Origin of the sequence: Paenibacillus sp. ACRRX (assembly GCF_022346885.1) — a bacterium.
Taxonomy (GTDB): Bacteria; Bacillota; Bacilli; order Paenibacillales; family Paenibacillaceae; genus Paenibacillus_B.
Genome location: NZ_JAKRNK010000007.1, coordinates 1 through 57,671, shown reverse-complemented (window position 1 = coordinate 57,671; position 57,671 = coordinate 1). Strand labels below are relative to the sequence as shown.

Annotated in this window: 56 protein-coding genes, 1 rRNA gene, 3 pseudogenes and 2 riboswitches (1 of these 62 running past the window's edge); of the genes and pseudogenes, 11 read left to right on the top strand and 49 right to left on the bottom strand. The window is 44.1% G+C overall.

Annotated features, from left to right (window positions below):
• The 3 genes from MH117_RS19375 to MH117_RS19365 form a co-directional block, all read right to left on the bottom strand.
• Positions 1-463, bottom strand: the 5' portion of a protein-coding gene (locus MH117_RS19375; protein WP_239331468.1) for a DUF4256 domain-containing protein. 119 nt of this gene lie to the left of the window's left edge; the window shows 463 of its 582 coding nt (coding positions 1-463); it begins with the start codon at positions 461-463; its stop codon lies off the left edge, out of view.
• 423 nt (positions 464-886) lie between these two features.
• The gene (locus MH117_RS19370; RefSeq protein ID WP_239331466.1) at positions 887-1,099 is read right to left on the bottom strand and encodes a hypothetical protein; all 213 of its coding nucleotides are present in this window, start codon (positions 1,097-1,099) and stop codon (positions 887-889) included.
• 196 nt (positions 1,100-1,295) lie between these two features.
• Positions 1,296-1,745: a VOC family protein gene (locus MH117_RS19365; RefSeq protein ID WP_239331464.1), complete on the bottom strand. Its 450-nt coding sequence runs from the start codon at positions 1,743-1,745 to the stop codon at positions 1,296-1,298.
• 88 nt (positions 1,746-1,833) lie between these two features.
• On the opposite strand from MH117_RS19365, the gene MH117_RS19360 reads away from it, so the two are divergent.
• Entirely contained in the window at positions 1,834-2,772 is a 939-nt protein-coding gene (locus MH117_RS19360) for a helix-turn-helix transcriptional regulator (protein ID WP_239331462.1), read from the top strand.
• 201 nt (positions 2,773-2,973) lie between these two features.
• Here the strand turns inward: MH117_RS19360 and MH117_RS19355 are convergent, their stop codons facing one another.
• From MH117_RS19355 to MH117_RS19335, 4 genes and pseudogenes are all read right to left on the bottom strand, one after another.
• Positions 2,974-4,302 (bottom strand): DUF4261 domain-containing protein, encoded by a 1,329-nt coding sequence (locus MH117_RS19355; RefSeq protein ID WP_343224474.1) that lies wholly within the window; start codon positions 4,300-4,302, stop codon positions 2,974-2,976.
• A gap of 124 nt (positions 4,303-4,426) precedes the next feature.
• A pseudogene (locus MH117_RS19345) lies at positions 4,427-4,949 on the bottom strand (SF0329 family protein); the annotation flags it as partial.
• A 101-nt stretch (positions 4,950-5,050) separates the two neighbouring features.
• On the bottom strand, positions 5,051-5,635 hold the full coding sequence (locus MH117_RS19340) for a hypothetical protein (RefSeq protein ID WP_239331460.1): 585 nt from the start codon (positions 5,633-5,635) through the stop codon (positions 5,051-5,053).
• Between the two features lie 91 nt (positions 5,636-5,726).
• On the bottom strand, positions 5,727-6,134 hold the full coding sequence (locus MH117_RS19335; RefSeq protein ID WP_239331458.1) for a hypothetical protein: 408 nt from the start codon (positions 6,132-6,134) through the stop codon (positions 5,727-5,729).
• Between the two features lie 287 nt (positions 6,135-6,421).
• On the opposite strand from MH117_RS19335, the gene MH117_RS19330 reads away from it, so the two are divergent.
• The 3 genes from MH117_RS19330 to MH117_RS19320 all read left to right on the top strand — a co-directional run bounded on the left by MH117_RS19330 (position 6,422) and on the right by MH117_RS19320 (position 8,367).
• Entirely contained in the window at positions 6,422-6,607 is a 186-nt protein-coding gene (locus tag MH117_RS19330) for a hypothetical protein (RefSeq protein ID WP_239331456.1), read from the top strand.
• Between the two features lie 9 nt (positions 6,608-6,616).
• Positions 6,617-6,904 (top strand): NTF2 fold immunity protein, encoded by a 288-nt coding sequence (locus tag MH117_RS19325; protein WP_275444749.1) that lies wholly within the window; start codon positions 6,617-6,619, stop codon positions 6,902-6,904.
• Between the two features lie 272 nt (positions 6,905-7,176).
• On the top strand, positions 7,177-8,367 hold the full coding sequence (locus tag MH117_RS19320) for an ankyrin repeat domain-containing protein (RefSeq protein WP_239331454.1): 1,191 nt from the start codon (positions 7,177-7,179) through the stop codon (positions 8,365-8,367).
• Here MH117_RS19320 and MH117_RS19315 read toward each other — a convergent pair.
• On the bottom strand, positions 8,322-8,648 hold the full coding sequence (locus tag MH117_RS19315; protein WP_239331452.1) for a stalk domain-containing protein: 327 nt from the start codon (positions 8,646-8,648) through the stop codon (positions 8,322-8,324). The two genes, MH117_RS19320 and MH117_RS19315, sit on opposite strands and share 46 nt — an antisense overlap.
• A gap of 794 nt (positions 8,649-9,442) precedes the next feature.
• Between MH117_RS19315 and MH117_RS19310 the strand changes: the two are divergent.
• Positions 9,443-10,562 (top strand): annotated as a pseudogene (locus tag MH117_RS19310) (IS3 family transposase).
• Between the two features lie 64 nt (positions 10,563-10,626).
• Here the strand turns inward: MH117_RS19310 and MH117_RS19305 are convergent.
• The 8 genes and pseudogenes from MH117_RS19305 to MH117_RS19270 form a co-directional block, all read right to left on the bottom strand.
• The gene (locus MH117_RS19305; protein WP_239331450.1) at positions 10,627-11,655 is read right to left on the bottom strand and encodes a leucine-rich repeat domain-containing protein; all 1,029 of its coding nucleotides are present in this window, start codon (positions 11,653-11,655) and stop codon (positions 10,627-10,629) included.
• Between the two features lie 538 nt (positions 11,656-12,193).
• The gene (locus tag MH117_RS19300) at positions 12,194-12,895 is read right to left on the bottom strand and encodes a CPCC family cysteine-rich protein (protein ID WP_239331448.1); all 702 of its coding nucleotides are present in this window, start codon (positions 12,893-12,895) and stop codon (positions 12,194-12,196) included.
• A 105-nt stretch (positions 12,896-13,000) separates the two neighbouring features.
• Positions 13,001-13,462, bottom strand: a pseudogene (locus MH117_RS19295) (SF0329 family protein); the annotation flags it as partial.
• 295 nt (positions 13,463-13,757) lie between these two features.
• Positions 13,758-14,432 carry a hypothetical protein gene (locus tag MH117_RS19290; protein ID WP_239331446.1) on the bottom strand — a complete coding sequence of 225 codons (675 nt, stop codon included), beginning with the start codon at positions 14,430-14,432 and terminating at the stop codon, positions 13,758-13,760.
• A 313-nt stretch (positions 14,433-14,745) separates the two neighbouring features.
• Entirely contained in the window at positions 14,746-15,534 is a 789-nt protein-coding gene (locus tag MH117_RS19285) for a sensor domain-containing protein (protein ID WP_239331444.1), read from the bottom strand.
• Between the two features lie 443 nt (positions 15,535-15,977).
• The gene (locus MH117_RS19280; RefSeq protein ID WP_239331442.1) at positions 15,978-16,664 is read right to left on the bottom strand and encodes a hypothetical protein; all 687 of its coding nucleotides are present in this window, start codon (positions 16,662-16,664) and stop codon (positions 15,978-15,980) included.
• Between the two features lie 242 nt (positions 16,665-16,906).
• A complete protein-coding gene (locus MH117_RS19275) occupies positions 16,907-18,907 on the bottom strand; it encodes a CAP domain-containing protein (protein WP_239331440.1) in 2,001 nt (666 codons plus the stop codon).
• Between the two features lie 436 nt (positions 18,908-19,343).
• Positions 19,344-19,913: an SF0329 family protein gene (locus MH117_RS19270; RefSeq protein ID WP_239331438.1), complete on the bottom strand. Its 570-nt coding sequence runs from the start codon at positions 19,911-19,913 to the stop codon at positions 19,344-19,346.
• 688 nt (positions 19,914-20,601) lie between these two features.
• On the opposite strand from MH117_RS19270, the gene MH117_RS19265 reads away from it, so the two are divergent.
• Positions 20,602-21,075: an NTF2 fold immunity protein gene (locus MH117_RS19265; RefSeq protein WP_239331436.1), complete on the top strand. Its 474-nt coding sequence runs from the start codon at positions 20,602-20,604 to the stop codon at positions 21,073-21,075.
• Between the two features lie 497 nt (positions 21,076-21,572).
• Here the strand turns inward: MH117_RS19265 and MH117_RS19260 are convergent, their stop codons facing one another.
• Both MH117_RS19260 and MH117_RS19255 read right to left on the bottom strand, forming a co-directional pair.
• Positions 21,573-21,719, bottom strand: a complete 147-nt coding sequence (locus MH117_RS19260; RefSeq protein ID WP_239331434.1) for a hypothetical protein — start codon at positions 21,717-21,719, stop codon at positions 21,573-21,575.
• Between the two features lie 513 nt (positions 21,720-22,232).
• Positions 22,233-22,937 (bottom strand): CPBP family intramembrane glutamic endopeptidase, encoded by a 705-nt coding sequence (locus tag MH117_RS19255; RefSeq protein ID WP_239331432.1) that lies wholly within the window; start codon positions 22,935-22,937, stop codon positions 22,233-22,235.
• 86 nt (positions 22,938-23,023) lie between these two features.
• On the opposite strand from MH117_RS19255, the gene MH117_RS19250 reads away from it, so the two are divergent.
• The gene (locus MH117_RS19250; protein ID WP_239331430.1) at positions 23,024-23,770 is read left to right on the top strand and encodes a MerR family transcriptional regulator; all 747 of its coding nucleotides are present in this window, start codon (positions 23,024-23,026) and stop codon (positions 23,768-23,770) included.
• Positions 23,771-24,009: 239 nt separating this feature from the next.
• Here the strand turns inward: MH117_RS19250 and rlmD are convergent, their stop codons facing one another.
• The 4 genes from rlmD to MH117_RS19230 all read right to left on the bottom strand — a co-directional run bounded on the left by rlmD (position 24,010) and on the right by MH117_RS19230 (position 28,572).
• Positions 24,010-25,518: a 23S rRNA (uracil(1939)-C(5))-methyltransferase RlmD gene (rlmD, locus tag MH117_RS19245; protein WP_239331428.1), complete on the bottom strand. Its 1,509-nt coding sequence runs from the start codon at positions 25,516-25,518 to the stop codon at positions 24,010-24,012.
• Positions 25,519-26,205: 687 nt separating this feature from the next.
• Positions 26,206-27,117: a diacylglycerol kinase gene (locus MH117_RS19240; protein WP_239331900.1), complete on the bottom strand. Its 912-nt coding sequence runs from the start codon at positions 27,115-27,117 to the stop codon at positions 26,206-26,208.
• A gap of 281 nt (positions 27,118-27,398) precedes the next feature.
• Positions 27,399-28,280: a sirohydrochlorin chelatase gene (locus MH117_RS19235; protein WP_239331426.1), complete on the bottom strand. Its 882-nt coding sequence runs from the start codon at positions 28,278-28,280 to the stop codon at positions 27,399-27,401.
• 1 nt (position 28,281) lies between these two features.
• Positions 28,282-28,572, bottom strand: coding sequence for a YerC/YecD family TrpR-related protein (locus MH117_RS19230; protein ID WP_028544376.1), 291 nt, complete (start codon positions 28,570-28,572; stop codon positions 28,282-28,284).
• Between the two features lie 259 nt (positions 28,573-28,831).
• Here MH117_RS19230 and MH117_RS19225 point away from each other — a divergent pair, with 259 nt between their 5' ends.
• Complete coding sequence (locus MH117_RS19225) at positions 28,832-29,446, top strand: hypothetical protein (RefSeq protein ID WP_239331424.1); 615 nt, start codon at positions 28,832-28,834, stop codon at positions 29,444-29,446.
• A gap of 108 nt (positions 29,447-29,554) precedes the next feature.
• Here the strand turns inward: MH117_RS19225 and MH117_RS19220 are convergent, their stop codons facing one another.
• The 16 genes from MH117_RS19220 to MH117_RS19145 all read right to left on the bottom strand — a co-directional run bounded on the left by MH117_RS19220 (position 29,555) and on the right by MH117_RS19145 (position 46,768).
• The gene (locus MH117_RS19220) at positions 29,555-30,556 is read right to left on the bottom strand and encodes an inorganic phosphate transporter (RefSeq protein ID WP_239331898.1); all 1,002 of its coding nucleotides are present in this window, start codon (positions 30,554-30,556) and stop codon (positions 29,555-29,557) included.
• A gap of 91 nt (positions 30,557-30,647) precedes the next feature.
• Positions 30,648-31,259, bottom strand: coding sequence for a DUF47 domain-containing protein (locus MH117_RS19215; RefSeq protein WP_239331422.1), 612 nt, complete (start codon positions 31,257-31,259; stop codon positions 30,648-30,650).
• A gap of 192 nt (positions 31,260-31,451) precedes the next feature.
• Entirely contained in the window at positions 31,452-32,549 is a 1,098-nt protein-coding gene (locus MH117_RS19210; RefSeq protein ID WP_239331420.1) for a DUF3048 domain-containing protein, read from the bottom strand.
• 254 nt (positions 32,550-32,803) lie between these two features.
• Complete coding sequence (locus MH117_RS19205) at positions 32,804-33,646, bottom strand: alpha/beta hydrolase family protein (protein ID WP_239331418.1); 843 nt, start codon at positions 33,644-33,646, stop codon at positions 32,804-32,806.
• A 456-nt stretch (positions 33,647-34,102) separates the two neighbouring features.
• Positions 34,103-34,498, bottom strand: coding sequence for a hypothetical protein (locus MH117_RS19200; protein ID WP_239331416.1), 396 nt, complete (start codon positions 34,496-34,498; stop codon positions 34,103-34,105).
• Positions 34,499-34,657: 159 nt separating this feature from the next.
• Positions 34,658-35,938, bottom strand: coding sequence for a phosphoribosylamine--glycine ligase (gene purD, locus MH117_RS19195; protein WP_239331414.1), 1,281 nt, complete (start codon positions 35,936-35,938; stop codon positions 34,658-34,660).
• A 72-nt stretch (positions 35,939-36,010) separates the two neighbouring features.
• Complete coding sequence (gene purH, locus MH117_RS19190) at positions 36,011-37,558, bottom strand: bifunctional phosphoribosylaminoimidazolecarboxamide formyltransferase/IMP cyclohydrolase (RefSeq protein WP_239331412.1); 1,548 nt, start codon at positions 37,556-37,558, stop codon at positions 36,011-36,013.
• Positions 37,559-37,684: 126 nt separating this feature from the next.
• Positions 37,685-38,362, bottom strand: a complete 678-nt coding sequence (gene purN / locus MH117_RS19185; RefSeq protein ID WP_239331410.1) for a phosphoribosylglycinamide formyltransferase — start codon at positions 38,360-38,362, stop codon at positions 37,685-37,687.
• Positions 38,359-39,405 carry a phosphoribosylformylglycinamidine cyclo-ligase gene (purM, locus tag MH117_RS19180; RefSeq protein ID WP_239331408.1) on the bottom strand — a complete coding sequence of 349 codons (1,047 nt, stop codon included), beginning with the start codon at positions 39,403-39,405 and terminating at the stop codon, positions 38,359-38,361. Before purM ends, purN begins: the two co-directional genes overlap by 4 nt.
• 91 nt (positions 39,406-39,496) lie before the next feature.
• Positions 39,497-40,993, bottom strand: coding sequence for an amidophosphoribosyltransferase (purF, locus tag MH117_RS19175; RefSeq protein WP_481857288.1), 1,497 nt, complete (start codon positions 40,991-40,993; stop codon positions 39,497-39,499).
• Positions 40,994-41,007: 14 nt separating this feature from the next.
• Positions 41,008-43,239, bottom strand: coding sequence for a phosphoribosylformylglycinamidine synthase subunit PurL (gene purL, locus MH117_RS19170; protein WP_239331894.1), 2,232 nt, complete (start codon positions 43,237-43,239; stop codon positions 41,008-41,010).
• 40 nt (positions 43,240-43,279) lie between these two features.
• A complete protein-coding gene (purQ, locus tag MH117_RS19165) occupies positions 43,280-43,969 on the bottom strand; it encodes a phosphoribosylformylglycinamidine synthase subunit PurQ (RefSeq protein WP_239331406.1) in 690 nt (229 codons plus the stop codon).
• Positions 43,970-43,973: 4 nt separating this feature from the next.
• The gene (gene purS, locus MH117_RS19160) at positions 43,974-44,219 is read right to left on the bottom strand and encodes a phosphoribosylformylglycinamidine synthase subunit PurS (RefSeq protein WP_028544362.1); all 246 of its coding nucleotides are present in this window, start codon (positions 44,217-44,219) and stop codon (positions 43,974-43,976) included.
• A 242-nt stretch (positions 44,220-44,461) separates the two neighbouring features.
• Positions 44,462-44,562: riboswitch (purine riboswitch) on the bottom strand.
• 259 nt (positions 44,563-44,821) lie between these two features.
• Positions 44,822-45,508 (bottom strand): hypothetical protein, encoded by a 687-nt coding sequence (locus MH117_RS19155; protein ID WP_239331404.1) that lies wholly within the window; start codon positions 45,506-45,508, stop codon positions 44,822-44,824.
• Complete coding sequence (locus MH117_RS19150) at positions 45,508-46,401, bottom strand: ABC transporter ATP-binding protein (protein ID WP_239331892.1); 894 nt, start codon at positions 46,399-46,401, stop codon at positions 45,508-45,510. The genes MH117_RS19155 and MH117_RS19150 overlap by 1 nt, the downstream gene beginning before the upstream one ends.
• Positions 46,394-46,768, bottom strand: a complete 375-nt coding sequence (locus tag MH117_RS19145; RefSeq protein WP_239331402.1) for a GntR family transcriptional regulator — start codon at positions 46,766-46,768, stop codon at positions 46,394-46,396. The genes MH117_RS19150 and MH117_RS19145 overlap by 8 nt, the downstream gene beginning before the upstream one ends.
• A gap of 313 nt (positions 46,769-47,081) precedes the next feature.
• Here MH117_RS19145 and MH117_RS19140 point away from each other — a divergent pair, with 313 nt between their 5' ends.
• The 3 genes from MH117_RS19140 (at position 47,082) to MH117_RS19130 (ending at position 48,560) form a co-directional block, all read left to right on the top strand.
• Complete coding sequence (locus MH117_RS19140; RefSeq protein WP_239331400.1) at positions 47,082-48,065, top strand: hypothetical protein; 984 nt, start codon at positions 47,082-47,084, stop codon at positions 48,063-48,065.
• A 26-nt stretch (positions 48,066-48,091) separates the two neighbouring features.
• Positions 48,092-48,262 (top strand): hypothetical protein, encoded by a 171-nt coding sequence (locus MH117_RS19135; protein ID WP_239331398.1) that lies wholly within the window; start codon positions 48,092-48,094, stop codon positions 48,260-48,262.
• A 142-nt stretch (positions 48,263-48,404) separates the two neighbouring features.
• Positions 48,405-48,560, top strand: a complete 156-nt coding sequence (locus MH117_RS19130) for a hypothetical protein (RefSeq protein WP_239331396.1) — start codon at positions 48,405-48,407, stop codon at positions 48,558-48,560.
• A gap of 100 nt (positions 48,561-48,660) precedes the next feature.
• Here the strand turns inward: MH117_RS19130 and MH117_RS19125 are convergent, their stop codons facing one another.
• The 11 genes from MH117_RS19125 to rrf all read right to left on the bottom strand — a co-directional run bounded on the left by MH117_RS19125 (position 48,661) and on the right by rrf (position 57,522).
• Complete coding sequence (locus MH117_RS19125; protein ID WP_481857286.1) at positions 48,661-49,578, bottom strand: phosphoribosylaminoimidazolesuccinocarboxamide synthase; 918 nt, start codon at positions 49,576-49,578, stop codon at positions 48,661-48,663.
• A 168-nt stretch (positions 49,579-49,746) separates the two neighbouring features.
• Positions 49,747-51,042, bottom strand: a complete 1,296-nt coding sequence (gene purB / locus MH117_RS19120) for an adenylosuccinate lyase (RefSeq protein WP_239331394.1) — start codon at positions 51,040-51,042, stop codon at positions 49,747-49,749.
• A gap of 2 nt (positions 51,043-51,044) precedes the next feature.
• Positions 51,045-52,268, bottom strand: a complete 1,224-nt coding sequence (gene purK / locus MH117_RS19115) for a 5-(carboxyamino)imidazole ribonucleotide synthase (protein ID WP_239331392.1) — start codon at positions 52,266-52,268, stop codon at positions 51,045-51,047.
• Positions 52,268-52,777: a 5-(carboxyamino)imidazole ribonucleotide mutase gene (gene purE / locus MH117_RS19110; RefSeq protein WP_239331390.1), complete on the bottom strand. Its 510-nt coding sequence runs from the start codon at positions 52,775-52,777 to the stop codon at positions 52,268-52,270. The genes purK and purE overlap by 1 nt, the downstream gene beginning before the upstream one ends.
• Positions 52,744-53,004 (bottom strand): hypothetical protein, encoded by a 261-nt coding sequence (locus MH117_RS19105; RefSeq protein WP_239331388.1) that lies wholly within the window; start codon positions 53,002-53,004, stop codon positions 52,744-52,746. Before MH117_RS19105 ends, purE begins: the two co-directional genes overlap by 34 nt.
• 73 nt (positions 53,005-53,077) lie before the next feature.
• Positions 53,078-53,178: riboswitch (purine riboswitch) on the bottom strand.
• Positions 53,179-53,413: 235 nt separating this feature from the next.
• Positions 53,414-53,851, bottom strand: a complete 438-nt coding sequence (locus MH117_RS19100) for a universal stress protein (protein WP_239331386.1) — start codon at positions 53,849-53,851, stop codon at positions 53,414-53,416.
• 72 nt (positions 53,852-53,923) lie between these two features.
• The gene (locus MH117_RS19095) at positions 53,924-54,199 is read right to left on the bottom strand and encodes a DUF1294 domain-containing protein (protein WP_481857285.1); all 276 of its coding nucleotides are present in this window, start codon (positions 54,197-54,199) and stop codon (positions 53,924-53,926) included.
• Between the two features lie 496 nt (positions 54,200-54,695).
• Positions 54,696-55,046 (bottom strand): hypothetical protein, encoded by a 351-nt coding sequence (locus MH117_RS19090; RefSeq protein ID WP_239331384.1) that lies wholly within the window; start codon positions 55,044-55,046, stop codon positions 54,696-54,698.
• Positions 55,047-55,360: 314 nt separating this feature from the next.
• Complete coding sequence (locus tag MH117_RS19085; protein WP_239331382.1) at positions 55,361-55,990, bottom strand: hypothetical protein; 630 nt, start codon at positions 55,988-55,990, stop codon at positions 55,361-55,363.
• A 277-nt stretch (positions 55,991-56,267) separates the two neighbouring features.
• Positions 56,268-57,140, bottom strand: a complete 873-nt coding sequence (locus MH117_RS19080; protein ID WP_239331380.1) for a transglycosylase domain-containing protein — start codon at positions 57,138-57,140, stop codon at positions 56,268-56,270.
• Between the two features lie 265 nt (positions 57,141-57,405).
• Positions 57,406-57,522, bottom strand: a 5S ribosomal RNA gene (gene rrf, locus MH117_RS19075).
• Positions 57,523-57,671 lie beyond the last annotated feature (149 nt).

The window sequence follows — 57,671 nt, the reverse complement described above, 5'->3', positions numbered from 1 at the left end:
TATTTGCAGGCGTTACCACCCAGCTTGATGTTTTCAGATCGAATTTCCCAAGCTGCTGCAGTTCCCGGTATTGTTCCTCCGTTAAAAGCTCAATGCCCATGTCGGCTGCCATGTCAACCGCGTTGTTTTGCGGTTTATGCTCCTTCCTTGACTCCAGCGCTGCACGGTCGTAGCACACGCTTCTGCGGCCTTTAGGACTTTCCGCCACACAATCATAAAATATGTATTCGCCCGTCTTATGGTCATACCCAACAACATCGGGCTCGCCGCCGGTTTTTTCCATTTCATGAAGCGACCACAGTTTTTCCGTATTGGCTTCGAGCCTTGCTTGCACGTTAGCCCATTCCTGCCCTTCATGGCGGTTCATGTTTTTCTCGAAACGGGCTTTCAAAGCTTTGAGCAGTCCCTCGTGTTGTTCTGGTGACAATTCCGTCTTATTGCTAATGTCGTTTCCCTTTGTCATGTTTGTTTCTCCCTTCAAATAGGTTCGTTCTAATACCTTCATTTTCATCTTTTCCCTCTAGTTCCCTTTAATACCGAAAAAACCTTTTTCAGAATCCATGATGCCAACTAATCCATTCTCATAGGGGAACCGATCAAACATGCAGTTGGGTTGGTCCCCGATTCGAGTGCCATCTCAGCGTTTTTTTAGCATTTTATCAATGCTTTTTTGTTCCTTATTTTAAAAACCCAAGACAAATATCAACCAGGATTCACTCATGGATCTGCCTAATCCTGTGTATTGCCAACTATCAAATTGCGTAAGAAATAGCCCCATCATATTTCTTTAATTCTTTTGCTCTATAATATAATATCTGTGGATCAGTTTCAGCTTGATTTTCAAGGATATCAAAAAGCTTCTCCGCCTCTTCGAGGTCGTCCAAATCTATAGCCCTTCATAAATCCTACTCTCAACCTCATTCTCCATTAGAAACTTTATGAGATCGAAGTCCTCAGGCTTCCAATCATATTGAAGAGCAACTGCGGCTGCATATCGTTTGGAATAGTTGATGTCTGGGTCTTGATATGCAAACTCTTTCCATAAGTCTCTAGAGTTTCTGATCTGTTCGATATTTGGTCTGACATCTTTAGCATTCATAACTCAATCTCCTATGCATAAATGTGAATGTTGCATTTCAATTAAGCGTGTATGCCAATGACCTGTTGGTACTGTGCGAATGGATAGCTTTTGTAATCACTATAGCACCTAGATTAAGAAGTCGCTTATATAAAAGCAAAAAAGAGGAGGCTACTATTAGCCCCCCTGTCTTATTCCTATTAGCAGTGTTTGTCCATCATTGTAATCTATGATCAAACATTAATTGTATTTGAATACCGAATGGGTCTTCAATAATACCGTATGCTTTACTAAACACATTATTGGATAAAGGAACAATGATTTTTACTCTATCATCTGTAATTAAGCTATTATAAAAATGTTGAATTTCTGCTAAGTCAGCACTTTGAATACATAATGAAGTGTTATTACCAACTGCATATTGTTCACTGGTATCCATTGTATCTTCCGCTATCATTACTTTTGTTCTTCCGATGGATAAGACGGAGTGAGAAATATAATTTTTATTTTCATCTGTAAGCTGTATGGAACTGTCACGACTTGCCATGTCTTGATAGGTAACAACCAACAATTCCTCTGCTTTAAAATGGTTTTTGTAAAAATGTATGGCTTCTTGTGCTTTTCCGTTCATGGATAAGAAAATGGCAGCTTCTAGTGTTGTACTCATGGTATCAATCTCCTTTGATGTATGACCTTGAACTCATCATAATATATAAAGGTATCAAATCATGACACCTTTATAAGGAGGTTTTCAGATGAAGAAATCAGAAAGATTAAATGACATGATAAGATACTTAAACAGTCGAGAGTTCTTTAATTTACATGACCTAATGGTTAAATACAATATTTCTAAAAGTACCGCTCTACGTGATATTAGTTCATTAGAACAGTTAGGTATGCCTATTTTTTCGGAACATGGCAGACATGGGCGATATGGCATCTTAAAAAATAGGTTGTTATCCCCCATTAATTTTACGATTGATGAAGTGTATGCGCTGTACTTTGCCATGTTGACGTTAGAATCTTATCAATCAACACCATTTCATTTAAGTGTTACGAAGCTAAATGAAAAGTTTGAACACTGTCTTTCAAAAGAACAAATAGAGCAGATTCACAAAATGAAAAAAGTCCTACAGTTTGAAGTATATCAGCATCAATATGTTAGTCGTTTTTTAGATAACATTCTAAAAAGTATTCTTAATGAGAGCCATTGTAAGATTCAATATGTAAAAAATAATCAGACAAAAAGTTACCCTGTTCAATTTTTCAAAATTTCTGCTAAGTTTGGTCAATGGTATGCCACAGGAATAGAGTTAACAACAAATAAATATAGAGTTTTCAGATGCGATAGAATAACTTTTATAGAAGAAGAGGAAAACAAATCTCATTTTTCTATTGACGAACTCGTTAGTCGCTCATTAGAAATGTATCAATCTGAGAAGGGGATTAACTTTGAAGTAGAGATTGCAGAACAAGCAAAGGATCTTTATTATAAAGAACATTATCCTTCTATGAAAATAGAAAATGGCAATAGAACCGTTATTAAAGGGTTCTATAATCAAGGAGAAGAAGAGTTTATAGCTAATTATTTTATGAGATATGGTAATTATGTTGTATCCATAAAGCCTGAATCATTAAAACAGCTTATCCAAGATAAAGTAGAGAATCTCTTACATCACTATCAAAAAATATAAATCAGCAAAAAAGAGGGGGCTACTCCCCTCTTTGCTATTTCCACCAATGAATTGCAAGTATCACCTAACGTTGTTGATGACCGTAGCAATCGAATATCCCCCACCTACAGCTTCTAATCTTAGCGGGTCGATAATGGCTGCACAGACTGAAAATACGAACTTTATGCAACATAGGCACCATCGCGGATAGGTAACTACTGGTTACGACTGCTCTGCGCCTTGACTGCCGGCATAATAAGGTTCTCCCGGATCTATATCGATAACAACCCGATGCGGTGCAGCCAGCCCGTATTGGTGCTCGCAGCGCCAGCGCATCTCTTCAGTGAAGCCAATTGTTTCCCCGTCGACAATAACGTCCCCGCGGTCGAATAAATAATAGGCGATATTAAGCAAATTTCCGGCTACTTCATCAGGCTCCAGATCGTAATAATGACACTGAACATCCGGAATGCCAAGCGCGGCGAGTCCCAATGAATCCATCAGACCTTCAGGGCGGCCGCTGCCTGTGCCTTCAACATTATAAAAACGAAGGTTCAGAGCACCATATAACAGTTCGCCTCCTTCAATCGCCGCCAGGTAAGCGTTAGGTTCGACGAGCTTATCGCTTTCCCGGAAATAGATGGCGTCGCAAGGCACCGTTTCCAGCACCGCCCGCAGCGAGCCGGTGAACAGCTGCAGCCGCGATTTGGGATCGAGTCCCGATGCCATCATGTCGATCAACAGCAGCGAGTGCTCGCAATCACTCACGACTTGAGCGGCTTCCCGCCAATGCCAGGACTGCTGAATGGCCGACTCGTAGTCCGTAACCGGGCGGCTTTCTGTATCCATCAGGCTGGTTTGCGCCGGCATTTCGCCTTGAGTATATTCAACCATATAATTCAAATGGAAAAAATGCAGCAAATTCTGATCTTCCTGACTGTTCGCTTCCCACACAGCAAGTCCCGCGGCATCCGGATGATGTTCTCCGCGATCAACCTTACCCGTGTAAAGTTCCATCTTCTCGTAAAGCATGTTTCGGTCCAGCTTCGGCGGCTGCTTGTATTTTAACTCCACAGCGTACACCTGGGCAAAACCAAAGTCCTTTTCCTGTTCAAGCATCTCATTCGCCTCAATATCATTCTTCACCGAAGCAATTGCGTTTGGCTGCACTGTCCCTGATTTCTCTTGATGGTCTGTTAGTCCAACCTCGTGACGACTCCATTTCAATAACAACGAAGTATCTTCATCATCGGGATCAAGTTTATTCGCCATTTCGAATGCAGTTACTGCATCCTCATATTGCGATAGGTAGTAGTAGGCATAACCCACACGAAAATGCCAAAGTGAGTCATGCTCACCTTGCGTTTTGATCGTCGAAAGTTGCTGTAATGCTTCATCGTAACGTTCCAGATTGTTTAATACTCTCGCCAAATGGCTAACTATATCATAGTCTCTGTCCTGTTCGGGAATTTCCGCAATCCTGCCTACTATTTTTTCAAATTCATCCTCTTCATGCCAGAGGTTTAGCTGTTCCAACAGGTCTCTTTCCATAACACTACCTCCTATGCTTCCAAAAGCATCTTAGATACTTTTCTAGTTTTATATCGGAAAACCTCCTTACTTCGCTAATAGGAAACCAACAATTGATAAAACTCTCCTTTATCACAAGGGGCATCGGTGTCAGTACCTTCATCATACTCATATTTAAAATTCGCTTTTTTCCAACTCGTCTGTCCACCAATGCCAGAATATTTAATAAGATATCATCGCTCTCTATGCTTTCCTCTATAGAAATGGATAAGAACTTATTTGCTGTCACAATAAAATTTGATTTACTTAATGATGATTGTGCCGACAGTAGCTCTTTTCCTATTCTGTTATTTTTCTATTTCTTGCAATTACGATTAGTCGATCCTCTGGAACTGTTCCTTGGTATCTTTTCTGACCTCTTCAATTTCTTCATTGCTGATAGGAATTTGGATATTTGAATCATTCTTAATTCCCTGCTCCGTCTGATACCATCTGATTAAGCTAGTTTTATCACTCATATTAAATAAATTCTTTTTATCTACTGCCATAAAACAAAACCCTGACTTCTCGGATAAATAGCGATAGCTCGATGCACGGTATTCGCCCCTTCCATGTAGCGTAGGACATAGATAACTCTCCAGATTTTGTTTCAATTTGCTCCAGGACATGTACTACTCCTTGTTCTATATAAATTACTACCTATTGAGGTGTCACGCTTCAATTTATAATTCATCAAAAAGAGATGACCTTAATGCCATATCTTCAGTAATTACATAGTGTCAATCCATTCAACAAACTCATCAATACAAATCTTAGGGTTAATTTCTTTGTTCATCTCCGCAATTGCATCATCATATTCTAGCTCATGAATGATTAAAGGTATGTCTTTGTCAAACACGCTCTTAATCATGCCCTCATTATGCAATCTTTTCACCGTTTCCTTGACGATTTGATAAAAATCAGCAACGATCTGCTTCCCTAAATCCATAGCTTTGTCGAAATTGTCTTCTTCCAACTCGTCACCATAGTACCATTTGGAATCCTTCACCCATTGATCTCTTAGAATAAGCGCTTCAAAGTTCTCATCCTCGTAATTATCACCAATTATTATTTCCTCATTCTGCAACCAGAAAGCATAGTTCCACCTTGCCTCGTCACGATTCGATGCATTCGTAAGGTTCTCTTTGTAATTCGTTTCCGTGTTATAACCAAAAACTAGCCTTGGTTTTCTTAAATCATCATCCTCGGTTTCAACATAAAAAGATAAAACATAAATGTCACTCAGAAGATCGCCATCCCAAGATAAAATGCTTTCCCTCACACTCGTGAAAACATATTCTTTTAAACTACACATACTAATTCCTCCTATTGTTCTAAAATATAGGTATATTAAGATCCTCTTTGACCACTGTGTATGTACATTGTTAGACGATACCTATGCCAGTCTATAGTCTTTCCTCTTCATCACTGTACTCATATAATTTAACATAGTTAAAATGGGATGCGCTTAGCAAATCAGCAAGGTACTTTTCTTGTTCCTCGATAGGTACATGATAGGGTGGTGTAACATCTTTTAGATTCGCGAACAATACCCATCCAACGTTTTCATCTGCAAACTTATATTGCCCTTCTACATCTTTATTTGGATAAACCTCCACATAAACTTGCTTCTCTTTGTTCAAATTCCAATAAAAATGCTTATAAACATATGGAAGTCTCGCTTCTAACATCCCTTTATTTCTAGTTTTCGAGAATATCCTACGAAGTGGATCTAAAAAACTGTACAGAGCATTCATCAGCTCCTTTTCATCCTTATTTGTGCACAAAAAACCAAACTCATACATTTTATTCATTATATATCCTCCGTAAATTAGTTTCCCATAGTAAAGCCAATCTGCTTTACGCCTTAATTATTGTTATCCTCAATCATATTATAATATTTCGTTTCGCCTTTTCGCTATAAAAAGCCCTTCCTCCTATTCAGGAGCTCGAATCAAAGAAGGATTGTATAAGTTATCACTTGGGGTTAGTATTTAGTGTATGAGAAACTATGGAAAAGGCCATAAATCTTGTTATGGCTGATCCGAAAGGTACTAAATAACTTGTCGGACAAGTATTAATTAAATTTATATGTGGAGAGGTGTTATCCCGTGGTCAACAAGAGTTACACAAGCATTTAATTCATATCGTCCAACAATACGGATCAAAATGGAACGGCATAGAAGACCACATCTATAAACAACATGAACAAGAAGAAGCTGAATTAAAAGAAAAATATACAGGTGATGAATATCATTATGTTCAACGAACAGATTGGCACGAATAATTCTCGGGGCTGATCGGTTCTATTTTTGTTGAATACTGTACCGATAAAAAGAGGGTATATGGAGGAAAAAGCAGACAGAGCATTGGTTTTCCCGTGAAGTTCAATGGGATAGAGCACTCTATTGAAACCAATGTTGAACTTAAAAATAAAAATCGTGCAGAAGTTTATATCAAAACAGAAACTAACTTTAATGATGAATACCTGTTTGTGTTATTAAGAAAAGCCGACACGTGGAAAATTGATAATTATAAAAATAGGCGTTATGTCAATGAAAAGTGGAATAGTTGCATCCTCTAACTCACCTGATAGATAGGAGTTGCAGGGTTCAAGAATTTTTTACAATCTCTCGAACTCTTCTGCTCTTTGTTAGCTGATTAATCTCTAAAAAAATAGCCGTTTGAAGTCAAAGCAAAACCCTTTGACTTCAAACGGCATAATAGCGCAACGATATTTAAAGATCTCTATCGTCCCATTCTGGGGTCCATCTAAAACTATAAGGCAAACCGAATTCCGAACCAGTTCCATTTGCACCCCATGTCATATGATCAGATGTAATGAGATCAACTTGTATGTTAGGATATTTAACAATAGCGCCAGAAGTAATCAATTCAAATACATATATTCCACTTCGCTTCGTTGGTGAAACAACAGGAGCAACAGTTAGTTGGAATGCCTCACAAAACAAAGTTGTGATTAATGAAATTCCAGAAATATTATTGGAACGTCTATGTTCACAAGGGAATGCTGAAGGTGTGAAGAAGGTAATCGAAGATCATCCATACATTGATTTAGATTATAGACAGGGAAGATATTTATTAAACGCGATTTTGGATGCTGATAGCTTTGAGACCGTAAAAGTGCTTGTCAATGCTGGTGCAAATGTAAATCTTATAAATTCTATTGATTCTACCCCATTATATTTGGCCTCCAGTCACAGCTCAGAAATGACTCGATGGTTACTAGATAATGGTGCTGATCCAAACTTAAAAAATAGTAAAGGCGAAACTGCTTTTGATCGGGTATTTATCAATAGTGAAGATAGAAGAAAAACGGCAGAGATTCTAAAGGAGGCGATGCAACAGGCTGGTTTTGAATCAGGGGAAGCGATCAAGTTTCCATATGAAGTCGAATTATTGAATAAAGGCTTTACCCTGACATTTAACGAATTAGGTGAGAACGATTTAGGACTGATTCTGAAGGTGAATTCCATTAATAATTCGGATAAAAAAGGGTATGGAGCATATCCGAAAATTAGTATCCGTACAGAAACTGAAGATTTGACCAATATAAAATACTCAAGGGTGTCAGGTGATGATTCTTTTGGCAAGGGTAAAGCTGCATATGAATATGTGTTTAGCAAACCTACTCAACAATCATCAAAATATCGAATAACCGTAGAAGACGGAAAAGATGTAAAAGTGTTTTACGTTGAAGCTAAACAGATTATATCTTCAGCAATTACATTACAACAGCTCTCGCCATATCTTCAGAAAAAATACTCTTCTGTTGTGACAGATAGTGGAATTACAGAATTTAAAATTTCGGTTGAACCGTGGATTCTGGGAACATATCGAATTGAATTAGATTATGATAGTAACTTCTTCTGGAATAAGGACTTGATGACACCTACCGTCAAAGAGCAATTGAGAAATCATATGAAGCAAGTTGCTGCGGATGCTATCAATCTTCTTCCAAACATTCGTTTTCAAGGTGGTTACACACAAAGGTGGTATAAATCTACGGGCTTATCATTCACATAGGCCATTTTCTCCCCAACATATAGCGAGATTATGGTAATCGAGCCCTCATTTTGTCTTCCTCGAATGTTCTTTGTCTTTGCATCATAGTTGATAATTAACCCCATAGAATCGAATAACTCTCTAAATGGAACCATGACCGTTCCATTCCTCATGATCGGTGAGTTTTTAAACTCTACTGTAGTATCATTCAGGCTTACTTTGATCGCTCCTTGAGCTTGAACTACCGCTGCCATCAACAATCCGACCAAGAAGATACAAGCTGAATACATTATCTTTTTCATGTTACATCCCCTAACTGCAAGTATCTATTCATAGTTACCTCTTCATTCTCTTTTTTCAAACAGAAGTTGTCAATGCTCAACTTTACAGACTATTCCAGGTTGGTCATTTGATGCTGATTCATAGAACAATCACAATTATGGGGGTATTGCTTCAATAATACAATTTACGCACCTTTAAATTAAGCATAGGTCCCCTCCATTGACTGCCATTATCGCATGATATATTTTCGGATTTAAACAACCTCCGCTAGTTGTCAGCCACAGTATAGCTCCAGCTACTCTGTTTCAAAATGTCCTTCTCCCAGTTATGATGTATCAAATGTGATTTTAGACATTTTGAGAGACTACCTCAGCCTAAAACGAGCGCTTCAAAAAATGTACTTTTTGAAAGATTTCAAAGGCCGGGTAAAGGTCGATTTATTTTTCACATTTTCATATACTTGCCCCAAGATCAGTACTAAATGGGGTAGTCTCCGATCAAAAGATGACAAAGTGCATGGTAAGCCTTCGGATTCTATAACATCAGTAATTACTTCTCATTTTTGGGAAATAGTAATGCTACTCCTTGATCGGAATAATCTTTGAACACCCAAGATTAAAGCCTGGCAACACCTAGATCAAACTTCAAGGAGGGTGGGCAATGGACTCAGGTTCTTTTAAGGCATCCCCGATATCGAACCCGTTTTGTGTAAGTATATCTAGTGGATTGTCAACTGGATCGGCTACATTTAGTTGGCCAATAAAAATAAGGGTTTGTAGAATAGATCTATCATATGAAGGAGCGGATCTCTACCATGTCCAAACAACAACGAAGAACGTTTACAACCGAGTTTAAAAAACAGATGGTGCAACTCTATGAAAATGGGAAATCCAGAGCAGCGATTGTGAAGGAATACGACCTCACGGCTTCGGCTTTGGACCGATGGATTAAGCAATCGAATGCAACTGGTTCCTTCAAAGAGAAGGACAATCGTTCATCTGAAGAAAATGAATTAATCGCTTTGCGTAAAGAACTTCAACGTCTCCTGATGGAGAACGACATTTTAAAGCAAGCCGCGCTGATCATGGGACGAAAGTAGCTATCATCCAAAATAACCGTGATAAATACTCGGTATCAGCAATGTGTGACATCCTCGAAATTGCCAAAAGCACGTTCTACTATGAAGCAAAGGAACAGCCCAAAGAAGAGGCATGTACGAAAGCCATTGTGGAGATCTTCCATAAGAATCGAAAGGCCTACGGTACGCGAAAGTTGAAAGCAACGCTTATGGAACGGGGGCTCATCGTCTCCAGACGACGGATAGGCCGAATCATGCGAGAACAAGTCGTGTCTCTACGTATACCATTGCCCAATTTAAGCCCCAGAAATCGGCTTGTAATGAGGCAAAGTCGGCGAATGTATTGGATCGTGAGTTTGAATAAATGGAAAGAAAACGCTTTGTCGTCAGCGATCTGACATTTGTGAAAGTAGGGCATCGGTGGCATTATGTTTGTGTCCTCATTGACCTGTTTAATCGAGAAATTATCGGCCATAGTGCAGGTCGAGCAAAGGATGCTGCGCTGATTTCCCGTGCCTTTGCAACGGTTGAGGGTGATCTCAGCCAGATTCAGTGGTTTCATACGGATCGCGGTAGCGAGTTTAACAACCACACGATGGACCAACTTCTTAAAACCTTTGGTATTGGCCGGTCACTCATCAAGAAAGGATGTCCTTACGATAATGCCGTGGCTGAAGCCACTTACAAGGTCATTAAAACGGAATTTATCTACCAGATGGAATTTCGAAGCTTTCATCATCTGGAATTGGAATTATACGACTACGTGAACTGGTTTAACAAGCATCGTATTCACGGATCATTGGGGTACATGACACCTGTTCAGTATCGTCAAACAACCCTTAAAAAAGTTGTCTGATTAACTTTTGACAATCCATTCCAGCCTTTTTGAACAGAAGAGCCGCCGATCGGACAAACGGCTCCTACGTTAAAATTGGGGCCAGATGCTCCAGCGCCAGTGAGCGTATGCGTTGATCTTCCGAAATATTCTCATACAAAAGCTGCCCTTTTCCTGCCCTCTCCATTTGTTCGCTCATGGCCGCGATGCGTCCCTTGTTGAAATCGATAAAACGAAAATCAACCTGTTGCAGGCTCTCCATGTCCCCCAAGGGAGCAAAGGCTTCTGCCTTTATGGCTGTATTTATCTCCTGAAGCTCTAGAACCTCAAGCCTCCTAGCACTCCACAGATTTTCGATGTCCTGCAGTGATTTCATGCAGTTCAACTCCAACTGACGGAGCTTGTCCATCTTCGAGAAATCACACAAACGTTCTACCTTGGACAGCGATAAGCGCAGAAAGTTCAAGTTGTGCATTTGACCTACGGCTTGAATATCGGTTAAGTTGCGTACAGAGGACAAGATCAGCATACTTACGTTCGAATCGGCTATTATATCGAGCGAACCTTTCAATTCGCAGCTATCGATAGACAAGTACTTGAGCAACGGCAGGTCTGCTACGACATCCAACTGATCAATCGTGCAGTTCAACAGAAGCGTATCCAGGCAAATGCATTCCGCTACAGGGGCCAGATTATTGAATTTGCCATGCAGTTCAAGATAGGTTAATTCGCTATAATTGCAGATAAAATCCAGATTTTGTGCTTTTTTTGGCGAATTCACAATTAAAAATTGTAATTGCTTCATCGTACCAAGCTTAGTCAAGTCTTGCTGTTGCCGGAGATCCAGCTTCAGAGCGGCTGCATGCTTCATAGCAGCAAGTGTCTCAAGGAATTCCTCCTTATAGCGGGCCTTCTCGTCCCTGTTCCATATGTGCAGAATCAGATCCGGACGTTTGGCGAACACCCGTGCATCCAGTTCAAGCAGATCCTCCGTCAGATCCGCGCCAACAACGAAACTGACGGTTGCCCGGTTTCGCAACTGTTTAACGGCAGCACTCATCTTCTCTGCATTCCAGGGAGTCCCATGCATAGAGGCATGCCAAGGTTTATTCATGATCTGTTACCTCCTGACTACGATTTTTTTGCGATAGGATCAAGCCGCCTTGAAACACCAGCTTGATGTCATTTTCGCGAGAGTATACCGATCTTGTAAATCCCTTCTGATTGAGAATTTACTTCATTAATATCCGTATAACTCCCCATTTCCTCAATAAAATTAATGAATAATTGATTATCTAGTATTTTTTGTTATCCTTCTTTATCTATAGAAACAGGAATATATGCTGCACTTCTCACGATAAAATCTCTTCAGTATCATAAGAGACATCGGTGTCAGTACCTTCATTATAGTTATTCTTGTTAAGTTTCTCCAACAACGTTCAATTGCAGAATAAAGCAGCAGCAGAAACTTATGTAAGAAGGACTGAGCAACTAGTGTTTCAAGTACAATAGTCTCTTCCACGACGTTTTCCGCTTTCAATCAAACTGTATCAAACGCAGCACATCTCGCCCTGTAAAATCAAAATTTTTCGTGCATTCCCCACACCCACTCCACCATAAAAAACGCCTCAGAGATAATCTCTGAAGCGTGATTACTTGCAAAACATATTTATATCATCTAAGGCTGAATGAGCATGCCCTCTAACAAACGAACTCTCATCTTTCAATGCATGATGGATAAGAGGAATAATCAGTTCCTTATTAACGGATCTGTGTATTCTTGCAATATGCCCAAAACATAGAATGGCTATTCCTCTTATATTTTCGTTTCTGTGCTGACTATATCGAACCATCAGTTCTTGTAAAAACTCTCCATCGTCCGCATGTAACGCTAGGGAAATTAAGCCTTTTACTTTTGTAGCAGGGTCATCCGAATTGATTAGGTTTATGATCTCTTGATTTTTCTCTATGTTGTTGCTGTATCGCTCCACTCGCTCGTGAACCATGTTATCTAGTGTCTTTTTGAAGGAGTCGATTTCCTGCCATATTTGTGGAGTAGATTCATTATTTGCTGTTCTAAGTTTTTCACATGCATGTATTAAGCTTTTCTTTGTTTGAATTTCTTTATCCGTTTGTTTTAGAACCCTTTGTCTATCTCTATACATGATGTAGTGCTTTTTAAAGTTCTCCCGAGCCTCTGTAAGTGAATAGTCTTGATTTGGACCGCCCCTAACTTTATCTGCGTGGGGGTCATCTTGTCCATCATCTTCCCAATTACATAAACAACAAATCTCCCAACCTCGTCTTTCTTCTAGTGTGGGATAACCGCAACAGGGACAATGATGCCGATTCATTTGACACTTACCTTTCTTTTTCAGTCATCAATGATTACTTGTCTCTCATCATCAGTAACTCTTTTCAAAAAGCTGCCCTGATAAAGGTGAATGAGCAATTGTTTATTATAACGTACTACGTCGTAGTTCATAAAAATACTGCACAATGGGATGCTTTAACTTTATCTTCTCAGTCATATTTAAAATTCTCTTTTTTCCAACTCGTCTGTCCACCAAAGCCAGAATATTTAATAAGATATCAACGCTCTCTATGCTTTCCTCTATAGAAGTAGTTAAAAAATGATTAGCCACAACGTTAAAATTTGATTTACTTAATAAAGCCTGTGCTGATAAAAGCTCCTTTGCATATTCTGTTATTTTTCTATTTCTTGCAATTACGATTAGTCGATCCTCCGGAACTGTTCCTTTGGTATCTTTTCTGACTGCTTCAATTTCTTCATAGCTAATCGGAATTTGGATATCTGAATCATTCTTAATTTCCAGTTCCGTCTGATACCATTTGATCAAGCTAGTTTTATCACTCATATTAAATACATTCTTTTTATCTACTGCCATATTACAAAGCCCTTCTACTATCCATCATGCAATAACTAACACCAATCCTCTATGTCCGAATGAAAATGCCTCCACCGCTGAGGGGAAAGCTCAACATAATGCTTGCTATCAACATGATTACCATTCAACACTTTGCCTTATACTGGTGTCGTATATAAATTCAGCTTTTATTTTATCAAAAGCCTGATACATTGGTATTATCCCCTTTAAGTAGGCGCTCACGTGTGACATAAAGCGGCTTTCAAATGCTGGAATAGAAACAAAGGGTATTTCCTTCGTGAAGGAGATACCCTTTGTTAGATAAGACCTATTTATAATACGAAGTAGTCAATGGTACAAAGACAGCAGTATCACCTTTTACATTGCCGTGAATATACAATGATTTAACGCCAGCGATATCCACTTGGACAGTGACCAAACCTTCCTCAGCTTTGATCACATCTATCTTTTTCAAAGTAGTACTAGTATCGCCATCTTGTATAGTAAGGTCCGTTATATCACCGTTAACAGCTGCTATCTGAAGGTATAGTGTTTGATGCTTTTTATTTGGATAGAGCATAAAGTTGCTGCTGCGGTCGCCAGATCCATCGTTGAAATATGCTTCTTTATAATCCTTGCCTTTATAGGTTGTTTTAGCCGCGTCTTTCGTATAATACATATCTTTGAAGCCATCTACAATAGAAACGCCGTCGACTTTCTCGCCTAAAATAATAGTATTGGTAGTCTCATCATAACCGACTGCTATATCAAGTGCGTCGGAGATGGAGCGAATAGGAAAATAATTTGCTCCTTGATAGGTGATTGGTGCAATTGCATTGCCTTTAACATCACGCAAATCAACATAAGTTCCATCGACCTTTACTCTTACCTCCGGGTTAAGGTAAGCTTTAATTTCCTGCAGCTTAGTTGCTGCTAAAGCGCCAGTTCCCATGCAGGCCAGCATTGATGCGCTAATAATAGCTACAAATGCTTTTTTCTTCATTTTCTCACGCTCCTCGTGGTAAGTTATTACAGGCATTACTAGATATTGTAGATAAATTATTTACTGAGATCAATAGTTTTCTTGGAATATTTTATATAAAAAAATGAAACAAAATACTATTTATATTCATTTGAACAGACTCTGACCTTAAGTCAGATGGAAATGGACTTTAGTCTAAAATAACGATATTGTTTGAACAGGATTATCGAGTGTATCGCATAATCAAAAACCATCCCTATCATAAAAAAGGCTCAAGCGTTATGTCCGCTTGGATACGAATAGATATCACACTACTAACAAAAAAAGAGAGCTTCTAAAGCTCTCTAAAGGCTGGATGTATTAGCCCTTGGGTGGGCTGATCCACCGGGCGCTCATAATATTGCGACTGAACCGGATCTTGCATTGGTACTGGCGGCTGCATTTTTTGATAAGGCTCATCCACATACATGATTCTGCGCTGAACTTGCATAAGCCCATTCACGACGCGAAGTGCGGTCCAAAATAGTACAATGCCAACGCCTACGTACAGCATATATTGCTGATTATAGGTCCAATCGATATGAAAATAACTGAACAAGCTATTCTCCAAAATATCAATCTGGATTTCATTCATCAAAATGATATGCACGACTGGAAGAGCAATAAGTCCAAGTCCTACTGACAACACTGTTACCATTATAACAAAGAAGATAATTCCTGTTACAAATCTCAGTATTACGAGCAGCAGATTTCGAATGAACAGCCCACTGTCAAAACCTCTCACCATTCGCATAAACCAGTTTTGCCCAGCTACAGACTGTTGGTGATTGTAGGGATATGAAATAGGGGCAGTCGGTAAACCTAGAATTTGTCGAATCATGCCTTGTTCAAAATTTACAATCCCATTCAAAATTTTAGCTACTCCAAAAAACAGCGGTATTCCGATAAATAGTGGAGTTAAAGCGATCGATAGAGCAAGACCCGTCACCGCTATTGTAAAATAGATTATCCCTAACGGGAGAGATAGCAAAAAATAGAGGATCGTTGCATAGGTTTTTGGATTAAAAAGCACCCAATTCACTTTGCCTGTCGGCGTTGCGGCAGCCGCTTCAGTTGCCTTCATATTCACACACTTCCTTTGGATTTATAAGTTCACGCTCTACATTATAAATCCAGTATAACGGCCTTATTCGCCAGCCATAACCGTCTTAGGAAGTGTCTGAGCCTAGCCTTTAGACTAGGATCTATCTAGCTCAAGATAAAGCTAGAGAGACATCCCTTTCAGTATCACTATATAAGTTTAGGCTCAAACTAATTAAGAAGTTTGTTTTCCTGGACGCTATGTTGGCTACATCCATGCTTACCATACCTGTAGTAATTTCCACAAACATAACCTTTATGGTAGTGAACGTAACATAAGCTTTTTGAGCAATCCGCAAAGTAAAGGCGCTGCATCAATGCAGCGCCTCCGTACCATTGCCAAATTTGATCACAGCATCCAGCCAACCGCCCTATAATTAGGCGGTCCATTCTGAACACACTATTGCTGAAACTATAGTAATGCTATCAAATCACGCTTTGCAGTATACTTTTCATACTAGGAAATAGACGGGCAAAGACATTAAAATATATCATGATGAAAGATAAAATAATAGATATCGGTAGAATAACCAAAACTCTCTTTTTGTGTTTCGGGATTGTAAGTAACAAAACAACTATCATTATTAGGTATATTCCCATGAGCCATGGTATTAAATAGTAATGAGTGTGAACGGGTAAGTAAGCATTGCGTAATTCAAATCCTTCTAACAGCAATGCTGTGATTGGGAGAGCCGAAACAATAATAGAAAACAATCCGTTTCCACGCGCATACCACATAATATAAGCACAAACAGGTGATACAGCCGCGCATATGCTCCAAAAAATAATTTCTTTTTCCGGGAAAAAATGCAGCACAAACGTTGTGTACACATAATAAACGGTAAGCATCGACCCAAAAAAGACGAATATTTTTACTGCCGCTAATTTGGGAGAATAACTGAAAACCGATAAGAGTGCTGCAACAAATATCCATATGCCAAAACGATCACCTATATTAGTGAATATGGGGTTAAAATCAGGACTATCCACAATTTTTGCTGCTAAACCCAAAATAACTCCGGCAATAATTGCATATACGATTGAGCAAGCCTTTTGTTTTGTAGTTGATTCGTTCGCAATTCTAGTCTGATTCAACTTATTAGCTATTTCCATTGTACCCTCCAATTCTTCAAACTTATTTCATATCCAGACTAAACTTCCAGTACCTTCAATAAAACAAAAAAGAAGCTGCAACATGAGTTAAACATTATGAAAAACGGTCGAGATCTTGACTCGTTATGCTGCAAGTGGCAAAAAACGAACTCCCTGCACCTTTTCTAAAGTACAAGGAGTTCGTTTTATTACATTCGAGATATATTCACCCTAAAAAGGTTCATACGAAACCACTATTAACATTATGGCTTGGGTGTATATTCGTTGGCATTCATCGCATTGGCTTCGACAGAGATCCAATACAGAGTTCCAGGTGTCTTCAAGTATAGGTTTAAGGAGTCTTCTGTGTACGGGCCAGATGTGACTTTGAAGTTGCCTTCACGATCAACGGATACCGTTACATCTTCAATTTGATTTGACTTCTTCCCACCCGTCTGTACCATCATCATCGTCTGTTGGCCAGCAAGAATGGTGAATTTACCTTCAACCGTTAGGGTACGATCAGGATGATAGGTGGCAATGAACGTATAATCTTTGATCACTTCAGGTTTTTTGTAGACTTCTCGTTCAGGTAAAGGAGGCAGGTATTCAACAGGTGTCCGACTGGCTGGTCTTGCGCGCAATGACCTCAGCTTGGGCTTCAGTTCTGTAAGCAATTGAACAGCCTCGCCGCGAGTCATTGTACGGTCTGGCTCAAAGCCATTGAGCGTTGAATCCATAGTCCCTTTCATATAATTCATACCAAGCACATACCAGATGGCATTGTAATTGACGTAATGGACGCCGTCAGCCGCAGCTATAATTTCTGCAACTTTCCCTCTCGTAATCGGCTTATCTCTAGCTGGAATGCTAGCCAATCCAATCAGCGGGATGTTTCGCATCTCAGCAATCCGGTAGGCAGCATCAGCGGCATGTTTCTTTTTTGCTGGTGAGTAAGCCTCAATATGGATTTGATACTGCTGTAGGAACATCGTCCAGAATTCAGCTTCTGTTACCGTGCTTGCAGGCTTGCTTGCATTCAGTGGCGGATAAGTCTTCGTCTTTAAACGTGGTAGAACCTTGACCTGAATTCGTTCAGAGGACAGATTCCCCACATGAGCCGTAACGTAATAATTACCCGCCTTTATTCCCTTGAAGGTAGCAGGGGACAAGAGCTTTAGCCCTACTGCATTACTGCTGACATAACGTACTTGGTTTGTTAGGGGTTCCGTGACATTATCGTCATATCGTCCTGTAATCCGAATAGAGGCCTCTTCGCCTTCATTAATCAGAATCTCTTTCGCAGCTCCTGATATGCCCACTAACTGATGGCCCTTGCCGGTCTTGAAGGACCAGGATAGATGCTGCGTCTCGGATGAGCTATCGGTACGGTATGCCAAATTGACACGATATGTATGATAACCCTGCAATATGGACTTCGGATAAAGGAACAGGGTACGCTCGCTCGAGACTTCTTCATAAAAAGGAACGTTATTTCCCTTCTCGTCCGTGATGCTTGTTTCATGCCAATCCAGCTTGCCAGAGACTGACGCAGAAATAATATAGCCTGAATGCTCGACATTGAACTGATCCAATGGATTCGGCACTTCATCCCCGTAGAATCCTACTGGCACATTGATCATCCCTTGATAAGGATAAACAAAGATACGGTTACTTTGCACGGAGGACTGGTATGAACCGCCTAGATTAACAACAGCTGTTCCATCAACAAGCGCGATACCGATCTCGTTATAGGCAGAACCTAAAATAATGTCACGATGATAGGCGGTATCCAGCCAGCCTTGCATGGCCATCTTGCTGCTCTTCTGTCCAAAATGCATGACTTCACCCGTTCGGTATGAAGTTCCATAATTCCAGCCTGCGGCTTTCATTCGTTCAAAAGGTCCAGTCCCCGTAAACCCTTCCAGTCCCATTTTTTCTTGATGGGCACTTAAGGTAACCTTCTTTCCGCGACCGTGCAAATTATAATATTTTGCATGATTGATGGCTGCTTGGGTTATTTCTTTATTAAGCTTTAACGGCGGCAAGCCAACGCTTAGGCGAACCTCATTCAGCATCTCAAGGGCATCTAATTGATCCTGCGCGTAAGCCGTTGAGTCAGCGCTTGCGACTGCCTTATTAAGCGGCATAAAAATAAAGTAAAAGACTAGCGCAAGAAATAGTGCAAGAAACCCAAGGTGCGCAAAGTTCATGCGGAATCGCCTATGGTTTAATTCGCTATTCCAATTTGTGTTTGTAAACATGATGCATAATCGTCCCCTTGTAGAAATTTATAAAACCATGTAATAGTTCGACAGAACGATACCAATTCCTTTTTATATAAGTCGAAATACCCGTATAAATAAAGAACCTTGGAAAGATCTCCAAGACTCTTCATATGCTGCCTTCTATTTTTAACAACAACTCTATAGCTATGATGCTATTGTATTGTAATATAATGGTTGTCGCTTTTTTATGCATGGTTGAAAGGCTAGCTTAATCAAGCAAGGTGTTGATTGCGATCAACACGATTATAAGACCGCTTAAAAAGGTGTTGAATTGTCCCCCCGTGAATTTGCCGATTCGAATTTTTGCCCTAGTGCATCACCAAGCCAAACGGATATATATAGCTTTCAATGGAGTTACCTCTACATGTGGCGAGTGTTCAGTGAGAACAACCCTGACACGACATATTTATTGTCACAACGTACTACGCCGTAGTTCATAAAAAAACTGCACAATGGGATGCTTTAACTTCATCTTCTCAGCCATATTTAAAATTCGCTTTTTTCCAACTCGTCTGTCCACCAAAGCCAGAATATTCAATAAGATATCATCGCTCTCTATGCTTTCCTCTATAGAAGTAGTTAAAAAATGATTAGCCACAACGGTAAAATTTGATTTACTTAATGAGGATTGTGCCAACAAAAGCTCTTTTGCATACTCTGTAATTTTCCTATTTCTTGCAATGACTTTTAGCCGATCCTCCGGCACTGTTCCCTTGGTATCTTTTCTAATTGCTTCAATTTCTTCATTGCCGATCGGAATTTGGATATCTGAATCATTCTTAATTTCCAGATCCGTTTGATACCATTTGATTAAGCTAGTTTTATCACTCATATTAAATACGTTCTTTTTATCTACCGAAATATAACAAATACCTGCTTTATCAGGTGAATAACGGTAACCCGTTGCACGATATTCGACCCTTCCATGTAACGCAGGACATAGAAAACTCTCCAGATTTTGTTTCAATTTGCTCCAGCTCATGTACGACTCCTTGTTCTATATTTTTTGCACCTGATAAATAGACCTACTCCCTTGAGTCTGTAAGAATAACATTATTACCATTGTTCATCTTGACAAAAAAACCACCTCGCTTGTTGGGTATCATGGAAGTACAACCAACCATGCCAACAAAAAGGTGGGTAGCTCTAGGTTACAACAACATTCCCTGTCTGAACAGTCTCGTTTTTCCAAACTTTTTGCCTCGCTTCACGTCCGGGAAGCTCTGTGACACAAAGGCATTTCCAAGTCATTAGGTCTTACCCTACCATGATTACCAGCAAATATATACATGTTCAGCTTCTGTTCAAGCATGAGACACATAACACCGATATCCACATTTACTTCAATTATAACACAGCTTAATAATCTGACAGCGCCTATTGAATTACCTCTGCGCAGAGATCGTGTGTCGTGATTGTGTAGCCAATGTAGAGATCCGCTCCTGAGTATGATAGTTATATTCTACAAGCCCTTTCTTTTCTGTCTAACCTAGTGTAACCAATTACACTTGAATCAAAGAATGATTGTATAAGTCATAAATTGAGGTTAGTATTTTATGTATGAGAGACTATGGAAGAGGCCATAAGTCTTGTTGAGGCTGATACGAAGGGTATGAAATAACTTATCGGACAAGTAATAACTAAATTTATGTTTGAAGAGGTGTTATCCCATGGAACAACAAGAGTTGCACAAGCATTTAATTGATATCGTCCAACAATACGGATCAAAATGGAACAACTTTGAAGATCACATCTATAAACAGCATGAACAAGAAGAGGCTGAATTAAGAGAAAAATATACAGGTGATGAATATCATTATGTACAACGAACAGATTGGCACGAACAATTTTCGGGGCTGATCGGCCCTATTTTTGTTGAATACTGTACCGATAAAAAGAGGGTATATGGAGGAAAAAACAGACAGAGCTTTGGTTTTCCGGTGAAGTTCAATGGAATAGCGCACTCTATTGAAACAAATGTTGAACTTAAAAATAAAAATCGTGCAGAAGTTTATATCAAAACAGAAACTAACTTTAATGATGAATACCTGTTTGTATTATTGAGAAAAGCCGACACATGGAAGATTGATAATTATAAAAATAAGCGTTATGGCAATGAAAAGTGGAGCACTTGCATCCTCTGAATCACCTGATCGATATTAGTTGCAGGGTTCAATAATCTTTTACAACCTTTCGAACCCTTCTACTCATCCTTTACTTCTTATTAGCACCGTACAATACTGCCACATATGTGATCACAAGTATGCAGAAAAGCTGAAATCTTACTACATTCTCGAAACCCTGCTTTTCACAAGTAATGTCAGACAAGCTACCAATTCCACTCAGATTCGAGCCTCTAGTTGTTAAATAGGTGAAAATTAATATCATTAAAGATTTTGCGGAATTTAGCCTAAAGAACCCAGCATATCCAATTTTACATACAAGTGTTTTCTTAAAAAATAATGCGCATTACATTTAATACGTTATGAACAGAAACGGCTGAAGCCCTTTTTAACAAAGGAAATCAGCCGTTTCTCTTTTTGTTATTTGTCATTCAAATGAACAGCCTTTACCGGACCGCTTCACAATTGTCAGACTCAATGCTGTCTTCGTAGATAGTATGTTCTTTCATTAACAATCACTATTTAATAACTTCAACCTTTTTATCTCCTGCTGACTTCGCCGTCTGAGTACCTTGAGCATAGACTGTGCTGGCTGTAAGCAACATAGTCTCGACTAGAGCTGTGCTGAGGGCTGTGGAAATCATTTTTCTTTTGTGATTGACCATGACCATACCTCCAATATCTATCTTTTGATAAGCCGATCATGCTGTCTGATAATTGTATTATAATGTACTGGTAGTCGTTGTAAAGGAAGTTTTTCCCTTAAAGAGGGTTTAAGTCAGAAGGATCTTCTATTAGAGCTTTTACTCTAATAAAAGAAGACGCCACCCCATATACATAGAATAGCGTCTTGATATTTCAATTATATGAATTAAGGATTGGTTGACCAAACTATAGAGGAACCGAATATCGTCACGTCCAAGCCTAAAACGACACATCGCACATCATATGGGATTAAAGTGGCTCAAGGGCTGACGATGAAGAGTAATGAGGAAGTACAATAATAGTAAATGGTAAATACAAAACCGAGCAAATAGGGCTACCAAATGGCAGCCCCACTTATCATTCATCTCTTCTAATCCTAAACTCTACTAGCCATGTGATGAGTCCCGTCACATTTGTCGTCATTGCCTCGAAGTGCTTGTTTACGAATTAGGTAACTCTTTTTCTTTCTCCCGTTACATTACCAGAGTCAATAATAAAAATAGTCCATTTGTTAAGCCATGTACCCATACTGCAGGCCAAACAGAATTTGTTCGTTCATACGCCCATGCAAATATGATCCCCCCAAGAAAATTCGCAGGCATCGCGTTATAGGTAGGAATATGGACTATCGTAAAGATACTCGCACTCAAAAACATTGCCCAACCAATGCCTAATCGGGTTCGCAGCCAGCGATAGATAAAACCGCGATAGAATATCTCTTCGTATATAGGCGAGATGATCACTGCTGATGCAAACGCAATGAATACACTGAAGACCGTAACATTCTGCTGAATTGATTCCGTCTTAGAATTTTCAAATGTATTGCCGATATAGCTGGTAAGGATCATTACGACGGTGCTGCCTATAATCATCAAGAACGTCCATAACAGAATTCGCCACCAATCCTTCGCAGGAAAGGATCTTAAACCCACTTCACTCCAAGAAAGCTTTTTAGGACGTAGCCCTATGAAATACACGCCCAGCATTAATACTATTGCTATTGTAAGCCCTGTCAATGTTCCTGAATACAGCTCATCTCCAAGCCATTGCGTATATACGGGTTTTACTACAAATTTAATAAATCCGATAACAAATACAAACTCTAGCAACAGCAAAGCTACAAACTCTTTCCATGTCCAATTATCCCTTTGTTTCCAATGCGTTAAGTGATCAGTCATTCCCTTACCCCTTTGTCTCTGTGATATAATTCAAATATATTGGGTGACGCTACGTCACCTGCAAGCATTTTTTTTGGAGGAATATCATGAGTCATTGGACAACAGGACAAGTATCCAAACAAAGCAATGTTTCTGTAAGAACACTTCGCTATTATGATCAAATTGGGCTCCTTACACCTAGCTTTAAGGACGAAAGCGGACGCCGTTGCTATTCCGAAGAAAACTTGTTTACTTTGGAAAAGATCACACTTCTAAAATCTCTCATGCTTCCACTCGAAGAGATTCAGAATTTATTGGATAAGCTATCCTACCGAGAAATACTAAAAGCTCACTATAATCATCTTCAAGAACAACTTTCTTCGCTCCAAACTAGCATCTCCAATACGACCTCGCTCATCAACATGTTTGATCTTGAGGGAGAAATATCGTGGAAACGAATTTCACATTTAGTACAGACAGCCAAACATAATTCGAAAAAATGGACTGAATATTTTCAAGATGACGAGAAGGATTTTTTAGAACAAGTGCTTCCTAGTCTTAGTAAAAGCGACCGAATCACCCAACAATATATTTCACTATTACGGAGAATTGAATGGTGTCAGCAGCATAGCATATTACCTGAATCTGAAGCTGGCTATCAGATTGGTTGTGAGTTGATTGCAGTTTCCAATGATACATTTGATGGAAATGAAGAGTTAATGAATAAGTTTTGGGAAGTAAGAAAAATGCCGTCAGAGACAACTGGACTGTATCCTATAACAGATCAATCACTGGAATTTGCAGAACGTTGTATTATCTATGCAGAGCAATTGCTGAATAAAGAAAATGAATGATTGGTTTCTTAACACTATAGATCTGAGTGATTCCTTCATCCACCAATGATCATTGTTGCATATATCCTCAGCAAACCGGCTTCTGCGAAATCCTGGAATGAAAGAGCAAACAACAATGGCATTTCTAGTGCCTACAGTATCAAGTATCTTCGATGAACTCGGGTACTTATAAAAAAAGCCCAAGCAAGTGACTGCTTGAGCTTTACAGAAAAACATTAGGTTAATGTGGCTCTAAATCACTATGTTCTCACGAGCGACACACAGCATTCAACATGCGCCGTATGCGGGAACATGTCTACCGGCTGCGCCTCAACCACCTGGTACCCGCCATCCGCAAGGATACGCAAATCCCGCGCCAACGTTGACGGATTGCACGACACGTAGACGATACGCTCTGGGCGCATCTCCAGCATCGTATCCAGCAGCGCCTGGTCGCAGCCCTTGCGCGGCGGGTCGACGACGATAACGTCAGCCGTCTCGCCCTGCTCCTGCCAGCGCGGCATGACTTCCTCCGCCGCGCCTACGGCGAACTCCGCGTTCTGGATGCCGTTAATCTCGGCATTGCGGCGAGCATCGTCGATCGCTTCCGCGACGATCTCTACGCCAAGTACTCGCTTCGCGCGCTGCGCGAGGAACAACGAGATCGTGCCGATGCCGCAATACGCATCGATTACCGTCTCTTCGCCCGTCAGGCCGGCGTACTCGACCGCTTTCTCGTACAATACTTCCGTCTGAACTGGATTGACTTGATAGAACGAGCGCGCCGAAATTTCAAACTTGATCTCTCCGATATAATCGGTAATATATTCAGATCCCCATAACAAACGGGTTTTATCGCCCAAAATAACATTCGTTTGCTTGTTGTTAATATTCTGGCATACACTTTTTAATTGCGGCAAAGCTTTAACCAGATCTTCTACGAATTCTTCTTGCTGCGGAATACGTTTCCCGTTGGTCACCAGTGTGATCATCAGTTCATTCGTCCGGAAGCCGATCCGCATTACTACGTGGCGCAGTAAGCCAGTATGTGACTCCTCGTTATAAGGCTGAATGCCATGTTTACGCGCAAGCTCCTTGACAACACGCATCGCTTCATCGTGCACTTCGTGCTGGATCAAGCTTACATCCGTATCCATAATCCGATGACTAGCCTTCGCGTAGTACCCGCCGATCAGACCGCCAGTCCGTTCGTTCTGGCCGATTGGCATTTGACTCTTATTGCGGTAACGCCAAGGGTTGTCCATGCCAATAGTCGGCAGCACTTTGACTTGTGTTTCACCAGCTCCTGTATTTGTAACTCCAGTTGCTTCGCCACCAGCATGCTCCACTTCAAATTTACCGATGCGCTCCAGCACATCTACAACATGCTGACGCTTCCAGCGCAATTGCTCGTCATATGCCAGATGCTGAAGCTGGCAGCCGCCATAATAATGAGCAGGGTGTTCCGTCTCCACACGATAAGGACTATCCACCACACGTTCCAACACCTTAGCGAAGCCGTATTGCTTCTTCACCTTCAGCACCAGAGCGCGTACTTTTTCGCCTGGAAGCGCATTTTGCACAAACAATGTAAATCCTTCTACCCGACCTACGCCTTCTGCCTCATGGGTCAAGCCGATAATATCCAGTACAACCTCATCGTTTTTCTGTACAGGTGCGGTTGATACAGCAGCCACTGCATTCGTGCGTCCTTTTCCCGACCCTCTGCGATTACTGTTCTTGCTTCGTTTGTTATCCTGTTTACTCATTTTATTCCTCCATCTGTATATCTTCCTAATAATCCGGCATACATCAATAGTTGGTATCAGCCCGTACAGCTATATCTTTTAAACCTTGCCACTTTACCTACAAATCCAGCTGTACTTTATCTGAATTACTTGCATACGTGCCTATGTTCTGTTTAGATTTCAATCGTGTTTTCACTCTTGTATCCTATCCATGCACCCTTGAATCCTATCTATTCAAAAGCCGTAATCCTCACTGTCATGTATTGCCCTGTGTATGATGTTTATAACCTGTGCGCAATCGTAGTGTAGTATCCGTCCGTTTACATCAATAGACGACAAATCTGGATTTATGCTGTGCATAACTGCATTTTAACGCTGTATCCATCATTTCTATCCACAGATTCATTCAGGTAAAATGTAATCCTCGCCCTTTAACATCAAGAAAACGGCCCGTTTCGTCCTGTTGGCCTGCCTATATAACAAGACCCTATTCCACAGCGAAACCGACCGCCTTATTCAGCTATCTCTATCGAAATACAGCAGCACTACCCATAACACTCTCATCCGATGCATAAAAGAAGACGCGTAGCCCCCGCTCACGCGCCTGTACGATAAAGCTGCTTGCCATGTCCTCAACTCTAACAGCTCACTAGCACATCGAATTCATCACATCGTTAAATACACGACGTCATATCTGAGAAAATGAACTTAGCGATACGTCGACTCCCCTGATAGATCGGCATAAATATGCAAATGACGCGGCAGCATCTCAAACACAGCCGGCAGCGTGCCGCCGTACTCGCCGTCCAGGTTCAACTGGACATAGTCAGAAGACGTCACTTCAATACGCTTCGACTGAATATGAATGACGTGCGGATCATTCACGTGCTCACCGCGCAGAGCCATACTCGCGAGACGAATCAGCTCTGCAATATTACATTTCTTCAGCATAATAACGTCAAACAAACCGTCGTCTATCGACGCTCCTGGTGCCAGCTTCTCAAAGCCGCCAACCGAGTTCGTATTGGTAATCAAGAACAGCATAAATTCGTCATGAAACTCACCGTGGCCGTCAATCTTCAGCTTCAGTTCGGTCGGGCGAAGCTGAAAGATCATCTTCTCCAGCCCCTTCATATAATAAGCCAACTGCCCGATCATCGTCTTAAGCCTGCTCGGCACCTCATAGGTCAGTTCCGTTAAAGAGCCACCGCCAGCAATATTAATGAAGTGCGTATCGTTAGCACGCCCAACATCAACAGCACGGGTCTCCTGACGAATGATAAGGTCACATGCGTCCTCCCAATTCCGCGGGATACCAAGCGCACGCGCAAAGTCATTGGTCGTCCCCAATGGGATGATGCCAAGCGGCGGCCGATGTTCCTTAATGGCCATACCGTTAATGACTTCATTTATTGTACCATCGCCTCCAGCTGCGATAATAAGATCATATTCCCGATCAATCGCATCTGCCGCGCTCCGACTGGCATCACCTTCGCCCTCGGTCGCATGCGTCGTCGTCTCGATACCAGCGGCATCCAGCCTTTGCAAAATATCTGCCAGCTTCTTCTTGCCTTCCTCACGTCCGGAGGTCGGATTATAAATCAGCCTCGCTCTTTTTATCATGTATCCTTCACCCATTTACAATCTATTCATAAGTACGCCATCCCACAACCTGCGGAATCGTCAATAAAGCAGAGACGGTTCCGTACTAAAAGCCATCCATCAAGCATTTCGTCAATCTCTCTCGATGTATGGCTAGTCCATCTTATTAAGTTTAACCGTTCAGGCCGCAATTTCAAACCCTCATATTTAAAAAGGATCCGCCTTGCTCACTTCTCTCGAGCTATCGATATCCACTTATTACAATTTAACTGCTTACAAACAGGATAAAATGGGCTAATTTATGAGCTTGATAGTACTCGCCTAGCCTCCTGCTCCAACCAAGCCGTCAGTGCAGGATGAGGGAGCAGCGTCTGCCCGTCATACAACAGCGCACACTCATCTGCTTCCATTTCAGCGTTCCCATTCTGAGATTCGATTTCTAACGCGGAGGACAAAAAGTCCTGTCGCACAGGCGCAGACTTAGGCATAACAGCCGATAGCCGCTCAGGAATAACTTTCGTAGTAAAGTATCCTTGGCTTAAAAAAATGGGAACAACCGCCACTCGACCACCAGCAGTGTGCTCTCTGCCCGCAGACAGCAGTGATTGCATCTCCTGAACGCGACCACCAACATCATCGCAGCAGAGCAAAGCATGTCCAGCGACTACACACCAGTTACGCGCCTTCAATTCATGAGCCATCCGTGTTAGCCCATCCCGCCAGCGCGTCTGAAACGGCTCATGTGGACTGCCGTGTGCAATCAGCATCACGGCGTCACGCTTCCCGTCCACATCCAATGCACGCAGCCGCGCAGCTACCATTGCATATACGGAATCATCCTCGTCAAGGGGCGCACCATATACAATATCTGCGTGCACCCTGAACCGCTCCAAGTCAGAATCGCACAAGGGCTCTTCCTTCACGCCAAGTGCCCACGCGATCTCATCCACGTGGGTACTTCCCGATGACACAAATAAAGGGACGACTCCAATCTGCTCGACGCCTTGTGACTCCAGCTCATCAATCCCATCCTGTATGCTCCTGTTCGGAACGCATTCCAAAAAAGAAGAAGCGACCGGCAGGCCCTCCGGCCATACTGCCTTATCAATCGCTTCATCCACTAATGTTACCCAAGCTTCGTCCCTTGAGCCATGGCTAATAATCAATAGCCCCTGCTTCATCCTAACGTCCAAGACGCTCCAGCGCCATCTTGTATCCATCGTTGCCGTAATTCAGGCAGCGCTTTACACGGGAGATTGTCGCCGTGCTTGCTCCCGTCTCTGCTTCGATTTGGTTATATGTACAGCCCTTGCCAAGCATCCGTGCTACTTCCAGACGCTGAGATAAAGACTGTATCTCATTAACCGTACAAAGATCATCAAAGAATATATAAGCTTCTTCCAATGATTCCAACGTTAAAATAGATTCAAATAATTGATCAATCGATTTATCGTTTAACTTTTTCAGTTGCAAACTGATCCACTCCTACAGGTTCTCATGTACACTCATTGTACTTCCTTTATCCAACCTTTTCAAGCAGTACAGTAGTTTCGCGTTAACGAACTGCCGTACCCGATAGCGCTTACAATTCGATTAGGCGTTCGCCCACGGGCGAAAGTCCACACGAGTTGTTCGCCTACGACATACAGTATAGCAAACAGGGGCATTTGCCAACCCCTAATTTGCATATATGAAGGGTGATTCGATGAACACACCTAAAGAGCTCATGTCCGTGCCGAGCTTACACATACCGAATGCGCAGCAGCAGAACCATCATAACGGGAGCTCTGCCCAGATTCATTCCTCCCGCCCCGGGTATCCGCTGCCGCATCCACATAGCTCCACGGCGTATCCTCCTGCCTCCCCCGTCAAGGGGACCGGATACAAAGTTTCCTACCGCAGCAGTGAGGAACAAGCGGTTACCACCTCTGGGTTAACCCCTCAGAACCCTGGTTCCAATGCAGTCGTACCGTATCAAGCGCCTGTAACTCCCGTCGCATCCGCTGCCGCCGCGACATCCAAAAGCGGATTTAACATCGGCGACTTAAAAGGCATCTTTGACCGTATGGGTGGTGTTGAAGGCATTGTTTCCACCATGGGCAAAGTACAAAAAGTGATGCAAAGTGTGCAGCAGTTTGCGCCAATGGCCAAAATGCTTGTCGGTGTCTTCGGCAAGTCCAAGAACAAAGACAACGAAGACGACGAATACTTCTATAAGCCGTCACGCCGCCGCAGACGGAGACGTCCGCCCAGCACCGGGCGCTCTCCTAGACGTCGCAAGCAAGCTCCAAGACGAACCGGTAGAACCAAGAACCGACCCTCGCGTCCTTTACGCCCAACCCGTTAAGCACTTAATCTCAACTCCAAACTCCAAGCCCCAAACACCAAAAAGAGCCGATCCTCCGAGGAACGGCTCTTTCTCATTACTCGCACAACGGGCAAGTATGAGTGTATCTTAATAGAAAATAAAATCGATAATCTTAAATATTACAGCAGCCAATACCGCACAGATTGGAATCGTAATAAACCAAGCAATCACGATACGTCCTGCGACTCCCCATTTTACAGCAGAGAAACGCTTTGCTGATCCAACACCGAGGATAGCTGACGTAATGGCATGCGTTGTACTTGTAGGCAAATGAGTTAACGTAGCCGACAAAATAACGGTAGCCGACGTCAAGTCAGCAGCAAATCCATTGATTGGCTCGATCTTAAAGATCTTCGTGCCCATTGTCTTAATGATTTTCCAACCGCCAATAGATGTACCCAATGCCATCGCTGTTGCCGCTGCGATCTTAACCCATGTCTGCACTTCCATTTCTGTCTGGAACCCAGCTGTAACAAGCGCAAAAGTAATGATACCCATGGCTTTCTGCGCGTCGTTTGTCCCGTGGGAGAACGACTGGAAAGCAGCTGTAATAACCTGACAAGTACGGAAGCCCTTGTTGACCGAGTGCGGGCTCTTGTTTGCAAATATCCATTTGAGGATAGTCATCAAAATATAACCGCCTACAAAAGCAATAATAGGCGAAAAGATAAGCGCTAATACGATGCTTTTGAAGCCGCCTACATTAAGTCCTTCCATCCCAGCTCCAGCAAATACACCACCTGCCAATGCGCCAATTAGCGCATGTGAAGAGGAAGAAGGAATGCCGAACCACCATGTAGCGAGGTTCCAAATAATCGCCGCAATCAAAGTCGCCGCTACAATTTCCAGGCCGTTAGTTAACGTCGTAGGGTCCGCTACGCTGCCCCCGATCGTCTTCGCAACTCCCGTAAATGTAAGTGCACCAACAAAGTTCATCACGGAAGCCATAATAATAGCTGTTCGCGGCTTTAAAGCTCTTGTCGACACTGATGTAGCGATTGCATTTGCCGTATCATGGAATCCATTAATAAAGTCAAACGCAAGTGCCAGGAAAATAACGATCCCGATAACTAATAATGACGTATCCATACGAATATCTTGCACAGAAGCTTGCTAGGAACGTCTGCGCAATTCCCTTAACCCCCTTCAATCCTTGAGCTGTCTTCAGCCGATGACAACTTTAGGAATTACGCATCACGATCGTTTCAAGCATATCAGCAACATCTTCGCAGCTATCCGTAGTCTGCTCCAGACGTTCATAGATTTCCTTACGTTTAATGAGATCAATCGGATCTTTAATGTTCGCAAACAACGCCTTCACTCCAGAACGGAGCAGCGCGTCCCCTTCGTTCTCCAGATCATTTAACTTGATGCTGTATTCACGAATAGCAAGCAATTTCTTCTGCGACAGCAGACGAATCGCCTTCTGAATCTCGTACGTGCTTCGTTTCAGCACATCCGCAAATTGGACTACAATTTCATCACGTTCAAACATTTGGTACATTTCAAAACGGGAGGCACTTGCTTCCATACCGTCCAATACATCGTCCAACGCCGTCGTAAGCGACATGATGTCTTCTCGTTCAATCGGCGTAATAAAGGTCTTGTTCAATTCTGTAATGATGGTGTGCGTGAAACCGTCACATTTGTGTTCCAAATCTTTCATTTCCTTCACGAACTCGGAAACATTACTCAGATCTTCGACACCTTTTGCAAACGTTTCAGCCGCCGTGACGAGCGTATCCGCCATGTTTTGCAGCGTTTCAAAAAACACGTCCTTCTTCTTGAACATTCTGAAATCTCCTTTGCAACCTAATTGCGTGTGCTGTAAACTTTTCAAGCCTTACATATCTTATCATAAAAAAGACGTCGTTTGTAAATAAATCGTAAACGTAAAATGTAACATTTCGCGGCAATTCTCATAAACATATCTGACATTTTCTTATTTTTTCGACAAATTTCGATTTTTTATAACAATATTATCCTATTCGCTCCATTTTACATGTGATTCCTTCGCTTCTAAACTTGGCACAATCATAATATGGGTTATGCCTGGCTGCAGAGGGATAACTTTCCCATCCACCTGAAACTGGATAGGTCCACCCGCTTGACGCACCCAATTTCCAAATGCCGCCCGTCCATTACGAAACCAGATCGCTTTGCCTCCAGTGACCACATCAACGCTCAGTCTGCCTGCTTTGTCCAATACCTGATGCTTTGCTTCAACCGCAAGGACATTTACTGCACGCAATGCCTCTTGGTTCTCTTTATCGACATGCTGCTTGCCTGCCACATATCGGATATAGTTTCCACGATTAGCGTCATATTGATACTCCACCAGCTCTGAATTTTTTAACAAAGCAATCATAATCTTGCCTGCCGCTTCGGTTGTGTATGCTAGAGCAGCATGTTCAGTCTTTCCCTCTACAGAAAAGGACATCACAGGAATAGCTTCTGTCTGCTTGTACTTCTTCTTCGCAATCCCCTGCTCCAATCTAGCGAGGCTCGTGTATAAATTATGAGGTGCTCTCCTGCTCTTGTCCCGCCAAAAATAGGAACCTGCATTTGAAATTTCGTCCAAGTAGGGCTTGTGCTGCTGTTGGAGTATACGATAACCATCAGGGCTGCCCCCCGCATGAACAAGCACTGCTTTGTAGCTCTCCCCAAGTTCAATCAAATAAGGACGAATACTCCTGACAGGGCCAATGCTGCCTGCATATTGATTCTGACTCTGATAGATCGCAACTAAACGTGAAATACCACCCTCAGCCAACACTTCGATTAGCACATCCGCGTAAGATAAGCCTGACTGTGGGCGCGCAGCCTTGTAATTATTCACCATCACGGCAATCGGGCGTTGTTGAATCGCTTGTTCTTGAGCCGCTAATCCTGTAAACGGAGCCAGCACTTGTAACGGGTCACTGGTTTCCTGCTCGGGTATGATCATTTCCTCTTGAGTGGGCTTGTCTGACTTTTCTTGATAATTGACAGTAGTAGCTTGCGTGCAGGCGGTTATGAGGCTAAGGGACAGCAATAACACAAGTAGACAACATTGACCACGAAAGAAGGACGATTCACGCATCGATGGGATTACCTCCTGCTCGATTCACTTATTTTAACATTATTATCCATTATTATTTATCAAATGTCCAATCATCTGGATTCCTCTATTGATAAGATATACTTCTTCTGATCTGTAAATAACTTGCCCGTCGAAAGTACTTTGAGAAAATAACAAAAAACGAAGCCATTGCTGCCCTTTTCAGGTCCGCATGTGCTTCGCTTCGTATGAACTGTATAGAAATATTACCCTCTTATGTGTCTGCCTGGATCTAGTTAAATGCTCCAATGTGCCCATTGCTGCTGGCGGCGCTCCCAATGTTGAAGCCATTCAATTGTGCGATCATATACCGCTTCACGGTGGCTGCCATGAGAGTATGTGTGATCCGCTTGGAACACGATCTCTTTGTCACATTGTCCATCACTGCGCATCCAGAACAACTTCTGGTACAAGAACGAATAATCTGCTGGAATGACATCGTCTGACGTACCGTGGATCAGTAATACATCGCCTTGGAACTTTACGGCCTCCTGGAAAGGTTGGTGTTTGCCGAGGGAATCGAAGTAATCAGGTGTAAAATGATAACCCAAGTACTCGGTCTTACCGCTTTTTACAGATTCGTCATAACGATTGCGTCCAACAATGTTGATGATGTCGTTAAATGGATAAGCCACTGGCGACCACAACACCAGCCGTTTAATGCGTTGATCTCTTACTGCCGTTAACAATGCAACTGCTCCACCCAAGCTGTGTCCGATCAGCGTTACCCGTTGAGGATCTACATCTCCACAAGAGAGGGCATAATCTAGAACGGCCTGAGTCTGCTCGATCATAGCGTCGATGCCAAGTTGCCCGTACTCGCCAGAGCTCTCGCCACAGCCCGCATAGTCAAATCGCAGCACAATATGACCTTCTGCTGTCAGACGCCTCGCGGCGTTTACGAATAAACGGTCAACTCCGATTCGGCTTCCCACAAAGCCATGGCATATAACTGTCAGTGGTACCCTTTTGCATGATTTCTCCTCAGATCGGGATTCAAAAGGTGTACGCTCTACAGGATAATGTATCGAAGCTGCGATACGTTCCTGCTGCCACTTTATTTCTACAAATCGTTCCATCATTATTCCCCCACTTCCGTTCAGTATTTCCTTATATGTTATATCTTATAATTCCGATTAACTTACTTGTATTTATATTAATTTGGATTTTATCATCGTATTCCTGTAATGTCAACCATTCTTTAGCCCATTCTCCTTAATCAAATTGTTCATTCCATCCAAAGCTGCGCCATGTATTTTCTACTAAGAATGTTGGCTTTAATGATGTTCAACCTATTTCATGCTGTACATGTAAATTGCTCTTTTATTTTCTTCTATGCTCCTCTGTGCTTCTCTGTGTTCTTCTGTTAAGTTCGTTCATTCGCAGATCGTAAAATAACCTAATCTATTATTGAGTCTCTGCTTTCCCCACCGACAGGAAAAGGGCCACAGCATCAGATGCCGCGGCCTTTGCCTGTAATATATCCATGGTATTCCTGTTGCTCTGTTGCTGGTCATTGTAACGAGGTGGCGTTGTTATTTCAACTCATAATCCAAATCGTCCGCATGAAATCCATAGGATTCATTGATCATCTGATTCGTCGCCTTGGCGCCACGTTCAACTGGACAAGCGTCGCCTACACACTCGTTGTCATCGGAGTCTTGAAGCGAGTCAGACACCGCATCAATTTCTGCTGCCGGGCTGTTTTGGTCAGTACCATTTATACTCTCCCATGCATTCACTTCATCCACCCCTCGTGCATGTTCCTGATTCAAGTATTGCTTAGTCAACTCATCCGACGGATAAGATGATTGTTGTTCGTACATTAACAGGCCCTCCAATCCTGCACGGCGCCACAGCATCATTTGTCTCACCCTCTGTTCATCAGGTGTCTTTCCTGCTGCGGTTATGCCGTCCTGATGTAGTTTCAACATAGTATGAGAGAGTTGTCGTCTGGTTATTCCTTAGGTTAAAGAAGTTTGATAAATAATTGTTCTAAATGGGGCAAGCTAAGCTGACATCCATAAAAAAAAGACTTGCCTCTTCTCCCTTAAGAGATGAAGCAAGTCTTTAATATCGTTCTTAACTATTTAAACCAACGCGCCAGTTAAGGCTTTGCCGGCAATATCCGTCCGGTAATACATGCCGTCAAACGAGATCAGCTTCACCGCTTCATAAGCGGCAGCTTGTGCAGCTTTCACATCACTGCCGCGCCCTACAATACCTAGCACACGGCCTCCACTTGTGACAATGTCGCCCGCTTCGTTACTCGCCGTGCCTGCATGGAACACTAAAGCCTTCTGTTCCGCATTCGCTAGTCCCGTAATTACATCACCTTTACGGTAAGTGCCTGGGTAGCCTCCAGACGCAACGATTACACATACGGCAGCATCATCGCTCCACTCCAGTTGAATCTCATGCAGCGTTCCATTCACTACCGCTTCAAACACCTCAACAATGTCTGTCTTCAAACGAGGCAATACAACCTGCGTCTCTGGATCGCCAAAACGTGCATTAAACTCCACGACCTTCGGCTGTCCTTCCGGCGTAATCATAAGGCCTGCAAACAACAAACCTTTAAATGTCCTGCCTTCTTCCACCATCGCCTTGGCTGTAGGCTCGATAATTGTCTTCAGCGCCTCTTCTACGACAGACGCATCGATATGCGGAACTGGGCTATAGGTTCCCATGCCGCCAGTGTTCGGACCTTGATCCCCATCGAAGATCGGCTTATGATCCTGTGCTGGCACACAAGCACGTACTGTCTCTCCATCAACAAATGCCAGAATCGATATCTCTTGTCCTCGCATAAACTCTTCAATGACGATTCGGTTGCCGGACTTGCCAAATTTCTTGTCCACCATCGTCTCTTGCAGCGCAGCTTCTGCTTCCGCCAACGTATGAGCGATGATGACGCCTTTGCCTGCTGCAAGCCCATCGGCTTTAATAACCGTTGGCAGCGGCTGGCTGCGTACATAACGAAGAGCAAGCTCAACATCATCAAAAGTCTCATAGGCCGCTGTTGGGATATTGTATTTTCGCAAGAGATGCTTCATAAATACTTTACTGCCTTCAATCTCCGCTGCAGCCTTGTTTGGACCAAATACTTTTAATCCGTAACTTTGCAGCACATCTACAATCCCATCCGCAAGCGGATCATCCGGCCCTACCACGATGAGATCTATTTCATGCTCTTTCGCATAGTTTGCAATAGCTTCAAATTCATTCACCGCAAGCGGCACGCACGTCGCTAGTTCGGCGATACCCGCATTTCCCGGAGCGCACACAACCTCCGACACTTTGCTGCTTTGGCGAAGTGACCATACTAGAGCATGTTCACGGCCTCCGCCGCCAATGACCATTACTTTCATTTTTGTCGCCTCCACCTTGAAGTTAATTATCCCTTGCCATTGTAATCGAGCAGCGAGCGTAACTAACGTATATTAATGTTTAAAATGACGAATGCCTGTGAGCACCATCGCCATATCGTGTTCGTTTGCCACTTGCACGGACTCTTCGTCTCGGATGGAACCGCCAGGCTGAATAACTGCAACGATCCCCGCTTCTGCCGCAATCTTCAACGTATCTCCCATCGGGAAGAAAGCATCCGACGCCAGCACGGCTCCACGTGCATGCTCCCCTGCTTGTTCAATCGCGATCCGTGCAGCTCCAACACGATTCATTTGGCCTGCCCCAACACCTACCGTCATGCCGTCCTTTACGAGTACAATCGCGTTGGATTTCACATGTTTCACAACGTTCCAACCCAGACGCAGCTGCTCCAACTCTTCTGCCGAAGGCTCACGCTTTGTCACCGTTTGCAGCTGATCAGCCTCTAGACGATGCAAATCCGTCTCCTGAATAAGCAATCCGCCATCAATTGAAGTTAGCTGCCAAGCGGCATTCTTTTTCGAAGAAGAAGGTTCGATACCTGTACGCAGTAAACGAATGTTTTTCTTTTGTGACAGAATCTCAAGTGCCTCTGTCGTAAATTCAGGAGCTATCACGATCTCCAGGAAGATCTCGCTTAATAACCGTGCCGTGTCCGCATCAATAGGTCGATTTGCAGCTACGATGCCGCCGAAGATCGACGTCGGATCAGACGCATACGCTTTGCGGTAGGCTTCATATATGCTTTCCCCGATCCCAACACCGCATGGATTCATATGCTTTACCGCCGCAACCGCCGGTCCTTCAAACTCGCTCACAATCGCCAGCGCCGCATTAGCATCGTTAATATTATTATAGGATAACTCTTTGCCGTGGAGTTGTTCAGCCGTTGGCAAGCTGCCTCGAGAAGCAAGCGGTGCACGGTAGAATGCTGCCTGCTGATGCGGGTTCTCACCATATCGCAGCGATTGAACCTTTTCATAAGTGACCGTTAATTGTTCAGGGAATGTCTCGCCTACCTGTTCATTGAGATAACCAGCAATGACTGCATCATAAGCTGCTGTATGACGGAATACCTTTGCAGCCAGCTGTCTGCGTGTCTCCAGTGTTGTATCTCCTGTTGCCTGTACTTCCTCAATGATACGACCATAGTCAGCAGCATCAACTACTACTGTCACAAAAGCATGATTCTTCGCAGCCGAACGCAGCATCGTAGGCCCGCCGATATCGATATTTTCAATCGCATCCTCATACGTAACGTCTGGTTTAATAATCGTTTGCTTAAACGGATACAAATTAACAACGACGAGGTCAATGTAAGACAAGCCCAGTTCTTGCATTTGCGCTTGATGTTCCGCATTGTCACGTACCGCCAGCAATCCGCTATGAACCGCAGGGTGCAGCGTCTTGACACGGCCGTCCATAATTTCGGGGAAGCCAGTCACGTCTGAAATCCCGATTACAGGCACGCCGGCTTGCTCCAGCAGCGTCTTTGTTCCCCCTGTTGAAATCAGTTCAACGCCTGCTTTTGCCAATGCCTCTGCTAACTCTACAATTCCAGTCTTGTCCGATACGCTGATTAATGCTCTCTTCATCGACATCATGTTCTCTCCCTTGAGTGTAATTAGGATCAGCTATGCTGCACATCGTTGTTCTGTACTCTATTATTCAAGATCTATAGGTTTTATCATTTATTTGTCATGCTGCTTATACTGCTCTTTCTGCTACTAGACTCGAATTGGCGCTAATCTTCCTGCCAGCACATCGCAGATAACCGCCGGATACAGCCCATGCTCAATCGCATGGATACGATCAGACAATGATTCTTCCGTGTCTCCTGCTTCTACCTGTACAACATGCTGCGCTAAAATTGGCCCTGTATCCATTCCTGCGTCTACCAAATGTACCGTAACCCCTGTTACACGCACCCCATAGTCAAGTGCTTGCTTAACAGCATGAAGTCCCGGGAACGAAGGCAGCAGCGACGGATGGATGTTCATCATTTTTCCCGGATAGGCTTCCAGCAGTACATGCGTAATGATTCGCATATAACCTGCCAGCACGATCCATTCGATCCCTTCCGCTTGAAGCCGCTGAAGTAAGTCCTGTTCGTATAATTCTCGATTTTCATATTGCTTTGGCGTATAGACAGCTGACTGAATACCTGCCGCCTTAGCCCGTTCCAAGACATAAGCTCCCGGCTTATCACAGACAAGTAAAGCAACTACCGCTCCGAAGTGTTGCGGATCGGCTTGAGCCGCATCCACGATCGCTTGAAAGTTCGAACCGGAACCTGAGGCAAAGATCGCAATCCGGGGAAGCCGCTTATCCGAAGTTGAAGCTCCTTCAGTTGAAGGAGCTTCCTGTTCAGCGCTCGTCGAGGCGCTTAAGGAGCGCTGCATCATAGCCCCGCTCCCGGAATAAGCACGCGCCGCTCGCCTTCCTGCACAGTACCAATCCGATATACCGTCTCACCACTAGCGTTAAGGGAAGCTATTGCGGCCTCTGCATCTGCTTTAGCAACAACAATGACCATGCCGATTCCCATATTAAATGTTGTAAACAGCTCTTCCGCTGTTAATCCGCCAATTTGCTCCATGTGACTAAAAATAGGCAGTATCGGCCAGGAGCCGTAATCAATTTGAACCGCTGTACCTTCCGGCAGAACACGAGGAATATTCTCCAGGAAGCCACCGCCCGTAATATGTGCAGCACCCTTTACTCGTACTTGCTCCATCAAGCTGAGCATCGGCTTGACATAAATGCGGGTAGGCGTCAATAAAACTTCACCAAGCGTCAGGTCCGTCCCCAACTCCGGTACTGATGTCTGCAGGCTGTAGCCTGCTTTATCCAACAGCAGCTTGCGTACAAGCGAGAAGCCATTGCTGTGCACACCGCTTGACGGCAAGCCGAGCACTACATCACCCGCTTGAATATCCGCCCCGCTAATGAGCTTGCTCTTATCAACTACCCCAACGCTGAAGCCCGCAATATCGTACTCTTCTGTTTGATACATGCCCGGCATCTCTGCTGTCTCGCCGCCAATAAGCGAACATCCTGCTTGTGTACAGCCTTCTGCGATGCCGCTGACAATGTTCTCAATACGCTCTGGATTTACTTTTCCACACGCCAGGTAATCGAGGAAGAACAAGGGCTCAGCCCCTTGGACAACGATATCATTTACGCACATCGCCACCGCATCAATACCAATTGTATCGTGCTTATCCATCGCAAAGGCAAGCATCAGCTTCGTGCCGACACCATCTGTTCCCGATACGAGTACAGGCTCCTCGTATTTCTTGTGATTCATTTGGAACAGGGCACCGAATCCTCCCAGATCGGTCATAACCTCAGGACGAAAAGTGCGTCGTACGTGCTTTTTCATACGTTCAACAGCTTCATTGCCAGCAGCGATATCGACACCCGCTTGTTTGTAAGCTTCAGACATGGGTTCCTCTCCCTTGTGCATAAATAATAGTGATATCCATTGTGTACTTCCTATAGTAGAACTCTGTATTCCAAATCCTAGCTTCCTATTCCTAGCAGCTGCAGCTCGAAGCTTTTGCTGTAGTGGCCAGCTCCGTCGGATAATCATGGTCAAAGCAAGCCATGCACAGCCCGCCGTTCTTCTCTTTAGTAAATGCGCCGCCTATAGCGTTCACCGTGCCCTCGTGCGACAAAAATGCAAGTGAATCAGCGCCTATGATGCTGCATATCTCTTCTACTGAATGATTCGAAGCGATTAGATCGCTGCTGTCTGGCGTATCAATTCCATAGAAGCAAGGATGCTTGAATGGCGGCGAAGCAATACGAAGATGAACCTCCAGTGCCCCAGCATCACGCAGCATCTTTACGATGCGGCGTGACGTCGTGCCGCGTACGATCGAGTCGTCAATCAGGACGACACGCTTTCCTTCCACTACGCTGCGAACTGCGCTGAGCTTCATCTTAACACCTTGCTCACGCAGCTCCTGGCTCGGCTGAATAAAGGTCCGACCCGAGTATTTGCTCTTAATCATCCCCATCTCATAAGGGATGCCGGACTGCTCCGCATAGCCGATCGCTGCGGAAATGCTGGAATCAGGCACGCCGGATACAATGTCCGCTTCTACGAATGTTTCTTTGGAAAGCTCCATCCCCATACGCTTGCGTGCAGTATGAAGATTCACGTCATGCATTTGGCTGTCGGGACGTGCAAAGTAAATGAACTCCATCGCGCAAAGGGCACGACGTTCCACAGGAGCGAAGCGCTCTGAACGGTAGCCCATCGCGTCGAATACGAGCAATTCTCCCGGCTCGACTGCACGAATAAATTCCGCACCAACCGCATCAAGTGCGCACGATTCAGATGAGAAGACATATGCATCTCCGATTCGGCCCATTGCAAGCGGACGCAAGCCCTGTGGATCTGATGCAACTAGCAGCCGATCATTCGTCATAATTAGGAACGCGAAGCCACCTTCGAGTTGACGCAGCGCATCTTTAGCAGCGGTAACTAGGTCAGCCTCAGAACGAGCAATCAGATGCGCGATGACTTCCGTATCACTCGTCGTCTGGAAGATCGAGCCCTTTTTCTCCAGCTCGCGGCGAATGACAGGCGCATTTACGATGTTTCCGTTCGTAGCGACGGACAAATCACCATCACGCGTCTTAAAGACGAGCGGCTGCGCATTCGTCAAGCGACTGTCACCGGATGTGGAATATCGTACATGACCGATAGCACGATCACCCTTCAGGCTCGCGAGACGGTCTTTGTCGAATACTTCCTTTACCAGTCCCATGCCGCGGTGATAGCTGAACTCACTGGCGTCTGAGGTACAGATTCCTGAACTCTCCTCGCCACGGTGCTGTAACGTATGGAGGCCATAATAAGTAAGAGAAGCGGCATCGGCGTAACCAAATACGCCGAATACCCCACACTCCTCGCGCAGACGATCAAAAGGACCGTCCTTGCCAATACCCTCGTTAAAGTAGGTTCCATTCTCGTCCATACGCGTAAAGTCGTAAACTTGAGCCGCCTCTTCACGTTCCTTCATATGCTTATGCTGCTTTATTGCATCAGACATGGAATCGCATCCTTCCACACCCGTTCCGCTTCGATCCGTGCCACATCGATGGCAGCCTCACCGTTCACCCGCAGTTGAATTCGGTCTCCGCCAACGACGCCTAAGCGCTGAACAGGCACATCATATTGGGCACAACTCTCAAGGACCGCTTCCACATGCTGCGGATGAACCGACAGCAGTATGCGGGATTGAGATTCACTAAACAAGGCCACATCTTTACGCAATCCTTCGATCTGCCAATCCGCCGTTACACCAATGCTGCCGCTAATAGCAGACTCCGTCAATGCTACCGCTATGCCGCCTTCGGCAAGGTCATGAGCCGATTGCACTTGGCCCGCTTGTATGACACGAAGCACTGCGTGCTGCAGCTTTAATTCTGAATCTAAATTCACAACTGGAGGACGGCCCTCCGTCACCCCATGAATAACCGTTTGGAACTCGCTGCCGCCAAGCTCTGCTTGGGTCGTACCCAGCAGCAAGACGATGTCGCCTTCCTGCTTGAAGCCTTGCTGCGTAATATGGTCCACATCGTGAACGAGACCAACCATGCCGACAACAGGCGTCGGGTAGATAGCTCCCTTTGCATTTTCATTATATAAACTGACGTTGCCTCCGATAACCGGAGTTGATAAATGACGGCACGCTTCTGCCATACCATCTACGGCCTGCTCCATCTGCCAGAAGTTCTCCGGCTTTTCCGGATTGCCGAAGTTCAAGTTGTCTGTAATCGCAAGTGGTTCAGCACCTGAACACACAATATTGCGTGCTGCCTCCGCAACGGCAATACGACCGCCCATGAACGGGTCCAGATAAGCATAACGCCCGTTGCAATCCGTCGTCATAGCAAGTGCTTTGCGTGTGCCACGTACCATAACGACTGCGGCGTCAGAGCCTGGTGCTACCGCCGTACTTGCACGTACCATGCTGTCATACTGACGGTATACCCATTCTTTGCTCGCAACCGTTGGTGAGCCGAGCACCTTCAGCAATGCTTCGTTTACATCGGCAACTTCCGGGTAAGAACTCGTATCTATCCCCTCGTTAGCGGTATAATACGCAGGCACTTGGGACGGTTTCTCATACACTGGGCATTCATCGACCAGACCGCGTACCGGCATGTCGGCTACTTCTTCACCACCATACGTCAGGCGGAGCCTTCCGTCGTCTGTCACACGCCCTACCTTGCGGCAAATGACGCCCCACCGATCAAAAATCTCCATTGCAATCGCTTCATTATGCTCTTCAATGACGAACAGCATCCGCTCCTGTGATTCAGACAACATCATCTCGTACGGTGTCATGCCGCGCTCGCGCTGCGGCACTTCATCCAGATGCAGTTCAAGTCCGTTGCCGGCCTTGCTTGCCATCTCCGCACTGGAGCAGGTTAAGCCCGCCGCTCCCATATCCTGAATACCAATCACAATCCCGGACTGGATAAGCTCTAGGCATGACTCCATGACCAGCTTCTCCATAAACGGATCACCGACTTGAACCGCTGGACGCTTAGCTTCCGACTCTTCCGTAAGTTCCTCGGATGCAAACGTCGCTCCATGAATACCGTCGCGGCCAGTTGGTGGCCCTACATAATAGACAGGATTGCCAATACCGCTTGCTACCCCGCGCTGAATATCTTTATGGTCAATCAGTCCAACGCACATGGCGTTAACTAGTGGATTTCCCTCATAGCTTGAATCAAACATGACTTCGCCGCCAACCGTCGGGATCCCGATGCAGTTGCCATAACCAGCAATCCCTGATACAACATGCTCGAACAAATATCGCACGCGCTCATCAGTCAATTGACCAAAGCGAAGTGAGTTTAATAGTGCTACCGGACGTGCGCCCATGGAGAAAATATCGCGAATAATGCCGCCTACGCCCGTTGCTGCACCCTGAAAGGGCTCAATTGCGGATGGATGGTTATGGCTCTCGATCTTAAAGCAGACTGCTTGACCATCACCGATGTCCACAATACCCGCGCCTTCGCCTGGTCCAACCAATACACGATCACCTGTTACCGGAAAACGTTTTAAAAGAGGCTTGGAATTCTTATAGGCACAGTGCTCAGACCACATGACACTGAACACACCGATTTCTGTATAATTCGGCTTGCGGCCCAACAATTCACAAATATGCGCATACTCTGCATCAGTCACGCCCATGGTTGCATAGATACGACCATCAGCTATTTGCTGCGGTGTTGGTTCCTTCAGCATGTTGGCTTTACCTTGCTCCAGTGATGATGTCGTCTCGCTCTTAGTTAACGTTGGTTGCATGACGTTCCCTCCAGGCTTTCATAATTGATGCAAACATACGCACGCCGTCTTTCGAGCCGAGCAGATCGCTAACCGCACGCTCTGGATGCGGCATCATGCCAAGCACGTTGCCGCGTGTATTCACAATACCTGCTATATCTTCAATCGAACCGTTAGGGTTCGTTTCATACGTAAACACGATCTGATTATTGCGTTTCAATTGCGCCAGCGTCTCATCGTCACAGTAATAATTGCCTTCACCATGCGCGATTGGAATATGGATCACTTCATTCGCTTCATAGTTGCTCGTAAATGCTGTGCTGTTGTTCGTCACATGCAAGTTCGAATAGTGGCATCTGAACTTTAAGCCCGTATTGCGGCGCAGCGCCCCTGGCAGCAAGCCCGCCTCGGTAAGAATCTGGAAGCCATTGCATATACCCAGTACGAACACGCCATCTTCCGCCGCCTTAGCGACCGCGCTCATAACAGGCGCGAAGCGAGCAATCGCCCCACTTCTCAAATAATCCCCATAAGAGAAACCGCCTGGAACCATGATCAAGTCATACCCCGTCAAGTCTTCTGTCGTATGCCAGACACGCTCTACGGTTGCACCTTCTAATGTCTCTTCTGCCGCATGTACACAGTCCCAATCACAATTGGAACCCGGAAATACGAGTACCGCTACCTTCATGGGCTTAGTCCTCCAACTCATAACGATAGTCTTCAACGACCGTGTTGGCGAGCAGTTGTTTGCACATCTTCTCGAGCTCCGCCTCTGCTTCCGCGCGATCATTCGTGTTCAACGTCAGTTCCATATATTTACCGATACGCACTTCTTCCACTGCTCCGTATCCCATCGTGTGCAGTGCCTGTTGAACAGCAGCTCCTTGCGGATCGAGTACATTTGCCTTCGTCGTGACATAAACTTTTGCTTTGAACATGGAATCGTTTCCTCCCAAGAATGAGTGATAAGGTAGGTGCCTTGCGATCTATTCGCAGGGCGTGCTTGCTGACATTGTGTTATGAGGCATTTCCTAAAACAAAACCTAGAGACATAGAAACGGTCCGAGAGAAAGCGCTTGGAGCACTGCCCTAGGACCGTCTAGACCGGAAAGAAAACGCGAGCAACGCAGAAAAAACTGCACCTGATCGCACATAAGCGACTGGTCTGATATACATACGTTTGCTGGACGCTTTCTCTCGTAGTCCAAAAATTTAAGGTCTTTGGGTAGAAACTTCGGGCCATATCCCCGGAATTATACGAGAGCTATCATCATACGTTATATTTAGATTTGAGTATAGTGTATCAGTGTTCAAACGCCCCTGTCAACCGTAAAACACGAACATTAATTGTTAATTAAATATTATAGTTCGTTTTTATTTATAGAAACTCATTATCAACATCCAAAAACGAAGCAGCTTCGCTATTTCCTTTACTGTGCCCGCAATTCATCGTCTCTCGTCAACCAACCACATAAGCCGCAAACCATTCTGAATACATAAATACCGCCCGAAGTCATCGGACGGTATGTGATAACAATGTTTATACAGTTGCTCTGCGCAGCAGCAAATACGATATTCCCGCATACAAAACAGTCAAGACAAATATCCACAAGGAATGCTGGAAGATGGTGTACTGTCCAATCCAGCTGAATATGTCTAACCAAAGTCTATAATAAGTCAAGAGATAGGATCCCGCAGCTCCAACCAGAAATGAAGCTATAAAGAATACATATAACCCATTACGACCGTAACGTCGATGCAGACTTGAAATGACAAAGCCACAATAAAACAAATGCAGGAAGAAACTAAAATAGATCCATAATTGCTGCATGAATGTGCCATCATTAAGATAGGCTAAATGAAAAAAGTGAAGGTTGAATCCCCAGCCTGCTGTTCCATGTTCCAACGCACCAAGCAGAAGCAGGATGACAGTAGATACGGCGCTTACAATAGCTATCGATATGGCCGTCCCTAGAAAATAATCCTTGCGCCTGATACTTAAACTGACTGCAAACACAAACGTCTGTGCTATAGTTACAACCCCTATTACAAACAAATAAATAAAGATCGAAGCCAAACCGCCGCTCGTGAAGCCCTCATCATTATTGATGGAAAAAGCGATAATAAAATTAACGAAAAAGCTTAAAAACAGAATAAGCCAAGGGAGCACGAACCAAGACCACTTATCCCTACTGTGCATCTTCACTACAGCTGCAATACGATTCATTATGCCTCTACCCCCTTGCGGTCTGAACCGCTCTTCGTCAGGTGAACGATTAATTGCTGCAGAGATACTGCGGTTAACTCTAGCCCCTGTGCTTCTGCTTGCTTTCTATCGCCAGTAGATAAACTTCCGATTACAGTAGCTGAAGTCATGCCGCCAAAAGGAGTCCGGCTAATCACTTCCTTACCCGCTACAAAAGCCTCAACCTTAGCCGATGTTCCCATTGCCGTAAATGCCCTTCCTCTCAAATCATCAGCATCTTCATCCATGATCAGGCGTCCTTCATCAATAACCAGCACATGCTCCAACAATTGACTTACTTCATCTATTAAATGAGTAGAAAGGATGATTGTCCGCGGGTGTTCACTGTAATCCTCAATCAGTCTGTCATAGAACAAACTGCGCGATACTGCATCTAGTCCCAAATAAGGCTCATCAAATATCGTAAGGGGCGCCCGGCTTGCCAGACCTACTACAATTCCTACAGCTGACGTCATCCCTCTGGATAACTTCTTGACCATACGCTTCAAAGGCAATTTAAAATCAGCAATCAATGCATATGCATATTCACGGTCCCAATTCGGAAAGATGGAAGCCGCTATCTCAAGCACATCTTCAACGCGGAAAATATCAGGATATCTCTGACTCTCTTTAATAAAGCAGATCTGCCGGAGAATAGACTCATTCTCATAAGGATTTCCCCCGAACACTTTTAACTCGCCGCTAGTCGGAAAAAGCTGCGCTGTGATCATATGCATAATCGTGGTCTTACCCGCACCATTCCTCCCAAGAAGGCCATAAATCTTATCCTCCTCAATCGTAAAGCTGACATGATCTACGGCGTTCACGCTGCCGTAGGTCTTTGTTAATCCATTCACTTCGATTGTTTTACTCAACACGCTTCGCCCCCCTCTTGATCATTTCCGTCAAATGTTCCGCTGTAATACCAAGCTTTTCTGCCTCCTGAATCATCGCAACCACATATTGCTCAAAAAATTGTTCTCTTCGCTTCTCCATCAATAGAGCCTGAGCTCCTGTGACTACAAATATGCCAATTCCGCGCTTTTTGTACAAAATCCCTTCATCCACCAACAGGGATACCCCTTTCGCGGCTGTCGCCGGATTAATTTGATAAAAAGCAGCAATCTGAATCTTTGAAGGCACTTGACTTTCTTCGGGCAATCTTCCTTCAATGACGTCATCCTCAATCCGTTCTGCAATCTGCATAAAAATCGGGCGACTGTCATCGATCAGATATCCCATTTCACCACCACCAAACTAGTTAATTACTCATGTAACTAACTATACTTGTGTTTCAATTTATTGTCAACACTTATTGCGCCCTTTTCTGCGTGCCAACATCCGTTCAGCAGTGCTAACGAAACTACATCATTGCTTCCGTTTCATAATTACATATTCCTAAACTTTTCCACATGGAGTATGATGGAACTATATGCATTCCTGAATGACTCGTTGTATTAGACAACTCTTGCATATGCTCTTTATAACCTCGTGCATACCCTTTGTTTGCCCAATCCAGCCTTACATACGCTGCCCGAATATGAGGTGTTTGCCCTTGAAAAAGTTTTATTGGTTTTTGGTCGTCATGGCATTTGTTTTTATGTTCGATTTATGGGTTGAGAATTCGGACCTCGCCTCCTCTTTCTTTCATACTTATATTGAACCCTACACCGATAAAGCAGAATTTCCGATTATTTGGACGATATTGATCCTCGCTGGTGTAGCCTCGTATGTCCTCGACATATTAGCTAGGAAGAATGAAGAAAAGAAGGAACTGGAAGCGACACTGCACAGCGAAATGCAGATGCTCGTGATGGCGAACCAACAGCTAGGCGCATACCGGATGCGAGATATCCTGCTCCTTCTGTTCCGCAGTTTCGTGCAAAATAACCCCTATGTCCTTGCCATTCAACTTTATGAATTTACGCTGCAGCATCAGAAAGGCGATAGTGTGATCAAGCTGAATCTGATGGATGGAGCTATTATGGAAAATGTGGACCTTAATGCGGTTCATCAATCTTATTATCGGTTCAGTATTCAGCTCTATCGTGACTTCGTTACCGCACGGAGTGCAGCTGAACGCGGAGATTTTATGCCGTTCGTCGACTTTGTTACCACCCATAACCGGAGCTTATCTTTAAAGCGGGAACAGGACCTGAATGAGAAAGACGCTATTATTTATGCATTTTTGTTAATCAGTTTTGACCTGCTTGAGAAGTTGTTTGAAGCCAGCTTCACCTTATTTCTTGATCCAGACAAAGTCAAAAAGCTGGAGTCCATGAAGAGGACTGGTCTGCTCCGTGCCATTCTGCTGGAGAACTACTCTTATTCCTTCACCCATACCGGTAGAAATGAGAAATCCAACCGCCAATATATAGCTGCCAGACTACGTATACAAGACAAGCCTTATCTTTATGTCATTGCGCTCGATGCGGAGATTCTCCATGACGCTAACCGCAACCGTTTGCTGGATCAAATCACGGAAGATTTTGAAAATAAACTTCAAAAGTGTCTGGACTCTGTATATAATGGGAATTGAGATCAATGCAAAGCGAGGGAATGTGCATGAAGATAGGTGACACCACCGATTCTGACTTCGAGCAAGCGAAGAAAGATGCGATCGCCAGACTGGAGCAAGCAGGCATTCATGTGCAGAAAGGCAGCAAGAAACCCGCGTACGGCATGTATTCGTCAATAGTGGGAACTCGTAGAAAGCCCTTTGTGATACGATATTAAGCAGAAGGAGCAGCCTGTTAGAAGGCCGCTCCTTTTTTAGTTCCATCCAGGTTTAGACTTGAATACTTTGTTTAATAAAGAGTAACAGGTGATTATTATGGACAATAATGCTGATAAGCGACCCGAGTTAGAAAGGCTGCTGATGGCAGCTGGATTCCCCCGCAAGCACAAGCAAGAGCACCCACGCGCTTATTCTGGCATCGTAGGGCGAAGACAGGCACCCCTGCAGTTCTATCCGATTGAGAAGGATAACTGCCCCTGCAACGTCAATACAGATGCCAGCAGCGATTCGTCATAGCGGAGCCCCTCCTGCCATACTAAGATCATTCAGTGGCAGGCCAATTCCCCGCCTCATAGCAGAACTCCCGGCCAACTAGCGGTCCGGGAGTTCTTTGAATTTATTGGGTTAGTCTCGTCCAAATATCGACGTAGCGTCGTGTCGTCTCCTCGACTACCTCTTGAGGCAATGGAGCAGGCATGCTGTTCTGGTCCCAGTCCGAATGAGCCAGATACGTCCGCACAGGTTCCTTGTCCATGCTGTCGATCTCTGTGTCGAGCACATAATTTTCCTTGGCCCAGAACCGAGAGCAGTCTGGCGTAAAAATCTCATCGATCAGGATAACCTCACCATCAACGATGCCGAACTCGAATTTGCAATCCGCAAGAATAATGCCGCGCTGCTCACAATATGCTCTGGCGTACTCGTACAGCATCAGACTTTTATCGCGCAGCGTCGCCGCGAGCTCGGCTCCCACGATCTCTTGCATACGATCAAATGGAATATCCTCGTCGTGTCCCACATCATTTTTGGCTGCAGGTGTAAACAAAGGCTCTGGAAAGCGTTGATTCTTGCGCAGCCCAGCAGGCAGCTCAATGCCATTAACAGCTTGAGTCTTCGTATATTGACGCCAGCCACCGCCTGTAATATAACCCCGCACCACACATTCAATATCGATGCGTTCCGCTTTCTTAGTGACCATTATCCGATTACGGAGTGCCTCTTTGTCTATAATAACATCGCCCAGCTTGTCCACATCTGTATGCACAACATGGCTGCCAATCAGTTCCTTGGTCTGATCAAACCAATACGCACTTAATTGGTTTAACACATTTCCTTTCTCCGGAACAGCCGGGTCCAGCACATAGTCAAATGCCGAAATTCGGTCCGTAACCACGATTAGAAAATGCTGCCCCAAGTCATAAAGCTCGCGTACTTTGCCCTTGTACACCAGCGGAGCGTTCACTAGATTCACTGCGGTCGGTATAGCTGCGGTTGTCACGATAACTGCCTCCCCAAGCATGATGTTAGCCTGCATCCTTATTCTTGCATACGTTCGAATCAAGTCCCAACACATTATAGTTAGCTGTACTAATTTCACTAAGTTGAGCTATCTACGTCGTTAAGCACGACTAAGCGAATTGCTGTTCATCTATATAGTCGAGTTACATCGAATTTAGCTATGTTAGTTCACTGCGTTGTACTATTACAGCAAACCTACCTGTGCAAAGATCGTGTCCACATGTTTTAAATGCCATTGCGGATTAAAGGCATCTTCAATCTCCTCGGCTGTCAGTACCGCTGTAATCTCAGGTGTCTCCTCAATGATGCTGCGGAAGCTGCGCTGCTCTTCCCATGCTTGCATCGCACGAGGCTGCACTGTGTCGTATGCTTGCTCACGAGCCCAGCCCTTGTCGATCAGTTTGGTCATCACACGACCGGAGAACGGCACGCCATAGGTACGCTGCATGTTGCGTTTCATGTTCTCAGGGAACACCGTCAAATTCTTCACAATGTTCATGAAACGGTTCAGCATGTAGTTCAAGAGCATCGTTGCATCCGGCAAAATAACACGCTCCACAGAACTGTGCGAGATGTCGCGCTCATGCCAAAGCGTTACGTTCTCGTAGGCCGAAATGACATGTCCACGAATGACACGAGCAAGACCAGAGATATTCTCACAGCCGATTGGATTACGCTTGTGAGGCATTGCGGAAGAACCCTTTTGGCCTTTCGCAAAGGCCTCCTCTACCTCGCGGAATTCGCTCTTCTGCAGGCCACGGATCTCCGTGGCGAACTTGTCGAGCGAAGTCGCGATCAAGCCGAGCGTCGCCATATATTCGGCATGGCGGTCACGCTGCAAAGTCTGCGTCGAAATAGGAGCAGCTTTAGTGCCAAGCTTTTCGCACACAAACTTCTCCACAAACGGATCAATGTTGGCATACGTACCAACCGCCCCAGATATTTTGCCGTACTGCACACCATCCGCCGCATGGCGGAAGCGTTCCAGGTTACGCTGCATTTCGGCGTACCAGAGTGCCATTTTGAGACCGAATGTAGTAGGTTCTGCATGCACACCATGTGTCCGTCCCATCATCGGCGTATCTTTATATTCAAGCGCCTTGTTCTTCAAGATTTCGATAAAGTTCAAGATGTCGCTTTCTAGAATTTCATTCGCCTGCTTCAGCTGATAACCAAGCGCCGTATCTACGACATCAGTAGACGTGAGGCCATAGTGCACCCATTTGCGTTCAGGTCCCACAGATTCGGATACCGCACGTGTAAAAGCGATAACGTCATGACGAGTTTCTGCCTCTATCTCATAGATACGATCCATGTCAAATGTCGCATTTGCGCGGAGCTGCTGCACGTCTTCCTTCGGAATAACGCCCAGTTCTACCCATGCTTCACAAGCACACAGTTCTACTTCAAGCCAAGCTTTGAATTTGTTCTCTTCCGTCCATATGGCCCGCATTTCCGGGCGTGAGTAACGTTCAATCATCGTTATTGATTCCTCCAAATATTCGTCTGCTTTACCCATTGCAGCGCAGATTCCACATCAGACGCCAACAGGTTGATATGCCCCATCTTACGCTTGGGCAAAGCCTCGGACTTGCCGTACCAGTGCAGCTTCGGTGTTACTTGAAGCTTCTCTGACACTGCATCATCCTCCACTAGCCATTGTAACATGTCTTTACGATGTTCACCGAGCAGATTTGCCATAACAACGGGCGTACGAAGTGTTGTATCCCCAAGCGGTAAATTGCATATCGCCCGGAGGTGCTGCTCAAATTGTGAAGTCATACAGGCATCCATCGTATAATGCCCCGAATTATGTGGACGAGGTGCAAGTTCATTGACGATCAGCTGATGATCAGCCGTCATAAACATCTCGACTGCGATCAATCCCACCACATCAAGCGCTTGTGCGATCTGACGCGCTAGACGTTCTGCTTCCTGCTGTACAGCTTCAGGTACACGAGCCGGTACGATGGACAGATGCAGAATATGATCTGCATGTCTATTTTCCGCTACTGGGAATGTAGCAATGTCTCCATCCGGATTACGGGCTGCAATTACAGACAACTCCAGCTTAAACGGAATAAACGCCTCAAGCACCAATTCAGCACCGAGGATGGAAAGCTCCTTAAATGCTTGTGCCGCATCCCCTTGCCGCCGAATCATACGCTGGCCTTTGCCATCATAACCTCCAGTTGCCGTCTTGAGCACGCCTTGACCGCCAAAAGCCGCTACTTGCTGCTCCAGCTCTGCGAGTGATTCAATCTTTGCATAGGGCGCTACCGGAATTCCAGCCTTAGACAACGCATCTTTCTCACGTAAGCGATGCTGCGTCATATGCAATAGATGCCCGCCCTGTGGCAGGTAAGCTCCTTGTTCAAGCTTCTCTACGACTTCAAGCGAGACATTCTCAAATTCATAGGTGATCACATCCGACATGGATGCCAAACGTCCAGCTGCCTCTATATCCCCGTAGTCTGCTTGAATGTGACGTGCTGCTTCAGCGCAAGGCGCATCTGGCGATGGATCTAAAGTAACAAAACGATACCCCATACGCAGACCGTCCAGCGCCAACATTCGGCCTAGCTGACCTCCACCCAGTACCCCTATTGTTGCGCCTGGCAGTATGCGTGCTGATGTTCCTCCACCTTGATTTACAGCTAGAGCTTCCTTTGCATTTGAACTTTCTGTAATTCTCGGCGGGGCCATCATTGTAGCGCCCCCGTCTCTGCGACCTGTTCGCGAATCTGCTCCCGACGAGCTGCCAAGCGGGTCCGTAAGGCCTCATCATGCATGCCCAGCATCTGTGCTGCTAAGAGTCCAGCATTCGTCGCTCCAGCATGGCCAATGGCAACAGTAGCTACCGGAACTCCTGCAGGCATCTGTACGATAGATAATAAGGAATCCATGCCGTTCAAGTTTGAAGACTTCACAGGGACACCGATAACTGGCAGTATGGTCTTCGCAGCCACCATGCCGGGCAAGTGTGCAGCACCGCCTGCGCCAGCAATAATAACTCGAATGCCTCGAGCCTCTGCTGTCTCCGCATAACGGAACATCTCATCTGGTGTTCGATGCGCAGATACAACACGCGCTTCATAACGGATGCCCAATTCATCCAGAATATCACACGCACGCTTCATCGTATCCCAATCCGATGTGCTGCCCATGATGACGCCAACTTTTAGTACACCCTGTTCGATGCCGCTATTCTCCATGCTTCCCATTTCGTCCTCAACCCACTTTCGACATGATCCATGTTATAGTACACATCTTTATTTTCAAAATTAATTAACGACTTTAACCGTCTCAAATACAAGCGCTGACCAAGCTCTACTGCATAGTATGGACAAATAAAAAAAGCTGAGTGAAATGAGCTCATCTCTACTCGGCCTTCCGGGACAATTGAACAGCACAATACGACTGCCTGCCATGGCTCGGCCATTCATCCAGTCGATACGCCGCAAAAGCAGCACATATCCTCGACTTCAAGACAGCCATCCTATAGGAATGGAAGCAGGGAGTATCGTCATTTGCGTAGTCCAAAGATTTACGGTCCTCGGGTAGAGACTTCCGCCCATATTCACGGAAATATACGAAATGATATATCATTCGATTATCGTCTTATATACATTCAGTTTAACAAGGTCATATATGGAGTGTCAACCCAATAGGCGAACGATAAATATATAATATAAAATATTGTTCGTATATTAGACTCAGCATTCGTGTCTATTCCCACAAAAAAACCAGTTCGCATTGCCTAATGGGCAGATCAACGAACTGGTTCATCTTTTAAATTACGTAATACGCCAATCAGTTATAGTGTAGAAATCACTTCCTGCACGTACACGCTACGATTTCATCACCAATACGGGTATCTTAGCAGTCTGGACGACATAATGGCTGACACTGCCGAGCACAAACTCGCGTAGACCACTCAAGCCCCTGCTGCCTAAAATAATCAAGTCGCATTTGTGTTGTTCCGCATACTTAATCACGGCTTGACCAGGAGGGCCTTGCAGCAGTTCCACCGCAGCGCGGTCACCTAAGAAGCTAACCTGCTCTCTTGCATGCTGTTCAATCTGCTGCGCATACTCATATACTTCTTGATTCACTTGGGGGGAAGCTGTTGAGAATGCATCTCCAAGGAAATATTGCGGCAACTGGAAAATGTGAACAACATGCACACGTACCTCTCCACTAGCCTCTGCCATGCTAAGCGCATGCTTTAGTGCACTGCGGGAAGGTTCCGATCCATCATAAGCTACCAATACATTAGTAAATGCCATAATAATCCCTCGCTTCTCCGTATATACTTACATCTTAACTGAATAAATATTGTACATGCGATTTACTTGTACTTACCCGAATTTGATAATGATGAAACTGTACACGATCACGTTAACGAAAAGGATAAACGGTACTCCCGCCGTAAACGACACATGCTGCGTCTTATGACGCTTCTTATACATTGCCAACAAAATACCGAGCGCTCCACCTAGCCACCCTGTCAGGAATAGCTTGCGCTCGGGGATGCGTCTACGATGCTTGACCGCCTTTTGCTTGTCTATGACCATCAATTGATAGCCAATAACATTTAACACAAACGCATATACGAATATGATAAGGATCAACAACCTTCCTCCCCCTCTCCTGACCTACTTCTATTATACTGGATTACTTACACTTAGTTCGACAGAAAAATAAGGGTTGGTTGAAAGATCAAGGGACAAGGATAAAGAGTGGCTCTACTACCAAGACAAAGAGGTTTCTTTTACAATTAAGTTCAAATGAAAACAATATCTACGATTGTAGATATTGTTTAGAACTAAGCATGTCTTGATTGGATCACTTTATCAAGCAGTGCCTGGAAACTGAATCGTTCTTCGACAAAAACTCGCTCCATCTAAGAAGATGAACTTCTTGTTTGGAGTACAACAATTAGAGTAATCTCTTCAGGAAGAATTCGTGTACCAACAAAGTCCAAGACGGTGAAAATATGTGATTTTATTTTATCATTAAATGCACTTTCTTGATTGTGTGAATAATTGGTGAGATAAGGAGTTGAACTGTGACCCGTAAGATGGACACCCCGAAAAAAGTGCCCTCTTGCAGGTCACAGATCAATTTTAGCTAATTGGAATCTATTTTCCAAATTAAATAATTCTTTGCATAGATTTTTTTTGTAATAATTTTTTTAACTTTTCCATCCTCAAAAAAATATGATGCTCCTTGATGATCCATTTGTAAAAATCCCTTTTGCTTCATTAATTGAACAATAGGTTCATCGTTTTCTTTGGATCTGCTGATATAATAAATTGAGTTTGGGGGACCTGTAAATTCCACAATATTATCCTTTGAAAAGTGCAAATTGATAATTCCCCTTATCGAATTGAAGTCATCTTTATTTAATATCATTAATAAAATTATTGATATTATTATTAATGTCGGAATAATTAAAACAATTAATTTTACCTTTTTCATACTCTCACACCTCGATTCGAATATATAATGACCACCCCCATATTTATACAAGGGTGGTCATTGTTCTGTATAATGTATACGCAAGTTATTCAAATTGTAATGTGGATTTCCCAAAGCAACTACATATTGAAAAGAGATCGGGATAACTCTTGTACATCACATCTTACAGAAGTTCGGTGTGCAAGATCGTTCGCAAGCCGTTGTCTATTTAATCCGCAATCGAATCGTACCGTAGTAACCAACTTGTTTAACAAAGCGGTTTGGTGCGTTCAACCACATAAAAAAACGGCATTGCTGCCGTTTTTCCGGTCGGATTAACCTTCCAATCCTTGGTCTTCTTGGATTTGGTATAACCCTTGTAGAATCAAATCTGCAGGATCACGATTAAGCAGCAGCTGCATCATTAAAATATGGATCGGAAATGCACAGGTGTTGTTTCCTTCGACAATCGCTGGAAAACCTGCTTCGAACACGGGACCGTGCTCTTCATTCCATCCCAGTCCAGCATGTACAGTATCAGGGAACTCCTCTGTAACAGCTGCGAGACATTGCGGGATCAGCACTTGATCAATCAACGCTTTCGCTTCGTCTTCAGACTCAGGCGATTTTGGCAATAATTTACCGCCCTTCGTCTTCATCAGGTCTACAAAGAAGGACGCCATCCATTGCTCCGGCTTATCGTTTGATTGGAACACTTCGATTAATTCACGCAGGAAAAATCCACATACATAACCGTCATCAGCTGTATCCTTCACTTGATAAATAAAAATTGGGCCGTAAACTTCGTGGTTCAATACCTGTCCTTGTACATCGCTGTAATATGTACGCAGTGCAACAAGCGCGTTATGATGCACAGCATTCACCAGCTCAGTAAATTTTTCTGCTGAAGCAGTATCTTCATTGCTATTGTTCGTCGGTTCTTGGTTTATGGTTTCATTTGTCATCTTATTCACCCATTACCCATCATATCATTGGGCAAGATCGAGCGTCTAGTCCCACGCTTCCCTATGAGAAAAGATAAGCAAAAATTCAATTTGACATAAAGAATCTGTATAGACGATGCCAGTATGCAGTAAACTGACGTCGGTACTTCTTCTGCTCGTACCCTATTCATTGAAGTAGCGAAAGGTTAACCATTGTCCAATGTAAGAAGGGGCATCTACAGACAGAACTTAAAGACCTTATATGGCCTGGCCTTCAAGTTCGTTATCGTTAACCTTTTTACCGCTGGGCAAGTGTTAATGGCTTATGAAGAGCTGTCTGAAGTTCGTATTGGGTTATCCACCCCAAATTGTACATCCGATGTAAAACAACCTGTTGGCGCTGCTGTGCACGCTGCAAATCTTTAAACGGTGAATAGTGCTCTGGCGCTTTGAGCAATCCGATCAGCATTGCAGACTCGGCAAGATCTATCGTCGGTGCATTGCCATGGGTACGAGTTGTTTTACCAAAGTAATAATTGGCTGCTGCCTCAATTCCATAATTGCCGTGTCCAAAATACACTTTATTTAAATACATACCAAGCAGGTCTTGTTTACTGTAATTCCAGTCCAAATTTAAGGCGATCGCAATTTCTTTGAATTTGCGTACAAATTTCTTCTCATGAGATAAAAATAAGTTTCGTGACAACTGCATCGTTATGGTGCTGCCACCTTGTACTTTACTTTGCTTGATCACATCCACCCATATCGAACGAATCATCCCTACAGGGTCAACACCTGGGTGTAAATAAAATCGATGGTCCTCAATAGCAAGCAGCGTATCTCCGATATAAGATGGCATCTCGTCTGGCCGGACAAGCGGCTGTCCATTAGGCAAAGTTGCATGTCGCTGCACTTGATTATAAAACATATCCAGCTTTGCTTTATCTATCCATTGGCTGCCTGCTACTATTAGTCCCGTCCAAGTCAGAATAGGTAAAAGGAGTGCCACACACACGGTAACGATCGTCCAAAGTTTCCACTGTGATCGATTGTGCGTAGGAGACGCCTGTACATCAGACGATGCAGGTTGTGCCCGAACATGCTGTATGCAAGCTTTCTGTTGAGTTTGAAGAACGGCACGTAATGACTTGTTATGTGATATTACCTTCACCACAGTCTGGGTTTGATTGTTTATCTTCAGCTTGCGACAAGGTAAATTATTTATGGTATTAATAATACTCGACCTCCCCTCCATCTTATCACTTTAACGAAAAGAGATTGAGTTTACTATCGAATTAGATGTCGGACAGCTTACATTCCTGCAAGACATGTCAACACGTGCTCTAATCTTATTCTATTGCAGGTCATAAATTGAGAATATAATAAAGAACTGTTCCCCGGTAATATACCGTGAAACAGTTCTAATTTACTTATCTGCTTGGCAACGTCCTACTCTCCCAGGACCCTGCGGTCCAAGTACCATCGGCGCTGGAGGGCTTAACGGTCGTGTTCGGGATGGGTACGCGTGGAACCCCTCCGCCATCGCCACCAAACAGCGATTAGCTAGGCTAATCTATATGGTTCAAAGCTTGCACTTTGAAAACTGAATGCGAAGTGTACATGCTCTACTTAGAATGATTAGGATAAGCCCTCGACCGATTAGTATTCGTCAGCTCCACACATTACTGTGCTTCCACCCCGA

Bases quoted from the DNA above. Each gene is read 5' to 3' on its own strand.
- MH117_RS19370 (WP_239331466.1), bottom strand. From the start codon at position 1,099: ATGAATGCTAAAGATGTCAGACCAAATATCGAACAGATCAGAAACTCT.
- MH117_RS19365 (WP_239331464.1), bottom strand. From the start codon at position 1,745: ATGAGTACAACACTAGAAGCTGCCATTTTCTTATCCATGAACGGAAAA.
- MH117_RS19360 (WP_239331462.1), top strand. From the start codon at position 1,834: ATGAAGAAATCAGAAAGATTAAATGACATGATAAGATACTTAAACAGT.
- MH117_RS19355 (WP_343224474.1), bottom strand. From the start codon at position 4,302: ATGGAAAGAGACCTGTTGGAACAGCTAAACCTCTGGCATGAAGAGGAT.
- MH117_RS19340 (WP_239331460.1), bottom strand. From the start codon at position 5,635: ATGTGTAGTTTAAAAGAATATGTTTTCACGAGTGTGAGGGAAAGCATT.
- MH117_RS19335 (WP_239331458.1), bottom strand. From the start codon at position 6,134: ATGAATAAAATGTATGAGTTTGGTTTTTTGTGCACAAATAAGGATGAA.
- MH117_RS19320 (WP_239331454.1), top strand. From the start codon at position 7,177: ATGTTAGGATATTTAACAATAGCGCCAGAAGTAATCAATTCAAATACA.
- MH117_RS19315 (WP_239331452.1), bottom strand. From the start codon at position 8,648: ATGAAAAAGATAATGTATTCAGCTTGTATCTTCTTGGTCGGATTGTTG.
- MH117_RS19305 (WP_239331450.1), bottom strand. From the start codon at position 11,655: ATGAATAAACCTTGGCATGCCTCTATGCATGGGACTCCCTGGAATGCA.
- MH117_RS19300 (WP_239331448.1), bottom strand. From the start codon at position 12,895: ATGAATCGGCATCATTGTCCCTGTTGCGGTTATCCCACACTAGAAGAA.
- MH117_RS19290 (WP_239331446.1), bottom strand. From the start codon at position 14,432: ATGAAGAAAAAAGCATTTGTAGCTATTATTAGCGCATCAATGCTGGCC.
- MH117_RS19285 (WP_239331444.1), bottom strand. From the start codon at position 15,534: ATGAAGGCAACTGAAGCGGCTGCCGCAACGCCGACAGGCAAAGTGAAT.
- MH117_RS19280 (WP_239331442.1), bottom strand. From the start codon at position 16,664: ATGGAAATAGCTAATAAGTTGAATCAGACTAGAATTGCGAACGAATCA.
- MH117_RS19275 (WP_239331440.1), bottom strand. From the start codon at position 18,907: ATGTTTACAAACACAAATTGGAATAGCGAATTAAACCATAGGCGATTC.
- MH117_RS19270 (WP_239331438.1), bottom strand. From the start codon at position 19,913: ATGAGCTGGAGCAAATTGAAACAAAATCTGGAGAGTTTTCTATGTCCT.
- MH117_RS19265 (WP_239331436.1), top strand. From the start codon at position 20,602: ATGGAACAACAAGAGTTGCACAAGCATTTAATTGATATCGTCCAACAA.
- MH117_RS19260 (WP_239331434.1), bottom strand. From the start codon at position 21,719: ATGGTCAATCACAAAAGAAAAATGATTTCCACAGCCCTCAGCACAGCT.
- MH117_RS19255 (WP_239331432.1), bottom strand. From the start codon at position 22,937: ATGACTGATCACTTAACGCATTGGAAACAAAGGGATAATTGGACATGG.
- MH117_RS19250 (WP_239331430.1), top strand. From the start codon at position 23,024: ATGAGTCATTGGACAACAGGACAAGTATCCAAACAAAGCAATGTTTCT.
- rlmD (WP_239331428.1), bottom strand. From the start codon at position 25,518: ATGAGTAAACAGGATAACAAACGAAGCAAGAACAGTAATCGCAGAGGG.
- MH117_RS19235 (WP_239331426.1), bottom strand. From the start codon at position 28,280: ATGAAGCAGGGGCTATTGATTATTAGCCATGGCTCAAGGGACGAAGCT.
- MH117_RS19220 (WP_239331898.1), bottom strand. From the start codon at position 30,556: ATGGATACGTCATTATTAGTTATCGGGATCGTTATTTTCCTGGCACTT.
- MH117_RS19215 (WP_239331422.1), bottom strand. From the start codon at position 31,259: ATGTTCAAGAAGAAGGACGTGTTTTTTGAAACGCTGCAAAACATGGCG.
- MH117_RS19210 (WP_239331420.1), bottom strand. From the start codon at position 32,549: ATGCGTGAATCGTCCTTCTTTCGTGGTCAATGTTGTCTACTTGTGTTA.
- MH117_RS19205 (WP_239331418.1), bottom strand. From the start codon at position 33,646: ATGGAACGATTTGTAGAAATAAAGTGGCAGCAGGAACGTATCGCAGCT.
- purD (WP_239331414.1), bottom strand. From the start codon at position 35,938: ATGAAAGTAATGGTCATTGGCGGCGGAGGCCGTGAACATGCTCTAGTA.
- purH (WP_239331412.1), bottom strand. From the start codon at position 37,558: ATGTCGATGAAGAGAGCATTAATCAGCGTATCGGACAAGACTGGAATT.
- purN (WP_239331410.1), bottom strand. From the start codon at position 38,362: ATGATGCAGCGCTCCTTAAGCGCCTCGACGAGCGCTGAACAGGAAGCT.
- purM (WP_239331408.1), bottom strand. From the start codon at position 39,405: ATGTCTGAAGCTTACAAACAAGCGGGTGTCGATATCGCTGCTGGCAAT.
- purF (WP_481857288.1), bottom strand. From the start codon at position 40,993: ATGAAGGAACGTGAAGAGGCGGCTCAAGTTTACGACTTTACGCGTATG.
- purL (WP_239331894.1), bottom strand. From the start codon at position 43,239: ATGCTGAAGGAACCAACACCGCAGCAAATAGCTGATGGTCGTATCTAT.
- purQ (WP_239331406.1), bottom strand. From the start codon at position 43,969: ATGAAGGTAGCGGTACTCGTATTTCCGGGTTCCAATTGTGATTGGGAC.
- purS (WP_028544362.1), bottom strand. From the start codon at position 44,219: ATGTTCAAAGCAAAAGTTTATGTCACGACGAAGGCAAATGTACTCGAT.
- MH117_RS19155 (WP_239331404.1), bottom strand. From the start codon at position 45,508: ATGAATCGTATTGCAGCTGTAGTGAAGATGCACAGTAGGGATAAGTGG.
- MH117_RS19145 (WP_239331402.1), bottom strand. From the start codon at position 46,768: ATGGGATATCTGATCGATGACAGTCGCCCGATTTTTATGCAGATTGCA.
- MH117_RS19135 (WP_239331398.1), top strand. From the start codon at position 48,092: ATGAAGATAGGTGACACCACCGATTCTGACTTCGAGCAAGCGAAGAAA.
- MH117_RS19130 (WP_239331396.1), top strand. From the start codon at position 48,405: ATGGCAGCTGGATTCCCCCGCAAGCACAAGCAAGAGCACCCACGCGCT.
- MH117_RS19125 (WP_481857286.1), bottom strand. From the start codon at position 49,578: ATGCAGGCTAACATCATGCTTGGGGAGGCAGTTATCGTGACAACCGCA.
- purB (WP_239331394.1), bottom strand. From the start codon at position 51,042: ATGATTGAACGTTACTCACGCCCGGAAATGCGGGCCATATGGACGGAA.
- purK (WP_239331392.1), bottom strand. From the start codon at position 52,268: ATGGCCCCGCCGAGAATTACAGAAAGTTCAAATGCAAAGGAAGCTCTA.
- purE (WP_239331390.1), bottom strand. From the start codon at position 52,777: ATGGAGAATAGCGGCATCGAACAGGGTGTACTAAAAGTTGGCGTCATC.
- MH117_RS19105 (WP_239331388.1), bottom strand. From the start codon at position 53,004: ATGGCCGAGCCATGGCAGGCAGTCGTATTGTGCTGTTCAATTGTCCCG.
- MH117_RS19100 (WP_239331386.1), bottom strand. From the start codon at position 53,851: ATGGCATTTACTAATGTATTGGTAGCTTATGATGGATCGGAACCTTCC.
- MH117_RS19090 (WP_239331384.1), bottom strand. From the start codon at position 55,046: ATGAAAAAGGTAAAATTAATTGTTTTAATTATTCCGACATTAATAATA.
- MH117_RS19085 (WP_239331382.1), bottom strand. From the start codon at position 55,990: ATGACAAATGAAACCATAAACCAAGAACCGACGAACAATAGCAATGAA.